This window comes from Mycobacterium sp. (genome assembly GCF_052145595.1).
Lineage (GTDB): Bacteria > Actinomycetota > Actinomycetes > Mycobacteriales > Mycobacteriaceae > Mycobacterium.
On sequence record NZ_JBKQOI010000254.1, the window covers coordinates 1 to 57,671 of the forward strand.

The following is a 57,671-nucleotide window of genomic DNA, read 5'->3' on the forward strand; positions in this document are numbered from 1 at the left end:
GCGGTCAACGCCTGCACAAACTGCTCATGAAACGCCGCCGCCTGCGCACCGAGTGCCTGAAAACCCCGACCATGAGCGGAAAACACCGCCGCAACCGCCGCCGACACCTCATCCTCAGCCGCGGCCAGCACCCCCGTCGTCTGGGTCGCCGCAGCGGCATTGGCCGCGGTGCGTATCGACCCGATATTCGCCAGATCTGTCGCCGCCGCCGTCACCAACTCCGGCGCCGCGATCACAAACGACATGGGACACCTCCCACCACGTCATGACCGATGCGTCAGAGTGACCCGGAATCGCCTGGCCAGCATCGGTCACGCGCAGATTCGAATCGTATCGCGATAAGGGGCAACCGATACCGGCTCCGGCTGAAGTTTCGGATTCCTGAAAGGCCTACGTCTTATTCTCGGTCGAGTCGGCAAAAGTGCTGCCAGAACTAATGTTCGGAGAGAGCAGCCGCTCGACATACTTGGCGATGACGTCGACTTCGAGGTTCACCTGCGTTCCGACCGGAGCACGACCCAAGGTGGTCAGTTCCCGCGTCGTCGGGATCAGCGAAACCTCGAACCAGTCCCTCGGTTCGGCGCCCAGCCCGGAGACCGTCAACGAAATCCCGTCGACGGTGATCGACCCCTTTTCGACGACGTAGCGGGCCACCGCCGCGGGGACCTCGATCCGCACCACCTCCCAGTGCTCCGACGGCGCCCGGGACACCACCTGGCCGGTGCCGTCGACATGACCCTGCACGATGTGCCCGCCCAGCCGGCTGTTGACGGCCGCGGCGCGCTCCAGGTTTACCGGGCTGCCGACCTGCAACGCACCCAGGTTGGACCGATTCAGGGTCTCGGCCATCACGTCGGCGGTGAATTGACCGTCGGGCCGTAGCTCGACGACCGTGAGGCACACGCCGTTGACGGCAATCGAATCGCCGTGGCCCGCATCGGCGGTCACCACGGGTCCGCGAATGGTCAGGCGGGCGGCATCCGCGAGGACGTCCCGGCCGGTGACCTCTCCGAGTTCCTCGACAATTCCGGTGAACATTCCACCAGGCTAATTCGCCGGCACTCCGCCGGTAAGCAGGCCCAAAGACCCTTGCGCGACAGGGGCCCGCGGCCCCGCGTTCAAAGTGCCGGTCACCGGCACCCTCTACGATGCAGGGTATGCAAACCCGCCGCCGTCTATCGGCCGTCCTTGCTTCCCTGAGCCTCGCCACCGCCTTGATCGCCGGCTGCTCGTCAAGCTCGCAGCCGAGCGGCGCGCCACTGCCAGACGCCACGACACTGGTCAAGCAATCCACCGACACCACCAAGAACGTCAAGAGTGCCCATCTCGTGTTGACGGTGAACGGAAAGATTCCGGGCATGCCCATCAAGGTGTTGACCGGTGACCTCACCACCACACCGGCCACCGCGGCGTCGGGGAACGCCACGATCACATTCGGGGGGTCTGACATCCAAACCGACTTCAAGGTCGTCGACGGCGACCTGTGGGCCACCCTCACGCCGAACAAATGGAGCGACTTCGGCAAGGCCTCCGACATCTACGACGTCTCGGTGATCCTGAACCCGGACACCGGCCTGGCCAACGTGCTGTCGAACTTCAGCAATGCCAAGGCCGAGGGCCGCGACACCATCAACGGACAGAGCGCCATTCGCATCAGCGGAAGCGTCTCGGCCGATGCGGTGAACAAGATCGCGCCGCCCTTCAATGCGACGCAGCCGCTGCCGGCCACGGTCTGGATTCAGGAGACCGGCGACCATCAGCTGGTTCAGGCCAGCCTGCAAAAGAGTTCGGGCAATTCCGTCCAGATGACCCTGTCCAATTGGGGCGAATCGGTCCAGGTCGCCAAGCCCCCGGCGAGCTCATGAGCGCACAGACGGGACGCCGGGTCGCGATCAGCGCGGGCAGCCTTGCAGTACTGCTGGGCGCCCTCGACACGTACGTCGTGGTCACGATCATGCGCGACATCATGCACGACGTCGGGATCCCGATTAACCAACTGCAGCGGATCACCTGGATCGTCACGATGTACCTGCTGGGCTACATAGCCGCCATGCCGCTGCTGGGCCGGGCCTCGGACCGGTTCGGCCGTAAGCTGCTGCTGCAGGCCAGCCTGGCCCTGTTCATAGTCGGGTCGGTGGTCACAGCCTTGGCCGGGCATTTCGGCGATTTCCACATGCTGATCGCCGGCCGCACCATCCAGGGCGTGGCCAGCGGCGCCTTATTGCCGGTCACGCTGGCCCTGGGTGCCGATTTATGGTCACAACGCAATCGCGCCGGCGTGCTGGGCGGTATCGGCGCCGCGCAGGAGCTCGGCAGTGTGCTCGGCCCGTTGTACGGGATCTTCATCGTCTTTTTGTTCCACGACTGGCGATACGTGTTCTGGATCAACGTCCCGCTGACCTTGATCGCGATGGTGATGATCCAGTTCAGCCTGCCGTCGCACCAACGCACCGACGAGCCGGAGAAGATCGACCTGGTAGGCGGTCTGTTGCTCGCCACCGCGCTGGGACTTGCGGTGATCGGGCTCTACAACCCCAGCCCCGACGGCAAACACGTGCTGCCGAGCTATGGGCTGCCATTGGTGATCGGGGCGATCGTCGCCGCGGCGGCTTTCGTGGTGTGGGAACGCTTCTCGCGCACCCGGCTGATCGATCCGGCCGGGGTTCGCTTCCGGCCCTTCCTTTCCGCGCTGGGCGCATCGTTGGCCGCGGGCGCGGCGCTGATGGTGACGCTGGTCGACGTGGAGCTGTTCGGGCAGGGCGTGCTGGCGATGGACCAGAACCAGGCCGCCGGGTTGCTGCTGTGGTTCCTCGTCGCGCTGCCGATCGGCGCGGTGCTGGGCGGATGGATCGCCACCGTGGTCGGCGACCGCGCGATGGTCTTCGTCGGTCTGCTCATCGCCGCCTACGGGTACTGGCTGATTCACTACTGGCGGGAAGACGTCATGGACCACCGGCACAACATCTTCGGTTTGTTCAGCGTGCCCGCACTGCACGCGGACCTCTGCGTAGCCGGTCTCGGACTTGGCCTGGTGATCGGGCCGCTGTCGTCGGCCGCCCTGCGGGTGGTCCCGGCCGCACAACACGGCATCGCCTCGGCGTCGGTGGTGGTGGCCCGCATGACGGGCATGCTGATCGGTGTGGCGGCGCTGACCGCCTGGGGCTTTTACCGGTTCAACCAAATCGTGGACGGTCTGACGGCGGCGATCCCGCCGAACGCCACCCTGTTCGAACGCCTGGCCGCCCAAGGATCGCTGTTCATCAAAGCGTTCGCGCTGATGTACGGCGACATATTCGAGGTCACCGTCGGCATCTGTGTGGCGGGGGCGCTGCTGGGCCTGTTGGTCGGCGGCCGCAAGGAACACGCCGGGGAAGCGGTAGTCCCCGAGGAGCGCGCCGCAATAAACCCAGTGCGCACTCCCTGAGCGCTAAGCGCTGTGCGGCACCAGGCTGAGCACCAGATCGGGGCCGGCCCGGTCGATGCCGTCGAACCGCCAGCGCGACGCCCGCGCAATAGTGGGCACCCCCACATCGTCGACGGCGGTGATGGGGCCACCCAACAGCATCGGCGCGATGTAGGCCAGGATGCGATTGACTGCCCCGGCCCGCAGGAAAGCACCGGCGAGGGTGGGACCACCCTCCAGCAGTACATCGGTGCGGTCTGAAAGCGCCTTGATCACCTCCATGGGGTCGTGAGTACGAATCACCATGGTGCGCGAATCGTCGTTGAGAACCTTTGCGTCGGGCGGCATTTCGCGCATGCCAACCACCACTCGCAGCGGCTGCCGGTCCGCCAGCGAGCCGTCGGCGAGCCGGGCGGTCAACACCGGATCGTCGGCCAGGACGGTGCCGGTGCCGACCACGATCACGTCCGCGATCGCGCGGCGACGATGCAGGTCCAACCGGGCAGCCTCACTCGAGATCCACTGGCTGGTGCCGTCGGCGGCGGCGCTGCGGCCATCGACGCTGCTGGCGTACTTCCACGTCACGTGGGGCAGCCCGGTCCGTTGCTTGTGCAGCCACTCCCGCAGCGGTCCGGCCACCACCTGATCGGCCAGCACGCCGGACCGAACCTGCAGGCCCGCCGCCTGCAGCCGGCCGGCACCGCCGCCCGCAATCCCGTTCGGATCGGGCACGGCGTAAATCACCGTGCCCACCCTGGCTTCGATCAGGGCATTCACGCACGGCGGAGTCTTGCCAAAGTGGTTGCACGGCTCCAGGGTGACCACCGCAATGCCGCCGGCCGCCAGACCGCCGGCCCTCCGCAGCGCCACCACCTCGGCATGGTCGCCACCGGCGGGCTCGGTGGCGCCGACGCCGACGACCCGGCCTTCCTGGTCCACGATGACCGCGCCGACCGGTGGATTCGGATAGGTGGTGCCCTTGACCAGGTAGGACTGCTCGATCGCCAGACGCATCGCCGCGTCGAGGCTGTTGACCGACTGAGCGCTCATCGACTTTTTTGGGGTCTCAGGTGCGGTGAAGCGGCGAGGGCCTGTTGCCGTAAAGCCGCGACCGCGGCCTCCGGATCTTCCGCGCCGAATACCGCCGAACCGGCGACAAAGCAGTCGACACCGGCTTCGGCGGCTTGCTCGATCGTGTCCTCGTTGACGCCGCCGTCGATTTCGACCAGGATCGTCAGCTCCCCCGCGTCGACCATCTTCCGTACGGTACGCACCTTGCTCAGCACTTCGGGGATGAAACTCTGACCGCCGAAACCGGGCTCGACCGACATAACGAGGAAGGTGTCGAAGTACGGCAGGATTTCCAGGTACGGCTCCAGCGGGGTCCCCGGCTTCACGCTGATCCCCGCCTTGGCGCCGGCGGCGCGGATGTCGCGGGCCACCCCGACCGGATTGTCGGTGGCCTCGGCGTGGAAGGTGACGTTGTAGGCGCCCGCCTCAGCGTACGGCGGCGCCCAGCGGTCCGGATCCTCGATCATCAAATGGCAATCCATCGGGATGGTGGTGGCGGCCAGCAGGCTCTCTACCACCGGCAGGCCGATGGTCAGGTTCGGGACGAAGTGGTTGTCCATCACGTCGACGTGCAACCAGTCGGCGCCGTATACGGCCGCCGCTTCGTCGGCCAGCCGGGCGAAATCGGCGGAAAGGATCGACGGTGCGATCAGGGGTCCCGCGTTACTGCGAGGCATGAGCGTCAGACTACGCAGCCGCGCGGCCAAGCTCACGTCAGGCGACGCAGCGCGGCGGCGAACATGGCGTCGGTGCCGTGCCGGTGTGGCCACAGCTGCGCGTAGGGGCCGTCCCCCAGTCCTTCACTGACGGGCGCGAACAGCGGCCGGGTATCCAGCGCGCACACCGGACGACGGCGCAGCGCGTCGCCGACCACCCCGACGGTTTCGACGAGGTGCGGCGTACAGGTCGCATATAGCACCACGCCGCCGGGCCGGGTCAGCGCGATCGCGGCGGCCAGCAGCTCGCGCTGCAGCTTGGCCAGCGCCGGCACGTCGGCCGGCTGACGCCGCCACCGGGCCTCCGGCCGACGGCGCAATGCGCCCAGTCCGGTGCAGGGCACGTCCACGAGCACCCGGTCGAACCCCGGCTCGAGGCCGGCCTGCCGCCCGTCGGCCCGCACCACGTCAACCGGTAGCCCGCGGGTGTTCTCCACCACCAGGTCGGCGCGGCGCGACGCAGGTTCCACCGCCGTGACCTGAGCCCCGGAGGCCAGGCCCAGTGCGGCCAGCAGCGCGGTCTTACCGCCCGGCCCGGCGCACAGGTCCAGCCACCGTCCGGTGTCGCCGTCGACCGGCGCCAGCGTCAGCGCGCGGGCCACCAGCTGGCTGCCCTCGTCCTGGACCAGCGCGGAGCCGTCGCGCACCGCTGCCAGCCGTCCGGGATCCCCGCCCGGCAGGTACACCGCATACGGCGAATAACGGCCGACGGTACCGCCCACCGCCTCGGCCAGCTCGGCGGCGGTGAGCACCCCCGGGCGCGCCGCCAGGTGCACCTGAGGCCGCTCGTCATCGCTGGCCAGTACCGCGTCGAGCTCTGTCGCGGCCGCGCCCAGCGCATCGGCGAAGGCCTGGGCGATCCAGCGCGGGTGTGCGTGCACGAACGCGGCATGCCCGATCGGGTCCCGTGACGGGTCGGGAGCCAGCTCGTCGACCCAGGACTTCTCGTCTCGCGCGGCGATGGTCCGCAGCACGCCATTGACGAAACCCGCTCGCGCCGAGTCGAATTCGATCCCGGCCTGTTCGACCGTGGTGGACACCGCGGCGTGCGCGCCGACCCTGGTGCGCAGCAGCTGGTAGGTGCCGAGCCGCAGCAGGTCCAGCAGTACCGGATTGATGGCTTCCGGCGAGCGCCCGGCCGCCGCGCCGATAACCGCGTCGAGCAGGCCCCGGGTACGGCAGGTGCCGTAGGTCAGCTCGGTGGCGAAAGCGGCGTCGCGGCCGCTGATTCCGCGTTCACGCAGCACCGCGGGCAGGGCCAGGTTCGCGTATGCATCGCGCTCGCTGACGGCCCGGAGCACCTCGAACGCGGCGGCACGCGCCGGGTCCAGCGGCCGGCGCCGCTTGCGCGGGTCGGGGCTCATGATGCCCGCGCGGCGGGATCGAGCCGAGCACCCCGCGCCCAGTCGACGGCGTTCATGAATTTCTTCCCGGGCGGCTGAATCTGCCCGAGCCGCACCGGTTCCGATCCGGTGCCGACCCACACGTCTCGGCGGTCCACGTGAATAGCGCCGGGCGGCAGGGGTTCTGGGGCGCGGTCAAGGCGCACCGGTCCGAGTTTCAAGCGCAGGTCGCCGATCAGCGTCCAGGCGCCGGGGGCGGGCGTGACGGCACGGATGCGACGCTCCACCACCGGTGCCGGCAGGTCCCAGCGCACCCGGGCCTGCTCGACGGTGATCTTCGGCGCGATGCTGACCCCGTCGGCCGGTTGCGGTCGCGGCGTCAGCGTTGCGTCGGCGATGCCGTCCAGCGTGGCCGACAGCAGCACCGCGCCCGAAAGGGCAAGCCGCTCAAGCAGATCGCCCGCGGTGTCGGTCGGCCGGATCGTCTCGGTGACGACCCCGTAGACCGGTCCGGAGTCCAGGCTCGGCTCGATCTGGAACGTCGTCGCCCCGGTGATGCTGTCCCCCGCGGCGATCGCCGCCTGCACCGGGGCCGCGCCGCGCCACGCGGGCAGCAGCGAGAAGTGCAGGTTGATCCAGCCATGCGGGGGCACCGCGAGCAGGTCGTCGCGCAGCAGCGCGCCGTAGGCCACCACCGCGCAGCAGTCCGGCGCCAGTTCGGTCAGTTCGGCGACGAACTCCGGTGAGTTCGGCCGCGACGGGCGCAGCACCGGGATGCCACGATCGAGCGCCTCGCGGGCCACCGGCGACGGCTCCGGCTTGCCGCGCCGGCCGGCGGCGGCGTCGGGCCGAGTCAGCACGGCGATCACCTCGTGCCCGGTTGAGTCGATGAGACGGCGCAACGCGGGCAGCGCGGGTTCGGGGGTGCCGGCGAAGACGAGGCGCACGGGCACAGTCTAGGAAGCGTCGGTCCCCCGCCCCACATCCCGGACCGGCCTGCCGATTGCATGTGTACTATTGTTGCTATTGCATACTATTTCTGGAAGTCATGATCGGGATCCCGGGCGGCGACAGCCCATTCCTCACATCCGAAGGAGGTCTGATGACCCTCGACACCACCATCGGCGACGACCACAGGCTGGCGGCGGCGCATCGGGCCATGTGGGCGCTGGGTGACTACGCGGTCATGGCCGAGGAAGTGATGGCCCCGCTCGGGCCGGTCCTGGTCGCCGCCACGGGTATCGGACCGGGCGTCCGAGTGCTCGACGTCGCTGCCGGTTCGGGCAATGTGTCGCTTCCCGCCGCCAAAACGGGCGCCACCGTCGTTTCCACCGACCTCACCCCTGAGCTGCTGCAGCGGTCCCGGGCCAGGGCCGCGGCACGAGGGTTGACACTCGACTACCGAGAAGCCAATGCGCACGCGCTGCCATTTGGTGACGGCGAGTTCGACACGGTGATATCGGCGATCGGCGTGCAGTTCGCGCCCGACCATCAGCGCGCCGCCGACGAACTGATCCGGGTCTGCCGGCCGGGCGGGATGATCGGCGTGGTCAGCTGGACCCGAGAAGGATTTTTTGGCCGGATGCTCGCCACCATCAGGCCATACCGGCCGAGCCTGTCGCCGGCTGTACCCCCGGCCGCGTTATGGGGACGTGAAGGCTATGTCGCGGGCCTGTTGGCCGATCGAGTGGGCCGCGTCACCGCGCTACGGGCCAATTTGGAGGTGAACAGGTTCGACAGCGCCGAGGCCGTGCACACCTACTTCAAGACTCACTACGGCCCGACGATCGAGGCTTACGCGAATATCGGCCACAACCGGGTGCTGGCCACCGAGCTCGACGCCCAGCTTGTCGAACTCGCGCAGCAATACCTAAACCACGGCACCATGCAATGGGAGTACCTGCTGGTCACCGCTGAAAGATCAGCAAAACGATGAGTCAGTCACAAATCGATATCCACGTCGAGGTGGACGTCGGGCTCGCCGCCGGCAGCGGTGAACTCCCTCAGGGCCCGCACCAGCCCATGGCGCTCCGCCGGTGGCATCTTCTCCACGATGGCGGCGATCTCGGCGCGCCGGTACGCGGTGACCCGACGGACGACCTCGCGCCCGCGCTTGGTCAGCGCGGCGAGCAGTTCACGCCGAGAAGTCGGGTGCGGTAGCCGGTCGATCAGCCCGGCGGCAACGAGCCGGTCGACCATCCGGCCGGTCGCCGACGGTTGCACGCCCAGCAGTCCGGCCAGGGTGGCCAGGTTGACCGGCCCCCGGTTGGACAGAATCACCAAGGTCCGAAACTGCGGAAGGGTGATGGTGTCGTCGACCTGCCCGATCGAGCGAGCCGATATGGCCACCAGCAGCCGCGAAGCCGTCAGCAACGCATCGGTGATCGCATCCAGTGACTCGTCGGGTGTCGTCGCGTTTTCCGCCGCCATCGTGCCCCCTCCTCCGGGCCTTTACCCGGGCCATCAGCGGGCCAAAGAGTAGAAAGTGTAACAGCCTTAATATCGAAGTCAGGAATTATTTCCTGCACATACTATCGCCACAGGGAACGATTCGACAGGCCTGGCTAGCCAATGTGCAGTGGGTCGATCTGCACCCGGACCGGCTCGTGGGCCTGCCGTGCACTGAGCACACCGACGCCGCGCCGCAGACTGGCGGCCAGCGCCAGGCCCTGCACACGGGGGACTCGCACCAGCATCCGGGTCGCCGGCACGCCGGCTGGGGTTCCGGGCGGGCGGCGCACGCCCGGCGGCAGATCCACCGGGCCGAGCAGGTCGGTTCCGTCGGGCAGTTGGGCCTCGTCGAGCAGCGCCGCCACGGCGCCGGCCGCTCCGTCTATGGCGGCCATGTGCACGCTGGGCGGCAGGCCGACTTCGGTTCGAGCCGTCAGTTCGGCCTCGGCGTGACCCACGGGATCCCAGCGGATCAGCGATTGCACTGTGGGAATGGATGATTCGGCGACCACCATCACCACACCACCCTCGCCGCGGGCCCGCACCAGGGCGGCGGCGGTCATCCAGCGCCACAGGGCTTCCTCGGCGGCGCGCAGGTCCTGCCGGCCCAGCAGCGCCCAGGTGTCCAGCAGTAGCGCCGCCCCATACCCACCCGCCGCACGCGGCTCGGCCCCCGGGGTGGCGACCACCAGGGCCGGACGGGCGGCGACCTCCGCCACAATGGCGTCGCCCGCCGAGGTGACGACCGGCGTGCCGGCGAACGCGCGGCCGAGCTCTTCGGCCGTGCGCCGCGCCCCAACCACCACCGCGCGCACCGCATCCGACCCGCACCGCGCGCACCGCAACGCCGGTTCGGCGCGGCCGCACCAGCGGCAGACGGCACCCCGCTCGTGCAGCGACAGCGGACCGTTGCAGTGCCGACAGCGGGCGATCGCGCGGCAGCGCCCGCACGCCAGCGACGGGATGTACCCGCGCCGCGGCACCTGCACCAGCACCGGCGCTCCGGCCTGCAGCGACGAGCGGGCGGCGCGCAGCGCGATGGACGGAATGCGCGCGGTGTGCGCGGCCGGGTCGCGTTCGTCCGCGTAGCCGCTGTCGTCGAGGGCGATCACCCGCGGGGTGCGGGCCCGCACCAACGGCCGCGCCGCGACTATGTCGTGCGCCCATCCGCTGCGCACCAACGCGTGGGCTTCGGCGGTGCGGGCGTAGCCACCGATCAGCGCCGCACACCGGGCCTGATGCGCCCGCAGCATTGCCACCTCTCGGGCATGCGGGTACGGCGCCCGCGGCTCGGCCAGGGTGTCGTCGGCGTCGGCCCACACCATGACCAGGCCCAGGTCGCTCAGCGGCGCGAACACCGCACTCCGGGTGCCGATCACCAACCGCGCGGTGCCCCGCAGCGCCGCAAGCCAACGCCGGTAACGTGCGGCCGGCCCGAGGCCCGCCGAAAGTGCCACCACGCCGTCTTCGCCGATCCGGGCGGTCGCGGCCCGCCACAGCGTGTCCAGATCCCGCTGATCGGGCACGATCGCCAGTGCCGCCCGTCCCGTCCGAATTGTCTGCGCGGCTGCCTCGGCGAACCGGTCCGCCCACGGCTCGCCCGGCAGCGCCTGCCACACGGCCCGGGCGGCGCGCGACTCTGCCAGCGCGGCCAGGAACTGCGCGCCGCGGCCGTAGGCTTGCCAGCCGGACGGGTCGACGGGTGCTGGAACCGACGGGACCGGCAGCGCGAGGGTCGCCGTCGGTTCCCGCTCCACCCTGGCGTGCCGCGGCGGCACCGCCAGGCGCAACACGTCCGGCCGCGTCCCCGCGTAGTGCGCCGCCACCGCATCGACCAATCTGCGGATTTCCGCGGTGAGCACCGGTTCGGCCGACACGACGCGATCCAGCCAGCCCAGCTTGCCCGGGTGATCGGTGTCGTTGCGGCGCTCCAGCACAAACCCGTCGACCAGCCGGCCGTGGAACCGCACCCGCACCCGCACCCCCGGCTGGGCATCGTCGGACTGCTCGGCCGACACCAGGTAGTCGAACTCGCGGTCCAGGTGCGGCACCGACAGCATCGGCAGCACCCGGGCGATTGGTTCCACCTCGACGGGCGTGCGCGCGGCCCCGGTCCCGGTCACGGCGCCCTCGAACCCCGGGTTAGATTGCCAGCCAACATTTCTTCCGTCATTACCGTCCGGGCGCACCGTACCGCCGGGGCCCGACAGCTAGCCTTCGTCAGGCTCAGGCTCGTAATCGGGTTCCTCGCGACCGAAGAAGAACCCGGCGGTGATCAGGATCTGGGCCGCGGCGTACGACCACCAGATCGGCACCGCCAATGCGTCGTTGTCCAGGACGAATCGGCCGATCCCGATCATCGCATCGGACGCCGCGAAACAGACCGCCCCCACCGCGGTCCAGATGGTCGGCAGCTGCGCCAGCAGCGCCACGCATACCATCGCCGTCAGCACCATCATGTAAACAGTCACCGGAATCGTCAGCTTGTCGCGGCCCAAATGAGGCCCGAACCATACCAGCAACGACACGGACGCCAGGCACATCAGCACCACGGCGGCCAGGCGCGGCGACGACGGCCGCCCCTTCGCCACCAGAGGAAGCAGTGCGGCCAGGAAACAAAAGTGCGCCAACAGGAATGCCGCCAGCCCCGAGACGAATGACAGCGTCCACCACGGGATCGCCAAGAGCCAGTCGCCGACGGCCGACAACAGCAGCGCCGGCATCAGCCACCGCCGCTCGCGGACGATGGGGTGCGCCACGGCGGCGACGGTGAGCAACAACGCCATCGATGCTTTGAAGGGCGGCTGCAGAATCCAGTGTCCGGTCAACTCCGTTCCCGGCGGTGAGCGCAGCGCGAGCACAGTCAAGTAGACGCCGTAGCCGGTGCCCGCCCAGCCGGCCAACACCCAGCTGCCGGACACCAGGCGGGGTGCGTACGGTACTTCCATGCCCAGCTTGGACAGCACAGCCGACGAGAAACCCGCTATCGACCCCATTCTGCTGAAGGTACTGGATGCGGTTCCCTTTCGGCTATCAACCGACGATGGTATTGATGCGGCGCGGCAACGGTTCCGCGACCTGCCGCGCCGGCCGGTGCATCCCGAGCTGCGGGTCGAAGACCGGGCCATCCCGGGTCCCGCGGGTCCCATCGGCATCCGGATCTATTGGCCGGCAACAGATCCCGCTGATGGCGCCGCGCCACCCGTCGTATTGTTTTTCCACGGCGGCGGCTTCGTCGTGGGCGACCTGGATACCCACGACGGCTCGTCTCGTCAACATGCGGTGGGCGCCGACGCCGTTGTGGTGTCCGTCGACTACCGGCTGGCGCCCGAGCACCCCTACCCCGCCGCCGTCGAAGACGCTTGGGCCGCAACACTCTGGGTCGCCGAGCACGGCCCCGAGATTGGTGCCGACACCAACCGCATGGCCGTCGCGGGGGATTCGGCCGGCGGAACCATCGCGGCGGTGATGGCGCAACGGGCCCGTGACGACACCGGCAAGGGAGTCCCGCCGATCGCGTTCCAGCTGTTGTGGTATCCCTCCACGCTGTGGGATCCGTCGCTGCCGTCCTTCACCGAAAACGCTACAGCGCCGATCCTCGACGCCAAGGCCATCGCTCAGCTCTCCCGTTGGTACGCAGGCGAAGTCGACCTATCCGCCCCGCCGCCGGCGATGGCACCGGGGCGGGCGAAACGCCTGGCCGACCTGCCACCGGCCTACATCGCCGTCGCCGGTCACGACCCGCTCCGCGACGACGGCATCCGCTACGGCGACCTGCTGGCCGCCGCGGGCGTCCCCGTCGAGGTGCATAACGCCGAGACGATGGTGCATGGCTACCTCGGCTACGCCGGCGTGGTGCCCGCGGCCACCGCCGGGCTGGAGCGTGGCCTCGCGGCATTGCGGAATGCGCTGCACAAGTGAACGGGGGGCGTACGGTGTACGAATGATTGAGCCGACCATCGCCCGACCAGGCATCGATCCGACGTTCAAAACGTTGCTCGACGCATTCCCGATGACCTTCAATGCGGCCGACGGCGTCGAGGTCGCACGCTCGCGGCTGCGGCTGCTCAAGGTACCCACGGAAATGCTTCCCGACCTGCGGATCGAAGAGCGGACGATCGGTCATGGTGAGCTCACCGACATTCCGGTTCGGATCTACTGGCCGGCCGGTGAAACGGCAGATGGGGACTTGCCTGTCGTCGTCTTCTACCACGGGGGCGGATTCGCGCTTGGCGACCTGGAGACCCACGACCCCGTCGCCCGCTCGCACGCCGTGGGCGCCGAGGCCATCGTGGTGTCCGTCGACTACCGGCTCGCCCCGGAGCACCCGTTCCCGGCCGGGGTGAACGATTGCTGGGCCGCGTTGCGGTGGGTCGCCGAGAACGCCGCGGAGCTGGGCGGTGACCCGGACCGGATCGCCGTGGCGGGCGACTCCGCGGGCGGCAATCTGGCCGCGGTGATGGCGCACCTGGCCCGGGACAGCGGGGGCCCGGAATTGAAGTTCCAGCTGCTGTGGTACCCGGTCGTCACCGCCGACCTCTCATTGCCGTCGTACACCGAGAACGCCACTGCGCCGATTCTGGACCTCGACGTCATCGACGCCTTCCTCTCCTGGTACCTGCCCGACGTCGACATCACCGACCCGACGGCGTTGCCCATCACCCTCGCCCCGGCCAACGCCGCCGATTTATCCGGTTTGCCGCCCGCCTACATCGGAACCGCCGAACACGATCCGCTGCGCGATGACGGGGCCCGTTACGCCGAGCTGCTAAATGCCGCGGGCGTGCCCGCCGAGCACTGCAACGAGCCCACCCTGGTGCACGGCTACGCCAGCTTCGCCTCGGTGATACCCGCCGCCGCCGAGGCCACGGATCGCGGGCTGGCGGCGCTGAAGAAGGCGCTGTACTGCTAGGGTTGCACGTCATCGGAGGCAGCCGCAAATGACAACGACCCCCGACTATCAGGCCCTCATCGTCGGCGCCGGATTCTCTGGCATCGGCGCCGCGATCAAACTCGACAAGGCGGGCCTTCCCGATTACCTGTTGTTGGAAGCCGGCGACGGAGTGGGCGGGACCTGGCACTGGAACACCTATCCCGGTATCGCCGTGGACATTCCGTCGTTTTCCTATCAGTTTTCCTTCGAGCAGAGCCCGCACTGGTCGCGGACCTACGCGCCGGGACGCGAGCTGAAGGCGTATGCCGAACACTGCGTCGACAAATACGGCGTCCGATCGCGTATCCGGTTCAATACCAAGGTCATCGCCGCCGAGTTCGACGAGGAAAACCACTTGTGGCGGGTGCAGACCGATCCCGGCGGCGAAATAACGGCGCGCTTCCTGATCAGCGCCAGCGGGGTGCTGACCGTGCCGAAGCTGCCAGACATCGACGGCGTGGATTCCTTCGCCGGCATCACCATGCACACCGCGCGGTGGGATCACAGCCAGGACCTGACCGGTAAGCGCGTCGCCGTCATCGGCACCGGCGCCTCGGCGGTGCAAGTCATTCCCCAGATCGCACCGATCGTCAAGCACCTCAAGGTATTTCAGCGCACCCCGATCTGGTGCTTTCCCAAGTTCGACGTCCCGCTGCCGGCGCCCGCGCGCTGGGCGATGCGGGTCCCGGGCGGCAAAATCGTCCAGCGGCTACTCAGCCAGGCCTTCGTAGAGGTGACGTTTCCGATCTCGGCGCAGTACTTCACGGTTTTTCCGCTCGGCAAGAGGATGGAGTCGGCGGGACTCGCCTATCTGCGACAACAGGTCGACGACCCGACGGTGCGCGAGCAACTCACCCCGCGGTACGCGGTCGGCTGCAAACGGCCCGGCTTTCACAACGGCTATCTCGCCACGTACAACCAAGACAACGTGCGGCTGGTGACCCAGCCGATCGACAAGATCACGCCGTTCGCGGTGGCCACCACGGACGGCGACAGCCACGAGATCGATGTGCTGGTTCTGGCGACCGGCTTCAAGGTGATGGACACCGACAACGTCCCCACCTACGCGGTCACCGGAAGCGGCGGCAAGTCGTTGAGCCGGTTCTGGGACGACCATCGACTGCAAGCCTACGAGGGCGTCAGCGTTCCCGGCTACCCGAACTTCTTCACCGTGTTCGGCCCGTACGGCTACGTCGGCTCTTCGTATTTCGCGCTCATCGAGACGCAGACCCACCACATCGTGCGGTGCCTTAAGCGGGCCCGCCGCGACGGCGCGACCCGCGTCGAGGTGACCGAGGAGGCCAACGCCCGCTATTTCGCCGAGGTGATGCGGAAGCGACACCGCCAGATCTTCTGGCAGGACAGCTGCCGGCTGGCCAACAGCTACTACTTCGACAAGAACGGCGATGTGCCGCTGCGCCCCACCACCACGCTGGAGGCCTATTGGCGCAGTCGCCGTTTCGATCTCGATGACTACCGATTCACCAGCTAGCGGCTCGCTCCGAGCCGGGGTGCTAACGGCGGTACGCTCGAGGCGTGGCAAAAGAGTTTTCGCGGATCGACGAGTCGCTCCGCGAGTTCATCGGTCAACAGGCCATGTTCTTCGTTGCCACCGCCCCCTCCGATGGCGGACGAATAAACCTCTCTCCCAAGGGATATCGCGACACCTTCGCGGTGCTCGACGACCACACCGTCGCCTACCTTGACCTGTTCGGCAGCGGTGTCGAGACAATCGCGCACCTGCGTGACAATGGCCGGATCACCATCATGTTCTGCTCGTTTTCCCGTAACTCGCGGATCTTGCGGCTGTTTGGCAGCGGGCGGGTCGTCCGCCCGGATGACGCCCAATTCAGCAGCCTGCTAACGCGTTTCGGGGCTCAGCATGCGGGCACCCGTGCGATCGTCGTCATCGACATCGAACGGATCGCCGACGCCTGCGGGTTCGCGGTGCCGTACTACGAGCTCGTGGGCGAACGGCCGGTGCTCGACGCGCATCACACGCAGGCGTCCGACGAGAAGTTCGCCGGCCTGGCCGACCGCAACCGGCGCAGTATCGACGGGCTGCCCGCGCTAGACGCCGACCACCCGCTGCCTAAAGGGCACGCTTGAGCCCGGCAAGCAAAGTCTGCGACACGCCGTGGTGGTGCGGTTTCTTCGGCTCCTGAGGCCTGCGCCGCGGGCTACCGCTTACACCGCCCGCTTGAGCTCGTCGACCTTGTTGAGCTGCTCCCACGGCAGCTCGATGTCGGTGCGGCCGAAGTGCCCGTAGGCCGCGGTCTGCGCGTAGATCGGGCGCAACAGGTTCAGGTCGCGGATGATGGCGCCGGGCCGCAGGTCGAACACCTCGGGAATGACCTTTTCGAGCTTGACCGGGTCGACCGCCTCGGTTCCGAAGGTCTCGATGAACAGGCCGACGGGGGCGGCCTTGCCGATGGCGTAGGCCACCTGCACCTCCACCCGCTCCGCCAGGCCGGCCGCAACGATGTTTTTTGCCACCCAGCGCATCGCGTACGCCGCTGACCGGTCCACCTTGGACGGATCCTTACCGGAGAAGGCTCCGCCGCCGTGCCGGGCCCACCCGCCGTACGTGTCGACGATGATCTTGCGGCCGGTCAGCCCGGCGTCGCCCATGGGCCCGCCGAGCACGAACTTGCCGGTCGGGTTGATCAGCAACCGCGTCGACGACGTGTCCAGCGTGCCGTGGGCCAGGTCGTCGAGCACGGTGTTGAGCACCTTTTCCCGGATGTCGGGCGTGAGCGTGTTGTCCAGGTCGATGTCGGCCGCGTGCTGGGTGGAGATGACCACGGTGTCCAGCCGGACCGGAACGTTGTCCTCGTAGGCGATGGTGACCTGTGTCTTGCCGTCCGGACGCAGATACGGCAGCACGCCGTTCTTGCGAACCTCGGTCAGCCGCCGCGACAGGCGGTGGGCCAGCGCGATGGGCAGCGGCATCAGTTCCGGGGTGTCGTTGATCGCGTAGCCGAACATCAGGCCCTGGTCACCGGCGCCCTGGGCGTCCAGTGGGTCCGCCGCGCCCTCGACGCGTGCCTCATGGGCGGTGTCGACGCCCTGCGCGATGTCCGGTGATTGCGCGCCGATGCCGATGTTCACCCCGCACGACGCCCCGTCGAAGCCCTTGTCCGACGAGTCGTAGCCGATTTCGAGAATGCGCTCGCGGACCGTGTTGGTGATGTCGGCGAACGCCTCCTTCGCCGTCGTCGTCACCTCGCCCACGACGTGCACCTGCCCGGTGGTCACCAACGTCTCGACCGCCACACGTGAGTGGGGGTCCTGCGCCAGTAGCGCGTCGAGGACCGAGTCGCTGATCGCGTCACAGATCTTGTCGGGATGCCCCTCGGTCACCGACTCACTGGTAAACAGCCGACCCGTTTCGCTCACGATCTCAGTCCTTCCGATAATTAGTTAGTCGAATCATATCCTCTGCGGGGGACCGTACGGCACCCGCCCGGGCGCCGGAGCAGCCAGACCCCACTACCCGATATCGCCGTGCAGGAACGCGACGATCGCATCAACGATACGACTTGCCATCAGCGTCTTGGAGCCGTGTTGCAGCGCCGACTCGGTCCCGTCGGATGCCAGCAGCCAGCCGTCGTTGCTGTCCACCTCGAATGCCCTGTTGTCGCCGACGGCGTTGACCACCAATAGGTCGCAACCCTTGCGCCGCAGCTTTTCCCGCGCGTGAAACAGCACGTCGCCGTTGGCGTCGCCGGTCTCGGCGGCGAAGCCCACGATGGCCCGCATGTTGGGCAGCTGCCCGTGCGCACGGGCCCGCACCGCGCCGGCCAGCACGTCGTCGTTGCGCACCAATTCGATCGTCGGTGGTTCGTCCTGGCTGTTCGGGCCCTTTTTGATCTTGGCCGCGGCAACCCGCGCGGGGCGAAAGTCGGCGACCGCCGCCGCCATCACCAGCACGTCGGCCTCGGAAGCATGCTTGGACACCGCATCGCCGAGTTGCTCCGCCGAGCTGACGTGCACCACGTTGACACCGGCGGGGTCGATCAGGCCGGCGGTGTGCCCGGCGATCAGCGTGACCTCGGCGCCGCGCTGGGCGGCGACCCGTGCGACCGCATAGCCCTGCTTACCGGAGCTGCGGTTGCCGATGAACCGCACCGGATCGATCGGTTCGCGGGTGCCCCCCGCCGTCACCAGCAGCCTCCAGCCGGCCAGGTCGTAAGGGAGCGCGTCTTGGCGCTCCAGGAGGAGCTCGGCCAGGGTGGTGATCTCCTCGGCCTCGGGCAGCCTTCCCGCCCCGCTGTCGGAGCCGGTGAGCCGCCCAAACGCGGGTTCGAGCACCGCCGCGCCACGACGCCTCAGCGTGGCCACGTTGTCGACCGTGGCCGGATGCAACCACATCTCGGTGTGCATCGCCGGCGCGAACAACACCGGACATCGGGCCGTCAGCAGCGTCGCGGTCAGCAGGTCGTCGGCCCGCCCGGCTACCGCCCGGGCCAGCAGGTCGGCGGTGGCCGGCGCCACCACGACCAGGTCGGCCTGCTTGCCGAGCTGAACATGCGGCACCTCTGGGACGTCTTCGAAGACCCCCGTGTGCACCGGCTGGCCGGACAGCGCCTCAAAGGTGGCGGCCCCCACGAAACGCAGTGCGGACTCGGTGGGGATGACGCGGACCTGGTGACCGGCCTCGGCCAGCTGACGGACGACGGTGCATGCCTTGTAGGCGGCGATACCCCCGGAGACGCCGACTATGACCTGTTTGGGGATCCGCGTGCGGTCCACAGCGCGCCCGGCCTGCCTGTTACTCGCCCTCGGTGTGTTCGAGCAGGTCGGCGTGGATCTCGCGCAGCGCGATGGACAGCGGCTTCTCCTGCAGCCCGGGCTCGACCAGCGGGCCGACGTATTCGAGGATGCCCTCACCGAGCTGGTTGTAGTAGTCGTTGATCTGCCGGGCCCGCTTGGCCGCGTAGATCACCAGGGCGTATTTGCTCGAAACCCGGTCCAGCAGTTCGTCGATGGGCGGGTTGGTGATGCCCAGCGGGGTGTCGTAGGCGCCCTGTCCGCCTGCCGACGGATCGAACTGATCCGGAACGGCGGACAGCGACGCGTCGGACTGGGAAATACTCACGTAAGTCAATCTCCTGGCGGCTAAGAGCCTTCGAAAAGGCTGGACACTCGATGCTTGGTCTCGTCTGAATCTGGCCTGGCCGACCGGTTCATGCCGGGCCCGGCGCAGTTCCCACCAGCAAGGATACCAATTCGGCGCAGGCAGAAGCCAATCGCCTGTTGACCACGACCTCGTCGAAGTCGTCTTGGGCTGACATCTCGACGCGAGCGGTCTCGAGGCGCCGCCGGATCGCGTCCGCTGTCTCGGTGCCGCGGCCGATGAGCCTGGCTTGGAGGGCCTCCCAGCTGGGCGGCGCCAGAAACACGGTGATCGCCTCGGGCATCGCCTTCTTCACCGCCCTGGCGCCGGCCAGATCGACCTCGATCAGCACCGGAAGTCCGGACGCGGTGGCGGCCCGCACCGGCTCGGCCAGGGTGCCCGATCGGTGCAGCCCACCGTGAATTTCGGCCCACTCCAGCAGGGCGCCCTCGTCGATCAGTTGCTGGAAGCGGGCGGGGCTGACGAAGTGGTAGTCGACGCCCTCGACCTCGCCGGGCCGCGGCGTCCGCGTCGTGGCCGAGACGCTGAACTGCAGGTTGGGGATCCGCTTACGCAGACATCGGACCACGGATGACTTTCCAACCGCGGAAGGACCGGACAGCACGACCACACGTCCCTTACCTGTCGGCTCGGGACGTGCCCCGTGCTCGACGTCCGGTCCCCCGCTGGCGCTCACAGGCGCTCCTGGGTCGGCGCCCCCACAGGCCTTCCGGCCTGCATCGTCGGCGGGCGGGTTAAGCGGAGCCGAACTTTTCCAGCAGGGCCTTGCGCTGACGATCGCCGAGACCGCGCAGGCGGCGGGTGGGGGCGATTTCCAGCTCGGTCATGATCTCCTGCGCCTTGACCTTGCCCACCTTCGGCAACGCCTCAAGCAGGGCAGACACCTTCATCTTGCCCAGGACTTCATTGGTCTCGGCGTCCTTGAGCACCTGGGTGAGGTTGGTGCCACCACGCTTGAGCCGGTCCTTGAGCTCTGCTCGCGCTCGACGTGCGGCTGCCGCCTTCTCCAACGCGGCCGCGCGCTGCTCGTCGGTCAACTGGGGAAGGGCCACGATTCCTCCGTATCTGATCAATCGATCAAGATCGATCTCTCTTGTCTCTGCCGGGTACTTCAGCCAGCGGAGACGACCGTACTCACGGTTACTGACGAAATCTAACCCGCCCCCCTGGTTAATGGGGTAAATGCCCAGCGTGGGCCCGGCGTGTGGACCCCGGGAGGCATCGCTGACGACGGCTTGACACCGCGCCGCGGCGGCACCGGCAGCCGCGTCGCTTGCGCTGAAATCATGCCATCTACCTGCGGTTTTGTGGTCGCGGGTGGGTGCTGGGGAAGGTGGCGGAGGCCGCTGCGGATGGCGGCGGCGGGCCGCGTGCCAGGGATCACGCATTTCTCGTGGGCGTGTCGCGCGTGTCGCGTCAACGCTGGTGACCAGGTCCCGGCGCAGTTATCCAGCCGTGCCGAACCCGCGGGTCCGTCATTCGGACAGATACGCGACGGCGTCGAGCATCTGTTGGCCCGCCGCCCGCAGGTCCACCACGCTCGGTCCGGCCCGCAGCACCCCGCGCGCCACCGCCGGCAGCAACTGGCCCGGCGCCGCCCCGGCCAGGCCGCCGAGGGCCTCGGGCCGCCCGCCCTGCACCCCCACCCCGGGCACCAGCACGGGTCCACCGAGCTCGCTGACGTCGGGCGCCTCGAAAACGGTCGCCCCCACGACCACACCGACGTATCCCGGCTCCGACCCGGTGGCGGAACGGTTGACCACCGCGGCCTGGTCGACGATCAGCTGGGCCACGGTGCGCCCGTCGAAGTCGGCCCGCTGCACGGTGGCACCCTCCGGGTTGGAGGTGGCGGCGAGCACGAACACCCCCCGGTCATGTGCCGCGGCGGCTTCCAGCAGCGGCCGCAACGAGCCGAACCCCAGATAGGGCGAAGCCGTCACGGCGTCCGCGGCCAGCGGTGAATCGCCCGCCCAGGCGGCGGCGTAGGCCGCCATGGTCGACCCGATGTCACCCCGCTTGGCGTCGGCCAGCACCAGCACTCCGGCCGAGCGCAGCGCGGCGATGGTGCGTTCCAGCACCGTGAATCCGGCGGCACCGTAGGCCTCGAAGAACGCAACCTGTGGTTTGACGACGGCGAAACCGGAGAACGCCTCGATGCAGATGTCGCAGAACTCGGCCAGCCCGTCCACGGAGTTCGGCAAGTCCCATGCCCGTAGCAGCTCGGGATGCGGGTCGATGCCCAGGCACAGCGGCCCACGGCTTCGCTTCGCCTCGGCCAGCCGCGCGCCGAACCCGGTCACCGGGCCCCGTTTCCAGGGACGCCCTGGCCCATCTGGCTGTGCAGCTCCTGCAGCGACCGCACGCCGATGTCGCCGCGGATCCCCGCTTCGATGCCCTGCACGGCAGCGGATGCGCCCTGCACCGTCGTCACGCAGGGGATGTTGACCGACACTGCGACCGAGCGGATTTCATAGCCGTCGATGCGCGGACCGGAATTGCCGTAGGGAGTGTTGATCACCATGTCGACTTCTCCGGCCTTGATCGCGTCCACCGCGGACATCGCCGGGCGCCCCGGCTGCGGCGGCTCGAAGTGTTTACGGACCTCCTGACAGGGAATTCCGTTGCGCCGCAGCATCTCCGCGGTTCCCTCGGTGGCAAGAACGCGAAATCCCAAGTCCGCCAGCCGCTTGACCGGAAAAACCAGCGACCGCTTGTCGCGGTTGGCAACGGACACGAATATGGTGCCGTGGGCCGGCAACGATCCGTAGGCGGCGGTTTGGCTCTTGGCGAAGGCGCTGCCGAAGTCGCGGTCGATCCCCATCACCTCGCCGGTCGATTTCATCTCCGGGCCTAGCAGTGAATCGATGGCGGCCCCGTCGGCGCGGCGGAAGCGGTGAAACGGCAACACGGCCTCCTTGACCGCGATCGGGGCCTGTGGCGGCGCGTGGGCACCATCCCCGGACGCCGCCAGCATCCCCTCGTCACGGAGCTGGGAAATAGTGGCGCCCAGCATGATCCGCGCGCACGCCTTGGCGAGCGGGATCGCCGTGGCCTTGGAGACGAACGGCACCGTACGGCTCGCGCGCGGATTGGCCTCCAGAACGTAGAGCACGTCGTCTTTGAGGGCGTACTGCACATTGAGCAGCCCCAGCACGCCGATGCCGTGGGCAATGGCTTCGGTGGCGCGGCGCACCTTCTCGATGTCGCTGCGGCCCAACGTGACCGGCGGCAGCGCGCAGGCTGAGTCGCCGGAGTGGATACCCGCCTCCTCGATGTGCTCCATGATGCCGCCGATGTAGACCTCTGCGCCGTCGCACAGCGCGTCCACGTCGATCTCCACCGCGTCCTCGAGGAATCGGTCGACGAGCACAGGGTGCTCGGGCGAGAGCTCGGTAGCGCGGGTGATGTAACCCTTCAGCGTCTCGTCGTCGTAGACGATCTCCATGCCGCGACCGCCCAGCACATACGACGGGCGCACCAGCACCGGATAGCCGATCTCTTCGGCGATCCGGCGAGCCTGCGCGAAAGTTGTTGCGGTGCCGTACTTTGGCGCGGGTAGTCCCGCCGCGGTGAGGACATCGCCGAAAGCGCCGCGGTCCTCGGCCAGGTCGATGGCCTCCGGTGGAGTGCCCACGATCGGAACCCCGGCCTTGGCCAGCCGTTCCGCCAGCCCGAGCGGGGTCTGGCCGCCGAGTTGCACGATCACGCCGACTACTCCGGGGCCACCGCTGGCCGACTGCGCCTCGGCGCGATAGACCTCCAAGACGTCCTCAAACGTCAGCGGCTCGAAGTAGAGCCGGTCGGCGGTGTCGTAGTCGGTGGAAACGGTCTCCGGGTTGCAGTTGACCATCACGGTCTCAAAGCCCGCTTGCGACAACGTCGTTGCGGCATGCACACAGCTGTAGTCGAATTCGATGCCCTGGCCGATGCGGTTCGGTCCCGAACCCAGGATCAGCACCTTGGGCTTTTCGGTCTGCGGGGCCACCTCGGTCTCGGCGGCAGGGTCGAGTTCATAGCTGCTGTAGTGGTAGGGCGTCTTGGCCTCGAACTCCGCCGCGCAGGTGTCCACGGTTTTGTAGACCGGGTGGATATCCAGCCGCTCGCGCAACGATCGCACCCCGTTCTCCCCGGCCAATTCCGGTCGCAGCGCCGCGATCTGGCGGTCCGAGAGCCCGTTGTGCTTGGCATGCCGGAGCAGATCGGCGTCGAGAACCGGGGCGGCGACCAGCTCGGCGCGCAGCCTCACCAGCTCGCCGATCTGCGCGACGAACCACGGGTCGACGCCGGAGGCCTCGGCGGCCCGCTCCACCGAAGCGCCCAGCCGCAGCGCCAGTTCGATGTCGTAGAGCCGGCCTTCGGTCGGGGTCTGTAACCGGGTCAGCACCTCCTCCACTCCGCCTTGCTCATCCGGTGCCGTCCAGAAGCCGGCGCGGCTGGTTTCCAGGGATCGCATCACCTTGCCGAGCGCCTCGATGAAGTTGCGGCCCAACGACATCGCCTCGCCGACGGATTTCATCGTGGTGGTCAGGGTGGGGTCGGCGCCGGGGAATTTCTCGAACGCGAACCGCGGCGCCTTGACCACGACGTAGTCCAGGGTGGGCTCGAAGCAGGCCGGTGTTTCCTTGGTGATGTCGTTCACGATCTCGTCGAGGGTGTAACCGAGGGCCAGCTTGGTGGCGATCTTGGCGATGGGGAACCCGGTGGCCTTGGAAGCCAGCGCGCTCGACCGCGAAACCCGCGGATTCATCTCGACGACGATCAGCCGGCCGTCGCGCGGGTTGACCGCGAACTGGATGTTGCAGCCGCCGGTGTCCACGCCGACCTCGCGCAGGATCGCGATGCCCAAATCGCGCATCCGCTGGTATTCCCGGTCGGTCAGCGTCATGGCCGGCGCGACCGTGACCGAGTCGCCGGTGTGCACGCCCATCGGGTCGACGTTCTCGATGGAACACACCACCACCACGTTGTCGTGGCCGTCGCGCATCAGCTCGAGTTCGAATTCCTTCCAGCCGTAAATCGATTCCTCGATCAGCACATTGGCGCTGGGCGAGGCGGCCAGCCCGGCGCCGGCCATCCGGTCGACCTCATCGGCGGAGTGCGCCATGCCCGACCCCAGGCCGCCCATAGTGAAACTGGGCCGCACCACCACCGGCAAGCCGACCTCTTCGACCGTCTCGCGGACCTCGTCCATGGTGAAACACACCCGGCTGCGGGCGGATTCACCGCCGACCTTGGCGACGATGTCCTTGAATCGCTGCCGGTCCTCGCCGCGCTGGATGGCGTCGAAATCGGCGCCGATGAGCTCGACGCCGTAGCGCTCGAGCGCTCCGTTCTCGTACAGCGCGACCGCCGTGTTGAGCGCGGTTTGCCCGCCCAGCGTGGCCAGCAGCGCATCGATCTTGTTGCCGCGCTCGGCCTGCTGGGCGATCACCCGCTCGACGAACGCCGGGGTAATGGGCTCGATGTAGGTGTGGTCGGCGTACTCCGGATCGGTCATGATGGTCGCCGGGTTGGAGTTGACCAGGCTGACTTGCAGTCCCTCGGCGCGCAGCACCCGGCAGGCCTGGGTGCCGGAGTAGTCGAACTCGCAGGCCTGCCCGATCACGATCGGCCCCGAACCGATCACCAGCACGTGGCGCAAGTCGGTGCGACGCGGCACTAGCTGCTCCCTTCGGTCCGGGCGCGAGCGTGCGCAGTTGTACACCGGTTACGGCGTGTCGCTGTACAGACACGCACGCTCGGCGGGAGTGGAGTCATCGGTGGGCCGCCATCAGGTCGACGAATTGGTCGAACAGGTACTCCGCATCGTGCGGGCCCGCGGCGGCCTCGGGGTGGTATTGCACCGAAAACGCTGGTCCATCAACGAGTTTGACGCCTTCCACCACTCCGTCGTTGGCGCAGGTGTGGCTGACGACCGCCGGGCCGAACGGGGTGTCGAAGGACTGGCCCGCCTCGCCTTCCAGGGCAAAGCCATGGTTTTGCGCGGTCACCGCGACCCGGCCGGTAGCGTGGTCGATGACCGGGACGTTGATGCCGCGGTGGCCGAAGACCATCTTGTACGTGGACAGGCCCAGGGCGCGGCCCAGGATTTGATTGCCGAAACAGATGCCGAACAACGGGATTCCGGCGCTCAGCACCTCGCGGGTGAGTGCGACCACGTGGTCGGCGGTGGCGGGGTCGCCGGGGCCGTTGGACAGGAACACGCCGTCCGGCTTGATTGCGGCGATCCTCTCGAAGGTCGACGACGCCGGCAGCACATGGCTCCGGATGCCACGCCGGGCGAAGTTGCGCGGGGTGTTGGTCTTGATCCCCAGGTCCAGCGCGGCCACCGTAAACCGTAGCGGCCCAGCTGGTTCCACGACGTAGGTCTCTTCGGTGCTGACCTCGCCGGCCAGGTCGGCGCCCAGCATCGACTGCTGGCCCCGGACCCGCTCCAGCAGTTCGGCGGGCTCGGCGAGCGCATCTCCGGAGAACACCCCCGCCTTCATCGAGCCGCGGCTGCGTAGATGCCGCACCACCGCGCGGGTGTCGATGCCTGCGATGCCCACGATGTGCTGGCGGACCAGTTCGTCCTGCAGCGTGCCGGTGGCGCGCCAGTTGGAGGCGCACGGCGACGGGTCGCGCACCGCGTAACCGGCGACCCAGATCTTGTCGCCGCGGCTCTCGGCGTCCTCACCGTTCCAGCCGGTGTTGCCGATCTGCGGCGCGGTGGCCACGACGATCTGCCGGTGATAACTGGGATCGGTCAGCGTCTCCTGATAGCCGGACATTCCGGTACTGAAGACGGCTTCGCCGAGCGTCTGGCCGACCTTCCCAAAAGGCGTCCCGGTGAAGACCCGGCCGTCTTCAAGTACCAGTTGGGCTTTGCTCATGAGCGCCGCTCCTCCTCATCGCTTCGCTCTGCATCGTCGCCAGCGCGGCTCACGCCGCTCCCTCCTGCTGGGATTCGAGCCAGCCGGCGTACCCGGTGCGGTCGTTCGCCCGAAACCCTGTGTCGATCTCGACGCCCGACGGCAGCCGCCATCGGATCGCCAGTATCGCATTGCGGGCGACGACCTTACCGGCCATACCGCGCTCGGTGCGGACGGCGGTAATCGACTGCTGCGGAATCCAAATCGGGTTGGCGCGGATGCGTTCCAGCAGAATGCCCTCGGGGTAGCGGGTCAGCACAGCCTTGCTGCGGTAGCCAAGGTCGCTGGCCGTGATCCGGTCGTTCCAGGCCGGCGACAGCGTGCAGCCGACATAGACGCCGCGGATAGTGGTGGTCGCGGCGCCCACCTCGTCGGGCAGGTCAGGCAGGTTTCCGATCAGTTCGGCCTGCCGCTCCGAGCGGCGCTGCCAACCGCGCACCATCAGCTGAATCAGCACCGCGATCACCACCACCAGCACCGCCGCGAAGATCAGCGACCCCACCAGCGTGCCTGAGTTCATGCCGGGCTCTTCCCGTCCCGGGCGGTTACCTTCCCGCGAAGCAGCGTCGCGGTCACCTTGGCGGGCAGGGTCATCGACTCGTATGGCGTGTTGGCCGATCGGCTGGCCAGATCCGACCCGGCGACCGTCCAGGTGGCATCCGCGTCCACCACGGTCAGGTTGGCCGGCTCCCCCACCTCCAGCGGTCGGCCATGATCAGGCAGGCCCGCGATGCGCGCCGGGTTTTCACTCATCACCCTGGCGACATCACGCCAGGTCAACAGCCCGGGCACCACCATCGTCTGCACCACCACCGACAGCGCCGTCTGCAACCCCAGCATGCCGGGGCGCGCCGCGGAGAACTCGACGCACTTCTCGTGCTCGGCGTGCGGAGCATGGTCGGTGGCCACACAGTCGATTACCCCATCGGCCAACGCTTGACGCAACGCGACGGCGTCGGCGGCCTCACGCAGCGGCGGGTTGACCCGGTTCACGCCGTCGTAGCTAACCAGTCTGCCGTCGTCGAGCAGCAGGTGATGCGGGGTGACCTCGGCCGTTATCGAAATGCCTTGCCCCTTGGCCCATTTGAGGATCTCGACGGTTCCCGCGGTGGAGGCATGGCAGATGTGCACCCGAGCGCCGGCATCGCGGGCCAGCAGGGCGTCGCGGGCGACGATCGATTCCTCGGCGGCCCGTGGCCATCCTGCGAGCCCCAGCCTGGCGGCCGTGGGCCCCTCGTGCGCGACGGCGCCGACGGTCATCCTCGGTTCCTCGGCGTGCTGAGCGATCAGCACCCCCAGACCGGTGGCGTACTCCAGGGCCCGGCGCATGACTAGCGGATCGTGCACGCAGCTGCCGTCGTCGGAGAACATCCGCACCTGCGCGGCGCCGGCTGCCATCATGCCCATCTCGGTGAGCTCGGTGCCGGCCAGCCCGACGGTGACCGCGCCGACCGGGTGCACATCCACCAGGCCGACCTGCTGGCCGCGGTGCCAGACGTGGTCGGTGACCACCGGACTGTCGGCGGCCGGATTGGTGTTGGCCATCGCGAACACCGCAGTGTAACCGCCCAAAGCCGCTGCCGCCGAACCGGTTTCGATGTCTTCGGCGTACTCGCGGCCCGGCTCGCGCAGGTGGGTGTGCAAGTCGACGAAACCGGGTAGCAGCACCTGGCCCGTCGCATCAATCAAGTCCGCGCTTTCGGGAATACCAAGGCCCGCACCGATATCGGCGATCTGACCGGCGTACCCGGCACTGTTGACCAACACGTCGACGCGCTCGCCTTCGCCGTACAACCGGACCCCGCGCAGCAGCACACTCATGCAGCGCCCTCACTTCCGGCCGACTCGGCGCCTATCAGCACATGGAACAAGACCGCCATCCGCACATGCACACCGTTGGAAACCTGTTGCAGTACAGCAGATTGCGAGGAGTCGGCCACCGACGATGCGATCTCCATACCCCGCAGCATCGGCCCCGGGTGCAGCACCACCGCGTGGCCGGGAAGCATCGCCTGGCGGCGATCGGAAAGCCCGTAGAGGGACGAATACTCGCGGACAGACGGGAAGAAGCCGCCGTTCATCCGCTCGGCCTGCACCCGCAGCATCAGCACCGCGTCCGCGGCGGGCAGCTCGGCGTCGAAGTCGTTGGTCACGGTGACCGGCCAGCCGTCGACCCCGACCGGCAACAGCGTCGGCGGTGCGACCAGCACCACCTCGGCGCCAAGGGTATGCAGCAGCATGACATTGGAGCGCGCGACGCGGCTGTGCAGGATGTCGCCGACGATCACGACGCGCCGGCCTTCGATACCGCCGAGCCGCTGGCGGATGGTCAGGGCGTCCAGCAGCGCCTGCGTCGGGTGCTCATGGGTGCCGTCCCCGGCATTGATCACCGACGGCGCAGAGTTGTCGCCAGCCCCCGGCTGGCCCCTATCAGGAGTAGTCCAGTCGGCGAGCAGATGTGCGGCGCCGGATGCCGGATGCCGGATGATCAGCGCGTCGGCGCCGGCCGCCCGCAACGTCAGCGCGGTGTCGCGCAGTGACTCACCCTTGCCCACCGACGATCCGGCCGCGCTGACGTTGATCACGTCGGCGCTCATCCACTTGCCGGCCACCTCGAACGAAACCCGCGTGCGAGTCGAGTTCTCGTAAAACATCGTGACGATGGTGCGGCCGCGCAACGTCGGCAGCTTCTTGATCTCGCGACCCACCAGAGCCTGTGCGAACCGGTCGGCGTCATCGAGGATGGCGGTGGCCTCGTCGCGGCTCAAATCGCCGGCGGCCAGAAGATGGCGCGTCATCGCGAGATCACCACCCCATCGCGACCGTCGTGCTCGCTCAACAGCACGCGCACGGTCTCGCTGCGCGAGGTCGGCACGTTCTTGCCCACGTAATCGGCGCGCAACGGTAGCTCGCGATGGCCGCGGTCGACCAGCACCGCGAGTTGCACCACTCGCGGCCGGCCCACGTCGCGCAGCGCGTCCAGGGCGGAGCGCACGGAGCGTCCGGAGTAAAGCACGTCGTCGACGAGGACCACCAGCGCGTCGTCGATGCCGCCGGCCGGAATCGAGGTGGCCTCCAGCGGCCTTGGTGGCTTTTGCATCAGATCGTCGCGGTACAGGGTGATGTCGAGGGCGCCGTGGCCGACCTCCACACCGCTGTATTCGCCGATGTTGGTGGCCAGACGCTTGGCCAGGATCACGCCGCGGGTCGGGATTCCCAGCAGCACCAGCCGCGGCGCGTCGGGACTGTCCAGCGCGGTCTTTTCGATGATCTGATGCGCAATGCGGGAAATGGTGCGACCGACGTCGGCCGCCGACATCAATTCTCGGGATTCGCTGCCCAAGCCGGTGTCACCCGCAGCACCCATACGAAACTTGACCTCCTTCTCCGCCTCGCCGGACGGATCGTTAAAGGATGTCGACTGCCCGGCAGCGTAGCATTTCGAGCTACGCTGGCGAAAATGACAGGCTCTAATTCCTCCGGCTTTCCCTCCGGATTGCAGCGCATGGACTTCGACGCCCTCTACCGCGGTGATAGCCCGGGCGAAGGCATCCCCTCGATGACCACACCGCCGTGGGATACCAAGGCACCCAAGGAGAATGTCATCGCGTGGCACAACGGCGGCTGGGTCCACGGTGACGTGCTCGATATCGGCTGCGGGCTCGGCGACAACGCGATCTACCTGGCCAAGAACGGATACCACGTGACGGGGTTGGACATCTCTCCGACCGCGTTGATCACCGCCGAGCGGCGGGCCCACGACGCCGGAGTCGACGTGAGATTCGCGGTGACCGACTCCACCAAACTCGAGGGCTACACCGACGCATTCGACACCGTCGTCGACAGCGGCATGTTCCACTGCCTGGACGACGACGGTAAGCGCAGCTACGCCGCCGCGGCATACCGGGCCACCAAGCCGGGTGCCACCTTGCTCATCAGCTGTTTCTCCGACGCCAAACCGAGCGACGAGGACTGGCCGCGTCCCGCAGTCTCCGAGCAGACGCTGCGCGACGTCCTCGACGGTGCCGGCTGGGATATCGAGTCGCTGCAACCCGCCACGGTGCGCCGCGAGGTGGACGGGAACGAGATCGAAATGGCGTTCTGGTACGTCCGCGCGCAACGGCGCGACTAGGCCACCTCTCAATGAAATGACCTCGCACCACTAACCTGAACCGGGTGAATCTCGACGTCAATCAGGCCTCCATCCGTGAGGTGTGCGACGCCGGCCTGCTCGCGGGTGCGGTGACGGTGGTCTGGCAGCGCGGAGAAGTGCTGCAGGTCAACGAGATCGGTTACCGGGACGTCGACGCGGGCCTGCCGATGCAAATGGACACGCTGTTTCGCATCGCGTCGATGACCAAGCCGGTCACGGTGGCCGCGGTGATGAGCCTGGTCGACGAGGGCAAGGTGGGCCTAAGGGACCCGATCGCGCGCTGGGCGCCGGAGCTCGCCGGCGTGCGGGTAATGGACGATCGGCACGGTCCGCTGGACCGGACGCATCCGGTGCGCCGCGCCATCCTGATCGAGGATCTGCTCACCCATACCAGCGGCCTGGCCTACGGATTCTCGGTGTCGGGGCCGATCTCGAAGGCCTACATGCGGCTGCCGTTCAATCAGGGCCCGGACGCCTGGCTGAGCGAGCTGGCGAAGCTGCCGCTGGTGCATCAGCCCGGCGACCGGGTCACCTACAGCCACGCGATCGATCTGCTGGGAGTCATCGCATCCCGCGTCGAGGGCAAGCCTTTCTACCAGGTTCTCGACGAACGAGTCCTGGGTCCGGCCGGCATGACCGACACCGGATTCTTCGTTTCCACCGAAGCGCGACGCCGCGCCGCGACCATGTATTCGCTCGACGACAAGGAACAGCTGCGGCACGACGTGATGGGGCCGCCGCACATCAAGCCGCCCTCGTTCTGCAACGCCGGGGGCGGCTTGTGGTCGACCGCCGACGACTACCTGCGGTTCGTGCGGATGCTGCTCGGCGACGGGACGGTCGACGGCGAGCGGGTGTTGTCTGCCGAGTCGGCCCGCCTGATGCGGACCGACCGGCTCACCGACGAACAGAGACGACACGACTTCCTCGGGGCGCCCTACTGGATTGGGCGCGGCTTCGGGTTGAACCTGTCGGTAGTGACCGATCCGGCGAAGTCCGCCCCGCTGTTCGGGCCGGGCGGCCTGGGGACGTTCAGCTGGCCCGGCGCGTACGGGACGTGGTGGCAGGCCGACCCGTCCGCGGACCTGATCCTGCTGTATCTGATTCAGAACCTGCCCGACCTGACCGTGGACGCGGCCACCGCCGTCGCGGGTAACACATCGCTGGCCAAACTCCGCACGGCGCAACCCAAGTTCGTCCGCCGCACCTATCAAGCCCTCGGCATCTAGCATGGTCGACTACCCGCCTGACCGCATCGCGGGCCCGCGGCTGGTGCTGCGCCCGCCCATGCCCGACGACGCGGGCGCGATCTTCCAACGGGTCGCCCGCGATCCCGAGGTCACCAAGTATCTGCAGTGGACACCGCACGCCGACGTCGCGGCAACGCGGCGGGTGATCACCGAGAAACTCAACGTCAGCGACGACGAGAAGACCTGGGCCATCGCGTTGCGGCACAGCGACGACGTCGTCGGGCTGACCAGCTGCCGCCGTTCGGTGCCGCACTCGGTCGAGATCGGCTACTGCCTCGGCCGACGGTGGTGGGGCAACGGTTACATGCCCGAGGTGCTCGAGATGCTGCTGACCGCGCTGGAAAGCGATCGGGGCGTCTACCGCGTCTGGGCCACCTGCCATGTCGACAACGAGCGGTCGGTCCGGGTGCTGCAGCGAGCCGGGTTCGAGCTCGAGGGCCGGCTGGCCCGCCACGCCGTCTACCCCACCGTCGGACCCGAACCACAGGACAGCCTGCTCTACGCAAAGGCCCTGCGGTGACCAAGCCTCAAGCGTCTTCGGTAACCGCCCGCACGACGCTGTCGCCATTAGCGGCCCCGTTCAAGCCGGTGGCATCCGCGGGCAGCTCGAACGCCGGGAACGCGGAACCGACCGCGGCCGTCGCCGCGTTTCGCTGGGCCTCCATGCGTGCCAGCGCGGCCTCGGTGAAGACCGACAACCCGAGGTCGGGGTTGTATCCATGGATTTCTTTGACGTCGAGTTGGGCGAGGAAATAGACGATCTCCTTGGAGACCACCTGACCCGGGACCAGCACCGGGAAGCCGGGCGGGTAGGGCACCACGAACGTGGTGGACACCAGGGTCCTGCCCTCGGCCAGCCGCCGCCCGGCCATGCCGATCAGCACATGCTCGCGGTCCGACTCTTCATATCCGGCGTAGAAGGCCGACCGCATGTCGCCGAACTTGCAGGCGTCGACCGGACGGAAGGCGATGTCGAATTCGCTGAAGTCGGGCAAGTGCGGCAGATCCTCGGTGATCTCCTCGACCCGGCGCTGCTGCAGGGCGCGGTCGTCCTTGCCGCCCGCGCTCTGGCTGCGCTCGAAATCAGAGGCGATCCGGCGCAGCACGTCGAGCAGGTAATGCACGCTCGACCAGGTGACCCCGATGGTGAAGATCAACAGCACGCTGTTGATCGAGGTCTTGTTGATCTGGATGCCGAACCGGTTCATCAGGATCTTCTCGCGGAAGTCGTAACCGTTCATTCCGGTCTTGCCGACGAACAGGGTGACCCGCGTCGCGTCCAGCACGAACTGGTCGGACCGCCACGCCTCATTCCACTCGGCCAGGGCGCCCTGCCTGACCTGACGGTACGAGCTGACCGACGAGGCCCGGAACTCGTCGGGCACCAGGTCGGACTCGTCGAGGATGCGGAACCATTTACTGATCAACCGGTCCTTGCGGACACGATGGCGGAAGATCAGCGCCATGTTGTAGACGTGCCGGACCATTTCGAACCCCTCGATGTCGACCTGCCGGCGCGCCAGGTCCAACGACGCGAGAAGCTGCTGGTTCGGCGACGTGGAGGTGTGGGTCAGGAACGCTTCGGCGAACTCGTCGCGGGTAAGCGCGTTGAAATCCTGGTCGCGGACGTGGATCATCGACGCCTGCCGAAACGCCGACAGCGACTTGTGCGTGGAGTGTGTCGCGTACACGCGGACTCGCGCGCGGCCGGGGTCGGGAAGCAGTCGGTGATTGACCCACTCCGACCGGTCGACGCCCTCCATGGACGCACACCAATTGCGGTATTCCGCAGCGTATTCCGGGGACGCCAGCATCTGCTCGAGACGCTCGGCGGACACCATGGCGGTCCGCTGCCGGGCCCACGGCACCGCGGTCGCGAACGCGTACCACGCCTCGTCCCACAGGAAGCAGATGTCCGGCTTGATGGCCAGCACCTCCTCCATCACCTGCCGCGGGTTGTAGACGACGCCGTCGAAGGTGCAGTTAGTGAGCAGCAGCATGCGCACCCGGTGCAGCTGTCCGGCGGCCTCGAGGTCCAGCAGCGCCTTCTTGATCGTCCACAGCGATACCGCCCCGTAGATCGCGTACTGCGGCAGCGGATAGGCGTCCAGGTACAGTGGGTAGGCCCCGGCGAGCACCAGGCCGTAGTGGTGTGACTTGTGGCAGTTGCGGTCGATGAGAACGATGTCGCGCGGGCGGGTCAGGGCCTGCACAACGATTTTGTTGGCGGTTGACGTTCCGTTGGTGACGAAGTAGGTGTGATCGGCGTTCCAGGTCACGGCCGCTTTGTCCATCGCCGCCCTGATGTTGCCGTGCGGGTCCAGCAGCGAATCCAGCCCCCCGGAGGTGGTCGACGTCTCGGCCATGAAGATGTTGCGGCCGTAGAACTCGCCCATGTCCTGCAGGGACTTGGAGTTGAAGATGCTGGCGCCCCGCGCGACGGGAAGCGCATGGAATTGGCCGACCGGAGCCGCCGCGTAGGCGCGCAGGGCGTCGAAAAACGGTGTGGCGAAACGGTTCCGCAAGCCCGCGAGTACGGTGCTGTTCAGGTCGGTGACATCGTTGAGCCGGTAGAACGTGCGATCGTAGATGTCGGGCTCGCCCTCGGTCTCCGAAGCGATCGACTCGTCGGTGAGCAGATACAGGTCGATGTGCGGCCGCAGCTCCCTGATCCATTCGCCGCATTCGACCCAGTCTTGGGTATCCGTCGCCAACGCGTCATCGCCGGCGACACCCAGCAGCGTGTTCATCAGCGGCACCCGGTCGCGGGACCGCAGCGGCAGGTCATGTCGGATGATCGCCGCCTGAATCTCGCCGTTCAGCGCGACCGCGGTGATGGCGTCCTCGATGCTGCCCACCACGAGCAGCTCGTACTGCACATCGTCGGACGGGTTGCGCAGCGCCCGCAGGCACTCGGCCAGGCAGTCGGGCGCCGTCACCGGGTAATCGTCGGCGAGCAGCACCGTGTAAAACTGCTGTTGTTTGGCCTGCGCGACCAGCTCCTGCTCGGCGAGCGGCGCGGATGTGTCGAACAGCCCCGCGCGGTCGCCGTATTCGGACAGCAGGCGCACGGCCAGCGACACCTCCTCGGCGAGCCGCACGGTGGAAAGCATGTCGAGGTGAGCGCGGAAGGTCGCCAGATTGTGCGCACCCGGGTAGAGCCAGTAGCGCTCGTAGGCGCCGAGCCGATCCATCAGCCGCCTCACCCGGAACACGTCGTGGTCGATGTCCAGCCCGGCACGGTTGACCTCGGCGAGGTGACGGCATGCGTCGTCGAGCAGGTTCCACGTGTCCAGGCGGGTGTACGACGGGTTGGCCACCGCCGCCAGCGCGGACACACGAAGCCGTCGCGGGCGGGCGCTGTCTCGGTTCATGTCGTCACCTTCCGGCATCGATGCAGGACGGTCGTAGTCGCTATTGTGTCCCTCCGGCGGGCACCGCGGGATCATTTCGCCCTGGATAGAGCGGCGCCGGTCAGCGATCCGGCTCGTCTTCGCCGTCGTCACTGTCGAGGACGCGGCGATTCGCCCGGGTGCCGTCCATCCAGCGCAGCACCGGAAGCTCCCAGCGGCGCGCCGGCAGGTCGGTGACGTCGCTGAGCGAGCGCACCACGGCCTGCGTCAGGCCCATGAGGGCGGCCATCACCGGCAGCAGCGGCTGCAGCGGCTTGGCCGCCGAGCGGACCGTGCTGATGCGGCGGGCCACGATCAGGCGTTCGATCGAGTGATACAGCCAGGCGCCAACGCCCAGCGCGTAGATCGACAACGCCGACGCGACGATGGTCAGGCCGTAGGCGGCGCAAACGACGGCGCCCAGCACCACCGTCGCGGCCAGGAAGGCCGCCAAGACGACGCGCAACTCCAACCTGGTCATGACTGCGGTCCGTGGTCCTCCGGCGTGTCGGCGGCGCCGGACCGGACCGCTCGAGCCGCGGCCCGGATCTGCGGCGTCACCAGCATGACCTGGCCCAGCACGCCGTTGACGAAGCCCGGCGACTCGTCGGTCGACAGCTCCTTGGCCAGCTGCACTGCCTCGTCGACGGCGACCGGCTCCGGTACGTCGTCGGCGTAGAGCAACTCCCACACCGCGACCCGCAAGATGGCCCGGTCCACCGCCGGCAACCGGTCCAGCGTCCAGCCCTGCAGGTGCGAGCTGATCAGGTCGTCTATGTGTGCGCTGTGCTCGCTGACCCCTCGGGCCGCCGCGGCCGTATACGGCTGCAGGGACGCCACATCCGGCTTCGCGTCGGCCAGCGCGGAACGAACATCGACGACCTCCGCGGGGCTCAGCCCGCGGGCCTCGGCTTCGAATAACAGGTCGACGGCGCGCTTGCGGGCCTGATGACGCCCCTTAACAGCCCTGGCCGCCTTACCGTCAGGCGGCTTGCTCACGCGTTTACGCGTCCCAGGTAGCTGCCGTCGCGCGAGTCCACCTTCAGCTTGTCGCCGGTGTTGATGAAGAGCGGCACCTGAATCTGCGCGCCGGTCTCCAGGGTGGCCGGCTTGGTGCCGGCGCTGGACCTGTCACCCTGCAGGCCCGGCTCGGTGTGGGTGACCTCCAGCTCGACGGTCACCGGCAGCTCGAGATACAGCGCCGATCCGTTGTGAAACGCGATCTGCACCGGCATGCCCTCCAGCAGAAATCGGGCGGCGTCGGCGACCAGCGATTCCGGCAGCGGGTGCTGCTCGTAGTCCTGGCTGTCCATGAACACGAAGTCCGATCCGTCGCGGTACAGGTAGGTGGTGTCGCGCCGGTCGACGGTGGCGGTATCCACCTTCACACCGGCGTTGTAGGTCTTGTCGACGACCTTGCCGGACACCACGTTCTTCAGCTTGGTGCGTACGAAGGCCGGCCCCTTGCCGGGTTTTACGTGCTGAAACTCGACGATCTGCCACAGCTGGCCGTCGATGACCAGTACCAGTCCATTCTTGAAGTCGGCAGTCGATGCCACGGTCGATGTACTCCTACAGGATGGGTGTGACTGAATCTTTCCAGCCCCGAGCGAGCTTACTCGCGCCCAGATCCAGTGGTACGCCGCCAAGGTCGTGTGATCGGCAAAGGCGCCAATGTCCGCGCGCGAACTCCGCGACCGCGTCCGTCAGGCTTGCTTGTCGGCGAAGATTCTGCGTGCAACTACCCGATTTCGTCCCGCCAGCTTCGCGTCGTACAGCGCTTTGTCCGCTTCCTTAAACAGGAATTCTTCATCCTGCAGCTGGCGTGGGATCACAGACGCCACGCCTACGCTGACGGTTACCTGTTTTGATTCGCCATAAACGATCCTGAGATCGTTGATTGATTGCAGGATCGCTTCTGCAGACCTCTGCGATTCCGCGAAGTCGGTGTCTCCCAAGAGCAAAGCGAACTCGTCGCCGCCAAGGCGTGCTGGAAGGTCGTTGGGTCTGCGGGAAAACGTCAGCAGAACCTGGCCAACGTCTGCCAGGCATTGGTCCCCGGCAAGATGCCCACATTCGTCGTTGTAGTCCTTGAAGTGATCGATATCAAACTCAATAAGACTGATTGCCGATCGGCCGCGGATACTCCTTCGAATTTCGCGGTGCAAAAACTGGTTGAAATAGCGTCGATTGGGCAAGCCGGTAATTGGGTCGTGCATGGCCAGGTGTTCGGCCCGTTCTTCGGCCAATTTGCGCTGCGTGATATTGCGATGGGAGATTACAAACAAGCGCCTTGAATCGTCATTCGTGCGGGTAGCATGCATCATAAACCAGCGTTTCTCATCCGGACTGTGGCAGGGATATTCAAAGTAGAAGGAAGCACGCTGACCGTTCACCACATCCAGAATGCCATTTGCTGCTTCCCCGGCGAGGCTATCGCCTCTAGTGACAGAGGTAGACAGCACTTTGAGATAGTTATTGCCTACGGAAGCGAAGTCGGACGAAATCCCGTTTCGACACCGAAGTTTGTCCATGCGGAATTGACATCAACAATGGTGCCCGCTTGGTCAATCAAGGCGATCTGATCGTCCAGTGAGTTGAAGACCAGTGTGTGCAGAGCAGTCAGATCTTGCATGACGCGCGACTCCTGACGAGGAATGAAGGCCAACGGCCCCCAAGGCGCGCAGCGCTTGCTAAGTCAGAACGGCCAGTTCTTTGGGGAACCGGGTCAACAGTTCCGGGGTATGCCCGGAACCTTTTGGCGTCTCCGGTGTTGTCTCAGAGGCCACGACCAGGGTGTCCTCGATGCGGACACCGCCGCGGCCGGGTAAATAGACGCCGGGCTCCACGGTCACCACCGAGCCCGCTTGCAGCGTACCGGCGGATGTGGCGCCGATTCCCGGCGCTTCGTGGATCTGCAGGCCCACGCCATGCCCCAGACCGTGGCTGAACTGTTCGCCGTAGCCGGCGTCGACGATCAGCCGGCGGGCCGCGGCGTCCACGTCGCGCAGGCCGGCCCCGGCCCGCAACGCCTCCCGGCCGGCCCGCTGCGCTTCGGCGACCAGCTGATAGATCTCCAGCTGCCAGTCGGCGGCCCTGCCCAGCACGAACGTGCGGGTCATGTCGGAGTGGTAGCCGGCGACCAGTGCGCCGAAGTCGATCTTGACGAAATCGCCCTGCGCCAGCACCGCGTCGGTCGGGCGGTGGTGCGGAATAGCCGAATTCGGCCCGGCGGCCACGATCGTCTCGAACGACACCGCGTCGGCCCCATGGTCGAACATCAGGGCCTCCAGCTCGCGGCTCACCTCGCGTTCGGTTCGGCCGGGCCGCAGGCCGCCGCGCTCCACCAAGTCCGTCAGCGCGGCGTCGGCCGCCTCGCAGGCCAGGCGCAGCAGCGCCACCTCGCCGGCGTCTTTGACTTCACGCAGTGCCTCGACGGTCCCGGCGGCGCGCACCAGCTCGGTGGTCCCCTTTTTCTCGTCGAGCTCACTGGTGAGCGCGTCGAAGCCGTCGACGGTGACCACGTTGCTTTCGAAGCCCAGCTTGCCCACGCCGGCGCTGGCGGCCCGACCCACCAGGTGACGCCCCAGGGCCCGCTCGATCGCGACCTCGAGCCCGGGTGCCTGCTCGGCCGCCTGGGTGCGGTATCGGCCATCGGTGGCCAGCACGGGGTCATGATCGTCGGCGAACACCAGCAACGCGCCGTTGGACCCGGTGAATCCCGACAGGTATCGCACGTTGTTCAGGTCCGTGACCAGCATCGCGTCCAGGCCGCTGGCACCGATCTGCGCTTTCAGGTTGTCTCGACGCTGGGAATGTGTCACGACCCTTGACGGTACTCGCTACGCTGAGCACCCATGAGGAACTGGTTGCTGCGCGGACTGGTGTTCGCCGCGGTGATGGTCGTCGTCCGTTTGGTTCAGGGGGCGCTGATCAACGCGTGGCAGACGCAGGCCGGGCTGATCAGCATTGTGCTGCTGCTCCTGTTCGTGATCGGCGTTGCCATATGGGGGGTGATGGACGGCCGGGCCGACGCCAGGGCCAATCCGGATCCGGATCGCCGCCAGGATCTGGCGATGGTTTGGCTGCTGGCCGGCCTGGTGGCAGGAATCGTCAGTGGCGCGGTCTCCTGGCTCATCGCGCTGGTGTACAAGGGGCTCTACACCGGGGGCCTGATCAACGAGGTGACGACGTTCGCGGCCTTCACCGCGCTGATGGTTTTCCTGCCCGGGATCATCGGTGTGACGATCGGCCGCTGGCGGGTCGACCGCAATCCCCCGCCCCGCCCTCAGGGCGGGCCGGACGAGGAACGGGTCGACACCGACGTCTTCTCCGCGGTCCGCGCCGATGACGCGTCGACCGGCGAGCTGCCCGCACAGACGGCCGCGGCCGAGCGCGAGGAGCAGACCGCCGCGATCGCTACGGCTGAACGCGAAGCGCCCACCGAAAAGATTCCGACCGGCCCATGGGGAAGGCCTACCGAAACGATTCCCACGGCGGCCGACGACGCGAAAACCGAAGTGATCCCTACGGACGTCAACCCGAAGCACGCCGAGCCGGACAAGGGTTAGCCGTTAGTCCGTACCGGCCTCGGCCAGATAGCGCAGGGCGAGCAGGTATCCCTGGATTCCCAGCCCGACGATCACGCCGGTCGCGACCGGGCTGATGTAGGAGTGCCGCCGAAACTCTTCGCGGGCATGCACATTGGAGATATGCACCTCGATCAGGGGTGCGCTCAGCTCCGCGCACGCGTCGCGCAGCGCCACCGATGTGTGGGTGAGGCCGCCGGCGTTGAGGATCACCGGTTCTGACGCATCGGCGGCCAGATGGATCCAGTCCAGCAGTTGGGCTTCGTTATCGCTTTGCCGCACAACAGCTTTGAGTCCGAGCGCGGCGGCTTCGCGCTCGACCAGCGCCGCCAGTTGGTCATGCGTCGTGTCCCCGTACACGTCGGGCTCGCGCCGGCCCAGCCGGGCCAGGTTCGGGCCGTTGATGACATTGACCGTGACCGTCATGAGGCTTCCAGCCCCGCGTAGGCGGCCGCCAGCAGCGACGGGTCCGGTCCCGTCAACCGGCCGGGCTTGGCCAGTCCGTCGAGGACCACGAACCGAAGCACACCGGCCCGGGTTTTCTTGTCCCCGGCCATGAAGTCCAGCAACTGCGGCAACGCATCGGGTTCGTAGCTGACCGGCAGGCCAAGCGCCGCCAGGATGGTGCGGTGCCGCTGCGCGGTGGCGTCGTCGAGTCGCCCGGCAAGCCTGGCCAGCTCCGCGGCGAACACCAGGCCCACCGACACCGCGGCGCCGTGCCGCCACTGGTAGCGCTCCCGGCGCTCGATCGCATGGCCCAAAGTGTGGCCGTAATTCAGGATTTCGCGCAGCTCCGACTCCTTCTCGTCGGCGGCGACGACCTCGGCCTTGACGGCAATCGCGCGCCGGATCAGCTCAAGCAGCACGACACCCCCCGGGTCCAGCGCGGCCTGCGGGTCGGCCTCGATGAGGTCGAGGATCACCGGGTCGGCGATGAATCCCGCCTTGACCACTTCGGCCATCCCGGAGACGATTTCGTTGTGCGGCAACGTCTTCAGCGTCGCCAGGTCGACCAGCACGGCGAGCGGCTGGTGAAAAGCACCGACCAGGTTCTTGCCCGCCTCGGTGTTGATACCGGTCTTGCCGCCGACCGCCGCGTCGACCATGCCGAGCAGCGTGGTGGGCACGTGCACGATCGAGACGCCGCGCAGCCAGGTGGCCGCCGCGAAGCCTGCGACGTCGGTGGCCGCGCCGCCGCCGAGGCTGACCAAGGCATCTTTGCGGCCGATGCCGATGCGGCCCAACACTTCCCAGATGAATCCCACGACCGGCAGGTCCTTGCCGGCCTCGGCGTCCGGGATTTCGATGCGGTGCGCGTCGACACCCTTGTCGGCCAGGTGGCTCCGGATCTCCTCGGCCGTCTCCGCCAGTACCGGTTGATGCAGGATCGCGACGCGGTGCCGGCCGGACAGCAGTTCCTCCAGCTCGTTCAGCAACCCGGCGCCGATGATCACCGGATACGGCGGGTCGACGGCCACCGACACGGTGACCGGTGCGGTGCCGTCGGTCATGTGGCGGCCCCGGCGGCTTGGTTTTCCTGCAGCCGCGACACGATTTGTCTGACCACCGCCCCGGGATTGCGGCGGTTGGTGTCGACCCTGATGGTCGCGACGCGCCGGTACAGCGGAATCCGTTTGGCCATCAGCGCGCGGTACTTTTCGGCGCGATCGGGCCCGGCCAGCAGCGGCCGCACGGTGTTGCCGCCGGTGCGCCGCACGCCTTCGGTGGCGCTGATCTCCAGGTAGACGACGGTATGGCCGGCGAGCGCCTCGCGCACCCCTGGGCTGGTGACGGCGCCACCGCCGAGCGACACAACGCCGTCATGGTCGGCCAACGCCGCGCGGACCACTTCCTCCTCGATGCGCCGGAACTCCTGTTCCCCGTCGGTGGCGAAGATGTCGGCGATGCCGCGCCCGGTCCGCTGTTCGATCGCGACGTCGGTGTCGAGCAAGCTGACCCCGAGCGCCTTGGACAGCCGCCGCCCAATGGTGGACTTGCCGGAGCCCGGCAATCCCACGAGTACCGCCTTGGGTGCCATCACGCGGTACCCCGCGCGGCCGGCGATTCCCGGTCGGCGACCGCACGCTGATACGCCTCGACGTTGCGGCGGGTTTCGGTCAGCGAATCGCCGCCGAACTTCTCCAGCGCCGCGCGGGCCAGCACCAGCGCCACCATGGTCTCGACCACGACCCCGGCGGCCGGCACCGCGCACACGTCCGAGCGCTGGTGAATGGCGACCGCCTCGTCGCCGGTCGCCATATCCACGGTGGCCAGCGCCCGCGGCACGGTGGAAATGGGCTTCATCGCGGCGCGCACGCGCAGCGGCTGACCGTTGGTCATGCCGCCCTCCAGCCCGCCCGCGCGGTTGGTCGAGCGGACGACGCCGTCAGGCCCGGGGTACATCTCGTCGTGGGCGCGGCTGCCGCGGCGGCGCGCGGTCTCGAAACCGTCGCCGATCTCGACGCCCTTGATCGCCTGGATGCCCATGACGGCGCCGGCCAGCTGGCTGTCCAGCCGGTTGTCACCGCTGGTGAACGATCCCAGCCCGACCGGCAGGCCCAGCGCCACCACCTCCACCACGCCACCGAGGGTGTCGCCGTCTTTTTTGGCCGCCTCGATCTCGGTGATCATCGCTTGCTCGGCCGCCTTGTCGAACGCGCGAACCGGGCTGGCGTCGATCGCGGGCAGGTCCTCGGGGCGCGGCGGCGGGCCGTCGTAGGGCGCCGACGGGCCGATCGCGATGACGTGTGAGAGCACCTCGACACCCAGCGCCTGCCGCAGAAACGACCGCGCGATCGTTCCCGCCGCGACGCGGGCGGCGGTCTCACGGGCGCTGGCCCGCTCCAGCACCGGCCGCGCGTCGTCGAAACCGTACTTGAGCATGCCCGCGTAGTCGGCATGGCCGGGCCGCGGCCGGGTGAGCGGGGCGTTGCGCGCGATATCTGCCAATTCCGATGGGTCGACCGGGTCGGCGGCCATCACGGTTTCCCACTTCGGCCATTCGGTGTTGCCGATCTCGACGGCGATGGGGCCGCCCAGCGTGATGCCGTGGCGTATTCCGGAAAGCACGGTCACCGCGTCGCGCTCGAACGCCATCCGGGCGCCGCGGCCGTAGCCCAGCCGGCGGCGGGCCAACTGTTCGGAGATTTCGGCGGAGCTGACCTCCACGCCGGCGACCATGCCTTCGAGCACGGCCACCAACGCGCGGCCATGCGACTCCCCGGCGGTGATCCAGCGCAACACCCGACAATTCTCCCACGGGCTCAACCGACCACATGCTCAACCCAGCAGGGCCAACCCCGCCGCGCCGGCGGTGGCCAGGCACATCGACGGACCGTGCGGCACCGTACGCACCCCACGCAACATCCCACCGACACCCCACAGCGCCGTCAGCAGCGGCGCGGCCAGCGCCGCCAGAAACCACACCCCGACGCCGAAACAGCCGGCCAACCCGCCCAGACCGATCGCCAGCTTGACGTCGCCGGCTCCCATCGCCGCCGGCGCCACCAGGTGCACCAGCACATAGATCCCGGCCAACGCCGCCGCCCCGGCCAACGCGGGCAGCCCGCGGCCGGCCCAGCCGGCGGCCAGCAGAATCACGCCGGCCCCGGGCAGCGTCAGCACATTCGGTAGCCGGCGTTCCCGGATGTCATAACAGCTCAACACCGCCAGCCAGCCGAGCACCAGGGCGGCCGCACAGGCCCGCATGGGGCAAGACGCTAACGCAGATCCTCCAGGGCGCAAGCCATCGCCTCGCGCGGCGCGGGCAGCCCGGTGAACTGCTCGACCTGCGCAAACGCCTGGTGCAGCAGCATCTGCAAGCCGCCGATCACCCGACCGCCCGCGGCGACCACCGCGGCGGCCAGCGGCGTGGGCCACGGATCGTAGACGGCATCCAGCAACACCGGGATCGCGGCGAACGTGCCGGCATACCGCGCGGCGACGTCCGCCGGGATGGTGCTGACCAGCACCTCCGCGGCTGCTACCTGCTCGGCAAGCTCCCCGCTGTCCAGACCGCAGAACCGCGTCGCCATGCCGATCCGCTCGCCGAGGTCCACCAGCCGGGTCGCCTTCTCCTGATTGCGTGCCACGACGGTGATGCCGGTGACGCCGAGTTCGGCCAGCCCCACGACGGCCGCCGGCGCCGTGCCGCCCGATCCACACACCAGCGCCCATCCAGATACCGACCCGGTCAGCGACCCCAGCGCGCCCGCCACGCCGTCGATGTCGGTGTTGTCGGCCCGCCAGCCGGCCGCGGCGCGGACCAGGGTGTTGGCCGATCCGACCAGGCCGGCGCGTCCGGTGTGCTCGTCGGCGAACCGCAACGCGGCGAACTTGCCCGGCTTGGTCACCGACACGCCGACCCACTCGGGCCCGAACCCGGCGACCAGGCCCGGCAGCTCCTCGGCGCCGCACTCGATGCGCTCATAGGTCCAGTCGTGCAGGCCCAGCGCGCGGTAGGCGGCAAGGTGCAGTTGCGGGGACCGCGAGTGCGCGATCGGCGAGCCGAGCACCCCGGCTTTTCGGGGCGCCTTTCTAGCGCGCGCTGTCGAGGACACCGTTGCGCTTAGCCAGCTCGATATTGGCCAAATGCTGCTGATAATCCTTGGTGAACAACGTCGTCCCCTGGGCATCGATGGTGACGAAGTACAGCCAGTCACCCGGCTGGGGATGCTCCGCGGCGCGCAGCGCGTCGACGCCCGGCGAACAGATCGCCGTGGCCGGCAGTCCTTGGGACACATAGGTATTCCACGGCGTCCGTTGAGCGCGGTCGGCGTCGCTGGTGGCCACCTCGCGGCGGTCCAGCGGATAGTTCACGGTCGAGTCGAATTCCAGCGTGTGGTGATCGTGCAGCCGGTTGTAGATCACCTGCGCCACCTTCGAGAAGTCCTGCGAATTGGCTTCCTGCTGCACCAGCGACGCCACCACCAGGATGTCGTAGGGAGACAGGTTCATGGTCTGGGCAGAGTCCACCAAACCGGACTTCATGTACTCCACGGCGCCCGCGCTGATCATGCTGGCGAGGATGCTTTCGGCCGGGGCCGCGGGATCCACATTGAATGTCCCCGGTGCGATGAGGCCCTCGATCCGGCGATGGTCTTTGCCTAGCTCGGAGACCGGCTCAGCGGCCCACGGCGGCACCGCCAACGCTGCGGGAGTGCTGTTGGTCGCCGCAGCACGCAGGTCGGCGGTCGACACACAACGCCGGTTTCCGTCGAGCTCGACGCAGGTGGCGCGGGAAATCAGCGAGAAGATGCCAGGATTCGCGACATTGGTCTTCATATCGGTGGTGTCGTCGAGCTGACGGCCTTCCGGGATCACCAGCTTGCCCACCCGGTTGTCCGGATCCGCCAGCCGCGCGACGGCGTTAACCGCCGGGATCTCGGTGCGCATCCGGTAGTAGCCCGGCTGAATCGACGAAATCGCGCTGTTGCCGTGCGACGCGTTGACGAACGCCCGGACCGTGGCCACCACGCCCTGGTTTTGTAGCGTCTCCCCGACCGCGGTGGTCGAGTCACCGTCCTGTACGTGGATCACGATGTCGCGCTTACCGCTACCGGTGTAGTCGTCACCGGAGCCGAACACCGTGTGCCACAGCTTGGTGCCGACGAAGACGGCTGCAACCACCACCACGACGATCAACCCGAGCGCGATCCTGCCCGCGAAGCGCCTACGGCGCCGCCCGCGTTCGGCCCGATTGCGGGCGACGCGGCTCATCCTGCGACAGGGCGGACCGACCGCCTCGGGCTCGGCCCGTTGCCGCCGCGCGCTGTCAACCATTGGTGACTCCTCGCGTCGCGGCAGCGCGGCGTTGATCGAGCCAGCTCTGCAGGATCGCGACGGCGGCCGCCTGGTCGATCACCGCCCGCTGCTCCTTGGCGCGGACACCCGCCGCGCGTAGTGACCGCTCGGCGCTGACGGTGGTAAGCCGCTCGTCGGCGAGCCGCACCGGTGTGGGGGGGATTCGATGTGCCAGCACTTCGGCTAGTTTGCTGGCCAGCTCCATCGCGTCGACCGCGGAAGGGCCGATGCGGTCGGCCAGGGTCCGCGGCAGGCCAACTATCACCTCAACCGCCTGCAGCTCGGCAACCAGCTCGGCCAGCCGGCGCACGTGCTTGCCGGAACGGTCGCGGCGCACCGTCTCCACCGGGGTGGCCAGGATGCCGTCGGGGTCGCTGGCGGCCACGCCGATGCGCACACTTCCCACGTCGACGCCAAGCCGTCGTCCCGGGCCGGGGTCCTGGTTAGGGTCGCCGGGCCGGTCGGGCAGGCGGTGCTGTGCGGAATCCACTCAACCGACCCGCGCTATCACGGCGCGTACGGCATCGAGCGCCGCGTCGATTCCGGTCGGATCCTTTCCTGAGCCCTGCGCCAGGTCGGCCTTGCCGCCGCCGCGGCCGTCAACGGCCATGGCGAGCTGTTTGATCAGGTCGTTGGCGCGGAGCCCGAGATCTTGGGCGGCCGCATTGACGGTGACCACATACGGCACGGTGTGGCCCTCACCCTCTGCGATCAGCGCCACCACCGCGGGATCGCTGCCCAGCTTGCCCCGGATGTCGCCGACCAGGGATCGCAGGTCGGCTGCCGTCATCCCACCCGACATCCGCTGCGCCACCACACGGACGTTACCGATCCGCTCCGCCCCGGTCGCGGCATTGGTCGCCGCGGCGCGCGCGCTCGCCAGCCGGGCCCGTTCGAGTTCTTTCTCGGCGGCCTTGAGCCGGTCCACCAGGTTGGCCACCCGGGCCGGCACCTCTTCGGACGGCACTTTCAGCGACGACGCCAGCCCGGCCATCAGCGCACGCTCCTTGGCCAGGTGGCGGAAGGAGTCCAGCCCGACGTAGGCCTCCACCCGGCGGATCCCGGAGCCGATCGATGATTCGCCCAGGATCGTCACCGGACCGATCTGCGCCGAGTTGTGCACGTGCGTTCCACCGCAAAGCTCCAGCGAAAATGGTCCGCCGATCTCCACGACCCGCACCTCGTCGGGATAGGCCTCGCCGAAGAGCGCCATCGCTCCCATCGCCTTGGCCTTCTCCAGTTGCTCGGTGAACGTGTGCACCTCGAAGTCGGCTTGCACGGCTTGGTTGGTCACCTCTTCGATTTGGGTGCGCTGCTCTTCGGATAGCGCGCCCTGCCAGTTGAAGTCGAAGCGCAAGTAGCCCGGCCGGTTCAGCGATCCCGCCTGGACGGCGTTGGGCCCCAGCACTTGTCGCAGCGCGGCGTGCACCATGTGAGTGCCCGAGTGCCCCTGGGTGGCGCCCCGGCGCCAGCCCGGGTCCACCGCCGCGATGACGGTGTCGCCCTCGACGAATTCCCCGGACTCGACGTTAACCCGGTGCACCCAAAGGGTTTTGGCAATCTTCTGGACATCGGTGACGGCCGCGCGGGCGCTCTCGCCGGCCCCGGTTCCGCTGATGGTGCCCTCGTCGGCGATCTGCCCGCCCGACTCGGCGTAGAGCGGAGTGCGGTCCAGCACGAGTTCGACCCGGTCGGCCCCTTCGGTACCGTGTGCTACCACCGGAACCCGTTTGCCGTCGACGAAGATGCCTAAAATTCTTGCCTCGGAGGCTAACTCGTCGAACCCGGTGAATTCGGTGGGTCCGGCGTCGACCAGCTCACGGTACGCGGACAGGTCCGCATGCGCGTGTTTGCGCGCGGCGGCATCGGCCTTGGCCCGCCTGCGTTGTTCGGCCATCAGTTCGCGGAAGCCGATTTCGTCGACCTGCAGGCCGGCCTCGGCGGCCATCTCGAACGTGAGCTCGATCGGGAACCCGTAGGTGTCGTGCAGGGTGAAGGCGTCCGAACCCGAAACCACTGCGGCACCCGCCGCTTTGGTGGCGCCGGCGACCTCTTCGAACAGTTTCGAGCCCGACGCCAGTGTGCGGTTGAACGCGGTCTCCTCGGCGACGGCGATGCGCCTGATCCGGTCGAAATCGGCGACGAGTTCGGGATACGACGGACCCATCGCGTCCCGCACGGTGGCCATCAGGTCGCCGACGATCGGGTCCTCGATGCCCAGTAGCTTGGCCGAGCGGATCACCCGGCGCAGCAGCCGGCGCAGCACGTAGCCGCGTCCGTCGTTGCCGGGACTGACGCCGTCACCGATCAGGATCGCCGCGGTGCGACTGTGGTCGGCGATGATCCGGTAGCGCACGTCGTCCTCGTGGTTGCCGACGTCATAGGGACGCGGGGCGACAGCGGCCACTTTGTCTATGACCGGCCTCAGCAGGTCGGTTTCGTAGACGTTGTGGACGCCCTGCAACACGAACGCAACCCGCTCGACGCCCATGCCGGTGTCGATGTTCTTGCGCGGCAACGGCCCGAGGATCTCGAAATCGGTCTTGGTGGCGCCTTCGCCGCGTTCGCTTTGCATGAACACCAGGTTCCACAGCTCGACATAGCGGTCCTCGTTGGCTATCGGGCCGCCGCTCACGCCGAATTCTTCGCCGCGGTCGTAGTAGATCTCCGATGAGGGACCGCATGGGCCCGGAATGCCCATCGACCAGAAGTTGTCTTCCATGCCGCGGCGCTGGATCCGCTCGGGCGGCAGCCCGGCGATCTCCTGCCACAGCTTGAACGCCTCGTCGTCATCGAAATAAACTGTGGCCCAGAGCCTTTCCGGGTCCAGTGCGTATCCCCCGTCGGCGATGCTGTTGGTCAGCAGAGACCAGGCCAGTTCGATGGCGCCGCGCTTGAAGTAGTCGCCGAACGAAAAGTTGCCGGCCATCTGAAAGAACGTGTTGTGCCGGGTGGTGATGCCCACCTCGTCGATATCGGGCGTGCGGATGCATTTTTGGATGCTGGTGGCGGTCTGGTAGGGCGGCGTGCGCTGCCCGAGGAAGTACGGCACGAACTGGACCATGCCGGCGTTGACGAACAGCAGGTTGGGGTCGTCGAGGATCACCGACGCGCTCGGCACCTCGGTGTGGCCCGCCTTCACGAAATGATCGAGGAATCTCTTCCTGATCTCGTGTGTCTGCACTCTCCGCTTCGTCCTTTTCCTTCGGCTTCCTTCGACTTCCTGTGACGTCTATTCCCAGCCTATTAGCCGGGCTATGGGTGCCGTCCGTTGCCGGGGGCTAACCCTGCAAAAAGCTCAACCGCACCGACCGCCGGGGGTTGTCCCGGTTGAGGTCGACCAGCACGATGCTTTGCCAGGTGCCCAGCTGGGGGTCGCCACTGGCGACCGGCACCGTCACCGACGGCGAGACGATGGCCGGCAACACGTGGTCGGCGCCGTGGCCCGACGAGCCGTGCGCGTGCCGGTAGCGGTCGTCTCGCGGCAGCAGCCGTTCCAGCGTGTCGACCAGGTCGTCGTCGGAGCCGGCACCCGTTTCGATGATCGCCACCCCGGCCGTCGCGTGCGGGACGAACACGTTGCACAGGCCGTCGCCGCAGCTGAAGCAGAACCTGCGGACCGCATCGGTGAGGTCAACGATGCGGTGATGGGCGGTGTTCACCTCCAACAGATCCGTATGCACCCGGTCAAGCCTACGGCGCGGTGACCGCGACTGCCCAAGACCGGCCATTCGTTTGTGAGCGCGGCCACACCCGCAAAAGTCATTGCGGGCGGTTGCCGGTAGGAGGAAGGTATCTGGTGGGACCGGTGGCGCCACCGGGGCGCTGTCCCGACACACGAGGGGTCAACCGTGTACGCACGCTCTACCACCATCCAGGCGCAACCCCTGTCGGTCGACATCGGAATTGCGCACGTCCGCGATGTCGTCATGCCCGCCCTGCAGGAGATGAACGGGTATGTCGGGGTGTCGCTGTTGGTCGACCGCCAGTCCGGCAGATGCATCGCCACCAGCGCCTGGCAGACCATGGAAGCGATGCGGGCCGGCGCCCAGCGGGTGGCGCCCATCCGCGACCGCGCCGCGTTGATGTTCGACGGCAGCGCGGAGGTCGAAGAATGGGACATCGCGTTGCTGCACCGCGACCACCACTCGCGCGAAGGGGCGTGCGTGCGGGCCACCTGGCTCAAGGTGGTGCCGGACCAGCTCAGCCGATCCCTGGACTTCTACCGCGTTTCGGTGCTTCCGGAATTGGAGAACCTCGACGGGTTCTGCAGCGCCAGCCTGATGGTCGACCACCCGGCATGCCGGCGGGCGGTGTCCTGCTCGACGTTCGACAGCATGGACGCGATGGCCCGAAACCGCGACCGCGCCACCGAGCTGCGCAGCAGGCGGGTCCGGGACCTGGGCGCCGAGGTTGTCGACGTGGCCGAGTTCGAGCTGGCGATCGCCCACTTGAGAGTGCCCGAACTGGTCTGAGCCCCGGTTCCCGGCTTAGGGCAGCGCGTCCCCGGGAAATCCGCGGCAGGCGTGCACCTCGTAGCTGAAGACCCCCGCCGCCACCCCGGGGTCGTCACCCATGATCGCGGTGGTGTCGTCGACCGTCGCCGCGAACACGCCGATGCCGCAGACGTCGGAACCGTCGGTTACCGGCAGGACCACCGCAAGCACACCGTCGTCGCGCAGCCCGAAGTTGCGCCGACCGTGCTCCCAGACGATGCCCGGCGTCGTCTCGTCACCGAACTTCGGGCCCTTCCTGAGGATCACGACGCTGTAGGGCCTGGCGCTGGGCAGCAGCCGGCCCATCTCCTCGTCGGTGAAGGTTTTCATGTCCGTCCCTTCCTGCGGATGATTGCCCGCAGCCGGTCCAGCCGGCCGGCCATCTCACGTTCACCGCCGCGACCGGTGGGCCGATAGTAGTCCACGTCCGCCAGCTCGTCCGGCGGATATTGTTGGGCGACAACGCCATCGGGGTCGTCGTGCGAATACTTGTAGCCCTGCGCGTTGCCCAACGCCGCCGCACCGGAGTAGTGCCCGTCGCGCAAATGGGCCGGCACCAGGCCGGCCTTGCCCGCCCTGATGTCGTCCATCGCGGCCGCCAGCGCGGTGGTGACCGCGTTCGACTTCGGCGCGGTGGCCAGGTGGATGGTGGCGTGCGCCAGCGTCAGCTGGGCCTCGGGCATCCCGATCAGCTGCACGGTTTGGGCGGCGGCGACCGCGGTCTGCAGCGCCGTCGGGTCGGCCATGCCGATGTCCTCGCTGGCCAGGATCATCAGGCGACGGGCGATGAACCGTGGATCCTCCCCGGCGACGAGCATGCGGGCCAGGTAGTGCAGCGCGGCGTCGACGTCGGAGCCGCGCACCGACTTGATGAACGCGCTGATCACGTCGTAGTGCTGGTCGCCGTCGCGGTCGTAGCGCACCGCGGCCTTGTCCAGGGACTGCTCGACGGTTTCGACGGTGACCACCTCGCCGGCCGACTGGGCAGCCTCGGCTGCGACTTCCAACGCGGTCAGCGCGCGCCGGGCGTCGCCGGCCGCCAATCGCACCAGCAGGTCTACGGCTTCGGGCTGCACGCCGACCCGCCCGCCCAGGCCGCGGGGATCGTCGATCGCACGCTGCAGCACGGTGCGGACGTCGTCGGACGCCAGCGGCCGCAGCTGCAGGATCAACGATCGCGACAGCAGCGGCGCCACGACAGAGAAAGAGGGATTTTCTGTGCTAGCCGCCACCAGCAACACCACCCGGTTCTCCACGGCGGACAGCAGGGCGTCCTGCTGGGTCTTGGAGAAGCGGTGCACTTCGTCGATGAACAGCACCGTCTGCTCGCCCCTGAGGAGTGCGTTTCGGGCGTTATCTATGACGGCCCGAACGTCCTTGACACCGGCCGACAGCGCCGACAGCGCCTCGAACCGGCGACCGGTCGCCTGTGAGATAAGCGCAGCCAGCGTCGTCTTACCACTCCCCGGCGGGCCGTAGAGGATGACCGACGCCACGCCCGAGCCCTCGACCAGGCGGCGCAGCGGCGATCCGGGTGCCAGCAGGTGGTCCTGCCCGACCACCTCGTCCAGCGATGCCGGACGCATCCGGACCGCCAGCGGTGCACCGCCCGACACGCCCAGGTCGTGGTTGGTTGTCTGCGGTGCGCCGGGGAGGTCAAATAGACCGTCGGACACGGCTTTAGGCATACCACGTTCGAGCGACAAGGTGCGTCGGCCGGATCCAGCCGCTAACAATCCACGCGCTCAGGCCACATATTTGCTAAGTTCCGATTTGCCAAGTTCCGTGCGCGTGCCCACAGAGTCAATTCGACAGCTAGGACGGACATGAGCCAGCCCCCCGAGTATCCAGGCACCCCGGCCGACCCCCATCGGGGAAACCAGAACCCTCCGGGCTACCCACCACCGCCTGGTTATGGCGCACCGCCCCCGCCGCCTCCCCCGCCCCCGGGTTACGGCCCACCGCCCGGCGGCTACCCCCCTCCTGGTCCTCCCGGACCACCCCCCGGACCGCCCCCCGGCGGCCCGTTCGGTTACGGCGCCCTACCTCCCCCGCCGCCCGGTCCCCCCGCTGGCTATGGCGCACCCCCGGCCGGCTACCCGCCGCAGCCCGGTTACGGAGTCGCCCCGGGTGGCCAGCCGGGCCAGCCTTTCAGCGTGGGTGAGGCCTTCAGCTGGGCCTGGAACAAGTTCACCCAGAACGCCGTACCCCTGGTCGTTGCCGTCCTGCTCTACGGGGTGCTGATGGGCCTCGCCTACGGTGTGGCCGCGGTGGGCGGTGGCATGGGTTCGACCACCACGGCCAGCACAGACTCCGACGGCTTCAGCAGCACCACCACGAACATCAGTGCCGGCGGGTTGGCCATCATGATCGTTGGCTACGTACTCGCTTACGCGGTAGGAATATTCGCCCAGGCCGCGTTCCTGTCCGGATGTCTCGACATAGCCGACGGACGGCAGGTGACCATCGGCTCATTCTTCAGGCCACGCAACCTCGGCAAGGTGATCCTCGCCGCGGTGATAGTCGGCATCCTGACCGGGCTCGCCTCGGTCGTGTGCTTCATTCCCGGCCTCATCGTGGCCATCTTCGCCCAGTTCACGATCCCGTTCGTCATCGACCGCTCGCAATCGGCCATCGACGGGCTGAAGTCCAGCTTCTCGACCGTCTCATCGAACTTCGGCAACTCGTTACTGGCCTGGCTGGTAGAGGCGGCGGCGGTCCTCGTCGGCGCACTGGTCTGCGGGGTGGGCCTGCTCGTCGGGGCACCCGTTGCCGCACTCATCCTGACCTACGCCTACCGCAAGCTCTCCGGTGGCCAGGTCGTCCCGCTGCTGCAGCCGGGCTACCCACCGGGACCCCCACCCGGCATTCCGCCGGGGCCGCAGCCGGCCTAGTTTTTACCTGATTTTTTCAAAGCTTTTTCACGCGCCGGCCCTTGTCTGACTCGGTGCGCTGCGGGCTTGTGGCGCTTGTGATGAGATCAGCGGATGAGCATCAAAGTTGCACTGGAGCACCGCACCAGCTACACCTTTGACCGCCTGGTTCGGGTGTATCCGCACATCGTGCGGCTGCGCCCGGCGCCGCACTGCCGCACACCCATCGAGGCCTATTCCCTGCGCATCGAGCCCGGCGACCACTTCATCAACTGGCAACAGGATGTGGTGGGCAACTTCCTTGCCCGGCTGGTGTTTCCGAATCCCATGCGCCAACTGACCATCACCGTCGGGCTCATTGCCGACCTGAAGGTGATCAATCCGTTCGATTTCTTCATCGAGGACTGGGCGGAGACCTGGCTTTCGGCCGGGATGACCTACCCCAAGGAGCTCACCGACGACCTCAGGCCATACCTGCGGCCCGTCGACGAAGACGCCGAAGGATCGGGCCCCGGCGAGCTCGTGCAGGCGTGGTTGCACAACTTTTCGGTGCCGGACGGCACCCGCACCATCGACTTCCTGGTCGCACTCAACCGCGCGGTCAGCGCCGACGTCGCTTACAGCGTGCGGATGGAGCCCGGCGTCCAGACACCGGATTACACGCTGCGCACCGGCGTCGGCTCATGCCGGGACTCGGCGTGGCTGCTGGTGTCGATCATGCGCCAGTTGGGGCTGGCCGCCCGGTTCGTGTCGGGCTACCTGGTACAGCTGGCATCCGACGTCGAGGCGCTCGACGGGCCGTCGGGACCGGCCGCCGACTTCACCGACCTGCACGCATGGGCCGAGGTGTACATCCCCGGCGCGGGCTGGATCGGGCTGGACCCGACGTCCGGGCTGTTCGCCGGCGAGGGCCACATCCCGCTGGCGGCCACGCCGCACCCGGCGACCGCGGCACCCATCAGCGGCGGCACCGAACCCTGCGAATCGGAGCTGGAGTTCTCCAACACCGTCACCCGCGTCCACGAAGACCCGCGCGTCACGCTGCCCTACACCGACGAGGCGTGGCGCACGATCTGCGACGTCGGCCGGCGCCTCGACGAGCGACTGGCCGCCGCCGACGTCCGGCTGACCGTCGGCGGCGAGCCGACATTCGTGTCGGCAGACAACCAGGTCGACGAGGAGTGGACGACGGCCGCCGACGGCCCGCACAAGCGGCAGCGGGCATCCGATCTGGCCGCCCGCCTGAAGGCGTTGTGGGCCCCGCAGGGGCTGATCCAGCGCGGGCAAGGCAGATGGTATCCGGGAGAACCGTTGCCGCGCTGGCAGATTGCGCTCTACTGGCGTACCGACGGGCGAGCGCTGTGGACCGACGACACGCTGCTGGCCGACCCCTGGATCAACCGGCCGGCCCCGGTCGATGACGAGGCCGCCTACCAGGTGCTCGCCGGGGTTGCCGACAGTTTCGGGCTGCCGCTCTCGCAAGTGCGGCCGGCCTACGAGGACCCGCTGTCCCGGCTGGCGGCCAAGGTGCGGATGCCCGACGGCGACCCGGTGGAACCGAGCGACGACCTCGGCCCCGACGCCACCCCTAGTCGCGCCGCGCTGCTGGCGCGCCTCGACGAATCCACCACGGCCCCGGCCGCATTCGTGCTGCCGCTGCACCGCCGCGACGACGACCGCGGCTGGGCCAGCGCTAACTGGCGGCTGCGCCGCGGCCGCGTCGTGCTGCTCGAAGGGGATTCCCCGGCGGGTCTGCGCCTGCCGCTGGATTCGATCAGCTGGAAGCCGCCACGCGCGTCGTTCGACGTCGACCCCATGTCCGTGGATCACGGCCTACCGGCCGAGCCGGCTACCGGCGAGGCCGTGGTCGAGGACCCCGACGAGGCGCCGCCGACCGCGATGGTCGCCGAGGTTCGGGATGGGCTGCTGTACATCTTCATGCCGCCCACCGAAGCGGTCGAACACTTCATCGACCTCATCGCCCGAGTCGAGGCCGCGTCGGCCAAAGCCGACTACCCGGTCGTCATCGAGGGCTACGGCCCACCGCCGGACCCGAGGCTGACGTCGCTGACGATCACCCCGGACCCGGGTGTCATCGAGGTCAACGTGCCGCCCACCGCCACTTTCACCGAACAAACGCACCTCTTGGAGACCCTGTACGACCAGGCGCGGCTCGCTCGGTTATCAACGGAGTCGTTCGACGTCGACGGCAGTCACGGCGGCACCGGCGGTGGCAACCACATCACCCTGGGCGGCATCACGCCCGCGGACTCACCGCTGCTGCGCCGTCCCGACCTGCTGGTCTCGCTGCTGACCTACTGGCAGCGGCACCCGTCGTTGTCCTATCTGTTCGCCGGGCGATTCGTCGGCACCACGTCGCAGGCGCCACGGGTGGACGAGGGCCGCGCCGAGGCCCTGTACGAACTCGAGATCGCGTTCGCCGAGATCGCCCGGCTGGCTTCGTCTTCCAAGGTCGCGCCCCCACAGCCCTGGGTGACCGACCGCGCCCTGCGGCACCTGCTCACCGACATCACCGGCAACACCCATCGCGCCGAGTTCTGCATCGACAAGCTCTACAGCCCCGACAGCCCCCGGGGCAGGCTGGGCCTGCTGGAGCTGCGCGGCTTCGAGATGCCGCCGCATCTGCGCATGGCGATGGTGCAGTCGCTGCTGGTGAGCTCACTGGTCGCGTGGTTCTGGGACGAACCGCTACGCGCCCCGCTGATCCGCCACGGCGCCAACCTGCACGGGCGATACCTATTGCCGCACTACCTGATTCACGACATCGCCGACGTGGCCGCCGACCTGCGCGCGCACGGCATCGGTTTCGAGACCAGCTGGCTGGACCCGTTCACCGAATTCCGCTTCCCGCGCATCGGCACCGCGGTCTTCGACGGCGTGGAGATCGAGCTGCGCGGGGCGATCGAACCGTGGAACACCCTCGGCGAGGAGGCCACCGCGACCGGCACCGCCCGCTACGTCGACTCGTCGGTCGAGCGCATCCAGATCCGCATCATCGGCGCCGACCGCACCCGCTACGTGGTGACGGTCAACGGCTACCCGGTGCCGTTGCTGGCCACCGACAACCCGGACATCCATGTGGGTGGCGTGCGGTTCAGGGCCTGGCAGCCGCCCAGCGCGCTGCACCCGACCATCACCACCGACGTCCCGCTGCGGTTCGAGCTGATCGACCTCACCACCGCAACGTCGCGCGGCGGCTGCACCTATCACGTCTCGCACCCGGGCGGCATGGCCTACGAGGAGCCGCCCGTCAACGCGGTTGCGGCCGAATCGCGCCGCGCCCGCCGCTTCGAGGCCACCGGCTTCACCCCGGGCAAGCTCGACCTGTCTGACATCCGGGAGAAACAGGCCAGGATATTCACCGACATCGGCGCGCCAGGCATCCTCGACCTGCGACGCGTGCGTACCGTGCAGCAGTAATGGCGTCCCCAGAAGGCACAGCGATGGCACTCGGCACGAGTGAAGCGGCGGCCGTTCCCAACAGCCGCTACGACGCCGACCGCCTGCTGGCCGGGTACCAGACCGCGCGGGCCCAACAATCACTCTTCGATCTGCGGAACGCCCCGGGAATCGGCTACGACGAATTCGTCGACCGCGATGGAAACGTGCGGCCGGCGTGGTCGGAGCTGGCCGACGCCGTCGCGCAGCGCGGCAGGGCCGGGCTGGACCGGCTGCGCTCGGTGGTGGACGGCCTGATCGACAACGACGGCATCACCTACACCGAGGTCGATGCCGGCCGCGACGGCGGTCACGGCCTGGAGCCCCGGCCCTGGAGCCTGGACGCCCTGCCCATCGTGCTTTCCGCGGCCGACTGGGAAGGGCTGGAGGCCGGGCTGGTGCAGCGGTCGCGTCTGCTCGACGCGGTGCTCGCGGATCTGTACGGGCCCCGCAGCCTGCTCACCGAAGGCCTGCTTCCGCCGGAACTGGTGTTCGCTCACCCCGGGTACGTGCGGGCCGCCAGTGGCATCGAAGTGCCCGGGCACCACCAGCTTTTCATGCACGCCTGCGACCTCAGCCGGTTGCGGGACGGCAGCTTTCACGTCAACGCGGACTGGACGCAGGCGCCTTCGGGCGCCGGCTACGCGCTGGCCGACCGACGCGTTGTCGCCCACTCGATCCCAGACCTTTACGAAAGGATAGCGCCGCGACCGACGACACCGTTCGCGCAGACGCTGCGGCTGGCGCTGATCGACGCGGCACCCGACGTGGCCCAAGACCCGGTGGTGGTGGTGCTCAGCCCGGGGATCTACTCGGAGACCGCCTTCGATCAGGCCTATCTGGCCACCCTGCTGGGCTTCCCGCTGGTGGAAAGCGCGGATCTGGTGGTGCGCGAGGGCAAGCTGTGGATGCGCTCGCTGGGAACGCTGAAGCGCGTAGACGTGGTTCTTCGCCGCGTCGATGCGGAATACACGGACCCACTGGATCTGCGCGCCGGTTCCCGGCTCGGTGTGGTCGGTTTGGTGGAGGCGCAACACCGCGGGACGGTAACCGTCGTCAACACGCTGGGCAGCGGCATCCTGGAAAGCCCCGGGCTGCTGCGTTTCCTGCCCGAGCTGGCCGAGCGCTTACTCGGTGAAGCCCTGCTGCTGCATACCGCGCCGGTGTACTGGGGCGGCTACGCCAGCGAACGCTCGCATCTGCTGGCCAACCTGTCGTCGCTGTTGGTCAAGTCCACCGTCGGCGGGAAAACCCTTGTCGGGCCGACGCTTTCGGCCGGGCAGCTGGCCGAATTGGCCGCCCGCATCGAGAGCATGCCGTGGCAGTGGGTCGGCCAGGAGCTGCCCCAGTTCTCGTCGGCGCCCACCGACCACGCCGGCGTGCTGTCGTCGGCCGGAGTCGGCATGCGGTTGTTCACGGTTGCCCAGCGTAGCGGCTACGCGCCGATGATCGGCGGCGTCGGTTACGTGCTGGCGCCCGGACACGCCGCGTACACGCTGAAAACCGTTGCGGCAAAAGATGTCTGGGTGCGGCCGACGGCGCGTGCGCGAGCCGAGACGATCACGCTCCCGTCGTTGGAGCCGACCGTGGAGGTGCCGGCGAAGACCGCCGCGGGCACCTGGGGGGTCAGCTCGCCGCGTGTGCTGTCCGAACTGTTCTGGATGGGACGCTACGGCGAGCGCGCGGAGG

General features: G+C 68.1%; 55 protein-coding genes (1 of these 55 running past the window's edge). 15 read left to right on the forward strand and 40 right to left on the reverse strand.

What is annotated here, in order from left to right; genetic code table 11:
- Positions 1-245, reverse strand: a 245-nt coding sequence (locus tag ACLP4W_RS22040) for a PE family protein (protein ID WP_442389544.1), incomplete at its 3' end; no start/stop codon positions are given.
- A gap of 145 nt (positions 246-390) precedes the next feature.
- Positions 391-1,038 (reverse strand): riboflavin synthase, encoded by a 648-nt coding sequence (locus ACLP4W_RS22045; protein ID WP_442389545.1) that lies wholly within the window; start codon positions 1,036-1,038, stop codon positions 391-393.
- 119 nt (positions 1,039-1,157) lie between these two features.
- Between ACLP4W_RS22045 and ACLP4W_RS22050 the strand changes: the two genes are divergently transcribed.
- Both ACLP4W_RS22050 and ACLP4W_RS22055 read left to right on the forward strand, forming a co-directional pair.
- Positions 1,158-1,865, forward strand: coding sequence for an LppX_LprAFG lipoprotein (locus ACLP4W_RS22050; protein WP_442389546.1), 708 nt, complete (start codon positions 1,158-1,160; stop codon positions 1,863-1,865).
- Entirely contained in the window at positions 1,862-3,424 is a 1,563-nt protein-coding gene (locus ACLP4W_RS22055; protein WP_442389547.1) for an MFS transporter, read from the forward strand. The genes ACLP4W_RS22050 and ACLP4W_RS22055 overlap by 4 nt, the downstream gene beginning before the upstream one ends.
- Positions 3,425-3,427: 3 nt before the next feature.
- Here the strand turns inward: ACLP4W_RS22055 and ribD are convergent, their stop codons facing one another.
- The 4 genes from ribD to fmt are packed head-to-tail and all read right to left on the reverse strand — an operon-like array spanning position 3,428 to position 7,480.
- Entirely contained in the window at positions 3,428-4,453 is a 1,026-nt protein-coding gene (ribD, locus tag ACLP4W_RS22060) for a bifunctional diaminohydroxyphosphoribosylaminopyrimidine deaminase/5-amino-6-(5-phosphoribosylamino)uracil reductase RibD (RefSeq protein WP_442389548.1), read from the reverse strand.
- Complete coding sequence (gene rpe, locus ACLP4W_RS22065) at positions 4,450-5,160, reverse strand: ribulose-phosphate 3-epimerase (RefSeq protein WP_442389607.1); 711 nt, start codon at positions 5,158-5,160, stop codon at positions 4,450-4,452. The genes ribD and rpe overlap by 4 nt, the downstream gene beginning before the upstream one ends.
- Positions 5,161-5,183: 23 nt before the next feature.
- On the reverse strand, positions 5,184-6,554 hold the full coding sequence (locus tag ACLP4W_RS22070) for an RsmB/NOP family class I SAM-dependent RNA methyltransferase (protein WP_442389549.1): 1,371 nt from the start codon (positions 6,552-6,554) through the stop codon (positions 5,184-5,186).
- Complete coding sequence (gene fmt, locus ACLP4W_RS22075) at positions 6,551-7,480, reverse strand: methionyl-tRNA formyltransferase (protein ID WP_442389550.1); 930 nt, start codon at positions 7,478-7,480, stop codon at positions 6,551-6,553. The genes ACLP4W_RS22070 and fmt overlap by 4 nt, the downstream gene beginning before the upstream one ends.
- A 155-nt stretch (positions 7,481-7,635) precedes the next feature.
- Here fmt and ACLP4W_RS22080 point away from each other — a divergent pair, with 155 nt between their 5' ends.
- Positions 7,636-8,469 (forward strand): class I SAM-dependent methyltransferase, encoded by an 834-nt coding sequence (locus ACLP4W_RS22080; RefSeq protein WP_442389551.1) that lies wholly within the window; start codon positions 7,636-7,638, stop codon positions 8,467-8,469.
- A 5-nt stretch (positions 8,470-8,474) separates the two neighbouring features.
- Here the strand turns inward: ACLP4W_RS22080 and ACLP4W_RS22085 are convergent, their stop codons facing one another.
- From ACLP4W_RS22085 to ACLP4W_RS22095, 3 genes are all read right to left on the reverse strand, one after another.
- A complete protein-coding gene (locus ACLP4W_RS22085) occupies positions 8,475-8,963 on the reverse strand; it encodes a MarR family winged helix-turn-helix transcriptional regulator (protein ID WP_442389552.1) in 489 nt (162 codons plus the stop codon).
- 134 nt (positions 8,964-9,097) lie between these two features.
- The gene (locus ACLP4W_RS22090; protein WP_442389608.1) at positions 9,098-11,044 is read right to left on the reverse strand and encodes a primosomal protein N'; all 1,947 of its coding nucleotides are present in this window, start codon (positions 11,042-11,044) and stop codon (positions 9,098-9,100) included.
- Positions 11,045-11,194: 150 nt separating this feature from the next.
- Positions 11,195-11,932: a lysoplasmalogenase gene (locus ACLP4W_RS22095; protein WP_442389553.1), complete on the reverse strand. Its 738-nt coding sequence runs from the start codon at positions 11,930-11,932 to the stop codon at positions 11,195-11,197.
- On the opposite strand from ACLP4W_RS22095, the gene ACLP4W_RS22100 reads away from it, so the two are divergent.
- Genes ACLP4W_RS22100 through ACLP4W_RS22115 form a run of 4 tightly spaced genes read left to right on the forward strand, consistent with a single transcriptional unit; the run spans position 11,931 to position 16,026 of the window.
- Positions 11,931-12,905 carry an alpha/beta hydrolase gene (locus tag ACLP4W_RS22100; RefSeq protein ID WP_442389554.1) on the forward strand — a complete coding sequence of 325 codons (975 nt, stop codon included), beginning with the start codon at positions 11,931-11,933 and terminating at the stop codon, positions 12,903-12,905. The two genes, ACLP4W_RS22095 and ACLP4W_RS22100, sit on opposite strands and share 2 nt — an antisense overlap.
- Positions 12,906-12,927: 22 nt before the next feature.
- Positions 12,928-13,896, forward strand: a complete 969-nt coding sequence (locus ACLP4W_RS22105; RefSeq protein WP_442389555.1) for an alpha/beta hydrolase — start codon at positions 12,928-12,930, stop codon at positions 13,894-13,896.
- 28 nt (positions 13,897-13,924) lie between these two features.
- On the forward strand, positions 13,925-15,409 hold the full coding sequence (locus tag ACLP4W_RS22110) for a flavin-containing monooxygenase (protein WP_442389556.1): 1,485 nt from the start codon (positions 13,925-13,927) through the stop codon (positions 15,407-15,409).
- A 44-nt stretch (positions 15,410-15,453) separates the two neighbouring features.
- Positions 15,454-16,026, forward strand: coding sequence for a pyridoxamine 5'-phosphate oxidase family protein (locus ACLP4W_RS22115; RefSeq protein WP_442389557.1), 573 nt, complete (start codon positions 15,454-15,456; stop codon positions 16,024-16,026).
- A gap of 78 nt (positions 16,027-16,104) precedes the next feature.
- Here the strand turns inward: ACLP4W_RS22115 and metK are convergent, their stop codons facing one another.
- The 12 genes from metK to pyrR all read right to left on the reverse strand — a co-directional run bounded on the left by metK (position 16,105) and on the right by pyrR (position 29,335).
- Positions 16,105-17,316: a methionine adenosyltransferase gene (gene metK, locus ACLP4W_RS22120; RefSeq protein ID WP_442389558.1), complete on the reverse strand. Its 1,212-nt coding sequence runs from the start codon at positions 17,314-17,316 to the stop codon at positions 16,105-16,107.
- A 93-nt stretch (positions 17,317-17,409) separates the two neighbouring features.
- Positions 17,410-18,672 (reverse strand): bifunctional phosphopantothenoylcysteine decarboxylase/phosphopantothenate--cysteine ligase CoaBC, encoded by a 1,263-nt coding sequence (gene coaBC, locus ACLP4W_RS22125; protein WP_442389559.1) that lies wholly within the window; start codon positions 18,670-18,672, stop codon positions 17,410-17,412.
- Between the two features lie 19 nt (positions 18,673-18,691).
- A complete protein-coding gene (gene rpoZ / locus ACLP4W_RS22130; RefSeq protein WP_442389560.1) occupies positions 18,692-19,018 on the reverse strand; it encodes a DNA-directed RNA polymerase subunit omega in 327 nt (108 codons plus the stop codon).
- Positions 19,019-19,106: 88 nt separating this feature from the next.
- Complete coding sequence (gene gmk, locus ACLP4W_RS22135; RefSeq protein WP_442389561.1) at positions 19,107-19,733, reverse strand: guanylate kinase; 627 nt, start codon at positions 19,731-19,733, stop codon at positions 19,107-19,109.
- 58 nt (positions 19,734-19,791) lie between these two features.
- A complete protein-coding gene (gene mihF, locus ACLP4W_RS22140) occupies positions 19,792-20,109 on the reverse strand; it encodes an integration host factor MihF (protein ID WP_442389562.1) in 318 nt (105 codons plus the stop codon).
- A gap of 423 nt (positions 20,110-20,532) precedes the next feature.
- On the reverse strand, positions 20,533-21,357 hold the full coding sequence (gene pyrF / locus ACLP4W_RS22145; RefSeq protein WP_442389563.1) for an orotidine-5'-phosphate decarboxylase: 825 nt from the start codon (positions 21,355-21,357) through the stop codon (positions 20,533-20,535).
- Entirely contained in the window at positions 21,354-24,716 is a 3,363-nt protein-coding gene (carB, locus tag ACLP4W_RS22150) for a carbamoyl-phosphate synthase large subunit (protein WP_442389564.1), read from the reverse strand. The genes pyrF and carB overlap by 4 nt, the downstream gene beginning before the upstream one ends.
- A gap of 94 nt (positions 24,717-24,810) precedes the next feature.
- Entirely contained in the window at positions 24,811-25,929 is a 1,119-nt protein-coding gene (gene carA / locus ACLP4W_RS22155; RefSeq protein WP_442389565.1) for a glutamine-hydrolyzing carbamoyl-phosphate synthase small subunit, read from the reverse strand.
- Positions 25,930-25,978: 49 nt separating this feature from the next.
- On the reverse strand, positions 25,979-26,488 hold the full coding sequence (locus ACLP4W_RS22160; RefSeq protein ID WP_442389566.1) for a PH-like domain-containing protein: 510 nt from the start codon (positions 26,486-26,488) through the stop codon (positions 25,979-25,981).
- Complete coding sequence (locus tag ACLP4W_RS22165; RefSeq protein ID WP_442389567.1) at positions 26,485-27,789, reverse strand: dihydroorotase; 1,305 nt, start codon at positions 27,787-27,789, stop codon at positions 26,485-26,487. The genes ACLP4W_RS22160 and ACLP4W_RS22165 overlap by 4 nt, the downstream gene beginning before the upstream one ends.
- Complete coding sequence (locus ACLP4W_RS22170; RefSeq protein WP_442389568.1) at positions 27,786-28,766, reverse strand: aspartate carbamoyltransferase catalytic subunit; 981 nt, start codon at positions 28,764-28,766, stop codon at positions 27,786-27,788. The genes ACLP4W_RS22165 and ACLP4W_RS22170 overlap by 4 nt, the downstream gene beginning before the upstream one ends.
- Positions 28,763-29,335, reverse strand: a complete 573-nt coding sequence (pyrR, locus tag ACLP4W_RS22175) for a bifunctional pyr operon transcriptional regulator/uracil phosphoribosyltransferase PyrR (RefSeq protein WP_442389569.1) — start codon at positions 29,333-29,335, stop codon at positions 28,763-28,765. Before pyrR ends, ACLP4W_RS22170 begins: the two co-directional genes overlap by 4 nt.
- Positions 29,336-29,464: 129 nt before the next feature.
- On the opposite strand from pyrR, the gene ACLP4W_RS22180 reads away from it, so the two are divergent.
- Genes ACLP4W_RS22180 through ACLP4W_RS22190 form a run of 3 tightly spaced genes read left to right on the forward strand, consistent with a single transcriptional unit; the run spans position 29,465 to position 31,891 of the window.
- Complete coding sequence (locus tag ACLP4W_RS22180; protein ID WP_442389609.1) at positions 29,465-30,100, forward strand: class I SAM-dependent methyltransferase; 636 nt, start codon at positions 29,465-29,467, stop codon at positions 30,098-30,100.
- Positions 30,101-30,144: 44 nt separating this feature from the next.
- Complete coding sequence (locus ACLP4W_RS22185) at positions 30,145-31,350, forward strand: serine hydrolase domain-containing protein (protein ID WP_442389570.1); 1,206 nt, start codon at positions 30,145-30,147, stop codon at positions 31,348-31,350.
- Between the two features lies 1 nt (position 31,351).
- Entirely contained in the window at positions 31,352-31,891 is a 540-nt protein-coding gene (locus ACLP4W_RS22190) for a GNAT family N-acetyltransferase (RefSeq protein ID WP_442389571.1), read from the forward strand.
- A 7-nt stretch (positions 31,892-31,898) separates the two neighbouring features.
- Here the strand turns inward: ACLP4W_RS22190 and ACLP4W_RS22195 are convergent, their stop codons facing one another.
- The 7 genes from ACLP4W_RS22195 to ACLP4W_RS22225 form a co-directional block, all read right to left on the reverse strand.
- Positions 31,899-34,745, reverse strand: a complete 2,847-nt coding sequence (locus tag ACLP4W_RS22195) for an aminotransferase class I/II-fold pyridoxal phosphate-dependent enzyme (protein WP_442389572.1) — start codon at positions 34,743-34,745, stop codon at positions 31,899-31,901.
- Between the two features lie 100 nt (positions 34,746-34,845).
- On the reverse strand, positions 34,846-35,244 hold the full coding sequence (locus ACLP4W_RS22200; protein WP_442389573.1) for an antitermination protein NusB: 399 nt from the start codon (positions 35,242-35,244) through the stop codon (positions 34,846-34,848).
- On the reverse strand, positions 35,241-35,762 hold the full coding sequence (gene nusB / locus ACLP4W_RS22205; RefSeq protein WP_442389574.1) for a transcription antitermination factor NusB: 522 nt from the start codon (positions 35,760-35,762) through the stop codon (positions 35,241-35,243). The genes ACLP4W_RS22200 and nusB overlap by 4 nt, the downstream gene beginning before the upstream one ends.
- A complete protein-coding gene (gene efp / locus ACLP4W_RS22210) occupies positions 35,759-36,322 on the reverse strand; it encodes an elongation factor P (RefSeq protein ID WP_442389575.1) in 564 nt (187 codons plus the stop codon). The genes nusB and efp overlap by 4 nt, the downstream gene beginning before the upstream one ends.
- 147 nt (positions 36,323-36,469) lie before the next feature.
- Positions 36,470-37,228: a GGDEF domain-containing protein gene (locus ACLP4W_RS22215; protein WP_442389576.1), complete on the reverse strand. Its 759-nt coding sequence runs from the start codon at positions 37,226-37,228 to the stop codon at positions 36,470-36,472.
- Positions 37,229-37,245: 17 nt separating this feature from the next.
- Positions 37,246-37,398, reverse strand: coding sequence for a hypothetical protein (locus tag ACLP4W_RS22220; protein ID WP_442389577.1), 153 nt, complete (start codon positions 37,396-37,398; stop codon positions 37,246-37,248).
- A gap of 58 nt (positions 37,399-37,456) precedes the next feature.
- Positions 37,457-38,587, reverse strand: coding sequence for a M24 family metallopeptidase (locus tag ACLP4W_RS22225; RefSeq protein ID WP_442389578.1), 1,131 nt, complete (start codon positions 38,585-38,587; stop codon positions 37,457-37,459).
- Positions 38,588-38,620: 33 nt separating this feature from the next.
- On the opposite strand from ACLP4W_RS22225, the gene ACLP4W_RS22230 reads away from it, so the two are divergent.
- Positions 38,621-39,334 (forward strand): B-4DMT family transporter, encoded by a 714-nt coding sequence (locus tag ACLP4W_RS22230; RefSeq protein ID WP_442389579.1) that lies wholly within the window; start codon positions 38,621-38,623, stop codon positions 39,332-39,334.
- A 3-nt stretch (positions 39,335-39,337) separates the two neighbouring features.
- Here ACLP4W_RS22230 and aroQ read toward each other — a convergent pair whose 3' ends face one another.
- The 10 genes from aroQ to ACLP4W_RS22280 all read right to left on the reverse strand — a co-directional run bounded on the left by aroQ (position 39,338) and on the right by ACLP4W_RS22280 (position 48,825).
- Positions 39,338-39,778, reverse strand: coding sequence for a type II 3-dehydroquinate dehydratase (gene aroQ, locus ACLP4W_RS22235; RefSeq protein ID WP_442389580.1), 441 nt, complete (start codon positions 39,776-39,778; stop codon positions 39,338-39,340).
- Entirely contained in the window at positions 39,775-40,863 is a 1,089-nt protein-coding gene (aroB, locus tag ACLP4W_RS22240; RefSeq protein WP_442389581.1) for a 3-dehydroquinate synthase, read from the reverse strand. Before aroB ends, aroQ begins: the two co-directional genes overlap by 4 nt.
- Positions 40,860-41,390 carry a shikimate kinase gene (locus ACLP4W_RS22245; RefSeq protein ID WP_442389582.1) on the reverse strand — a complete coding sequence of 177 codons (531 nt, stop codon included), beginning with the start codon at positions 41,388-41,390 and terminating at the stop codon, positions 40,860-40,862. The genes aroB and ACLP4W_RS22245 overlap by 4 nt, the downstream gene beginning before the upstream one ends.
- Positions 41,390-42,595: a chorismate synthase gene (gene aroC, locus ACLP4W_RS22250; protein WP_442389583.1), complete on the reverse strand. Its 1,206-nt coding sequence runs from the start codon at positions 42,593-42,595 to the stop codon at positions 41,390-41,392. Before aroC ends, ACLP4W_RS22245 begins: the two co-directional genes overlap by 1 nt.
- 36 nt (positions 42,596-42,631) lie before the next feature.
- Complete coding sequence (locus ACLP4W_RS22255; RefSeq protein ID WP_442389584.1) at positions 42,632-43,060, reverse strand: prepilin peptidase; 429 nt, start codon at positions 43,058-43,060, stop codon at positions 42,632-42,634.
- Between the two features lie 11 nt (positions 43,061-43,071).
- Positions 43,072-43,911 carry a shikimate dehydrogenase gene (locus ACLP4W_RS22260; protein WP_442389585.1) on the reverse strand — a complete coding sequence of 280 codons (840 nt, stop codon included), beginning with the start codon at positions 43,909-43,911 and terminating at the stop codon, positions 43,072-43,074.
- Positions 43,889-45,133: an endolytic transglycosylase MltG gene (locus tag ACLP4W_RS22265; protein WP_442389586.1), complete on the reverse strand. Its 1,245-nt coding sequence runs from the start codon at positions 45,131-45,133 to the stop codon at positions 43,889-43,891. Before ACLP4W_RS22265 ends, ACLP4W_RS22260 begins: the two co-directional genes overlap by 23 nt.
- On the reverse strand, positions 45,126-45,644 hold the full coding sequence (ruvX, locus tag ACLP4W_RS22270) for a Holliday junction resolvase RuvX (protein WP_442389587.1): 519 nt from the start codon (positions 45,642-45,644) through the stop codon (positions 45,126-45,128). The genes ACLP4W_RS22265 and ruvX overlap by 8 nt, the downstream gene beginning before the upstream one ends.
- The gene (gene alaS / locus ACLP4W_RS22275) at positions 45,645-48,338 is read right to left on the reverse strand and encodes an alanine--tRNA ligase (protein WP_442389588.1); all 2,694 of its coding nucleotides are present in this window, start codon (positions 48,336-48,338) and stop codon (positions 45,645-45,647) included.
- A 97-nt stretch (positions 48,339-48,435) separates the two neighbouring features.
- A complete protein-coding gene (locus tag ACLP4W_RS22280; RefSeq protein WP_442389610.1) occupies positions 48,436-48,825 on the reverse strand; it encodes a secondary thiamine-phosphate synthase enzyme YjbQ in 390 nt (129 codons plus the stop codon).
- Between the two features lie 180 nt (positions 48,826-49,005).
- Between ACLP4W_RS22280 and ACLP4W_RS22285 the strand changes: the two genes are divergently transcribed.
- Positions 49,006-49,629, forward strand: a complete 624-nt coding sequence (locus tag ACLP4W_RS22285; RefSeq protein WP_442389589.1) for a hypothetical protein — start codon at positions 49,006-49,008, stop codon at positions 49,627-49,629.
- Positions 49,630-49,644: 15 nt separating this feature from the next.
- Here ACLP4W_RS22285 and ACLP4W_RS22290 read toward each other — a convergent pair whose 3' ends face one another.
- Positions 49,645-49,980, reverse strand: a complete 336-nt coding sequence (locus ACLP4W_RS22290) for a hypothetical protein (RefSeq protein WP_442389590.1) — start codon at positions 49,978-49,980, stop codon at positions 49,645-49,647.
- Positions 49,977-51,338: a replication-associated recombination protein A gene (locus ACLP4W_RS22295; RefSeq protein ID WP_442389591.1), complete on the reverse strand. Its 1,362-nt coding sequence runs from the start codon at positions 51,336-51,338 to the stop codon at positions 49,977-49,979. Before ACLP4W_RS22295 ends, ACLP4W_RS22290 begins: the two co-directional genes overlap by 4 nt.
- 138 nt (positions 51,339-51,476) lie before the next feature.
- Between ACLP4W_RS22295 and ACLP4W_RS22300 the strand changes: the two genes are divergently transcribed.
- From ACLP4W_RS22300 to ACLP4W_RS22310, 3 genes are all read left to right on the forward strand, one after another.
- Positions 51,477-52,544: a hypothetical protein gene (locus ACLP4W_RS22300; RefSeq protein WP_442389592.1), complete on the forward strand. Its 1,068-nt coding sequence runs from the start codon at positions 51,477-51,479 to the stop codon at positions 52,542-52,544.
- Positions 52,545-52,637: 93 nt separating this feature from the next.
- Positions 52,638-55,964, forward strand: coding sequence for a transglutaminase family protein (locus ACLP4W_RS22305; RefSeq protein ID WP_442389593.1), 3,327 nt, complete (start codon positions 52,638-52,640; stop codon positions 55,962-55,964).
- Positions 55,965-55,987: 23 nt separating this feature from the next.
- A protein-coding gene (locus tag ACLP4W_RS22310) for a circularly permuted type 2 ATP-grasp protein (protein WP_442389594.1) crosses the window boundary here: on the forward strand, positions 55,988-57,671 show its 5' portion. Its footprint extends 986 nt past the window's final position; 1,684 of the gene's 2,670 nt are visible here — the first part of the coding sequence; the start codon lies at positions 55,988-55,990; its stop codon lies off the right edge, out of view.

Bases quoted from the DNA above. Each gene is read 5' to 3' on its own strand.
- ACLP4W_RS22045 (WP_442389545.1), bottom strand. From the start codon at position 1,038: ATGTTCACCGGAATTGTCGAGGAACTCGGAGAGGTCACCGGCCGGGAC.
- ACLP4W_RS22050 (WP_442389546.1), top strand. From the start codon at position 1,158: ATGCAAACCCGCCGCCGTCTATCGGCCGTCCTTGCTTCCCTGAGCCTC.
- ACLP4W_RS22055 (WP_442389547.1), top strand. From the start codon at position 1,862: ATGAGCGCACAGACGGGACGCCGGGTCGCGATCAGCGCGGGCAGCCTT.
- ribD (WP_442389548.1), bottom strand. From the start codon at position 4,453: ATGAGCGCTCAGTCGGTCAACAGCCTCGACGCGGCGATGCGTCTGGCG.
- ACLP4W_RS22070 (WP_442389549.1), bottom strand. From the start codon at position 6,554: ATGAGCCCCGACCCGCGCAAGCGGCGCCGGCCGCTGGACCCGGCGCGT.
- ACLP4W_RS22080 (WP_442389551.1), top strand. From the start codon at position 7,636: ATGACCCTCGACACCACCATCGGCGACGACCACAGGCTGGCGGCGGCG.
- ACLP4W_RS22085 (WP_442389552.1), bottom strand. From the start codon at position 8,963: ATGGCGGCGGAAAACGCGACGACACCCGACGAGTCACTGGATGCGATC.
- ACLP4W_RS22090 (WP_442389608.1), bottom strand. From the start codon at position 11,044: ATGCTGTCGGTGCCGCACCTGGACCGCGAGTTCGACTACCTGGTGTCG.
- ACLP4W_RS22100 (WP_442389554.1), top strand. From the start codon at position 11,931: ATGCCCAGCTTGGACAGCACAGCCGACGAGAAACCCGCTATCGACCCC.
- ACLP4W_RS22095 (WP_442389553.1), bottom strand. From the start codon at position 11,932: ATGGAAGTACCGTACGCACCCCGCCTGGTGTCCGGCAGCTGGGTGTTG.
- ACLP4W_RS22105 (WP_442389555.1), top strand. From the start codon at position 12,928: ATGATTGAGCCGACCATCGCCCGACCAGGCATCGATCCGACGTTCAAA.
- ACLP4W_RS22110 (WP_442389556.1), top strand. From the start codon at position 13,925: ATGACAACGACCCCCGACTATCAGGCCCTCATCGTCGGCGCCGGATTC.
- carA (WP_442389565.1), bottom strand. From the start codon at position 25,929: ATGAGCAAAGCCCAACTGGTACTTGAAGACGGCCGGGTCTTCACCGGG.
- ACLP4W_RS22160 (WP_442389566.1), bottom strand. From the start codon at position 26,488: ATGAACTCAGGCACGCTGGTGGGGTCGCTGATCTTCGCGGCGGTGCTG.
- ACLP4W_RS22165 (WP_442389567.1), bottom strand. From the start codon at position 27,789: ATGAGTGTGCTGCTGCGCGGGGTCCGGTTGTACGGCGAAGGCGAGCGC.
- ACLP4W_RS22170 (WP_442389568.1), bottom strand. From the start codon at position 28,766: ATGACGCGCCATCTTCTGGCCGCCGGCGATTTGAGCCGCGACGAGGCC.
- pyrR (WP_442389569.1), bottom strand. From the start codon at position 29,335: ATGGGTGCTGCGGGTGACACCGGCTTGGGCAGCGAATCCCGAGAATTG.
- ACLP4W_RS22190 (WP_442389571.1), top strand. From the start codon at position 31,352: ATGGTCGACTACCCGCCTGACCGCATCGCGGGCCCGCGGCTGGTGCTG.
- ACLP4W_RS22195 (WP_442389572.1), bottom strand. From the start codon at position 34,745: ATGAACCGAGACAGCGCCCGCCCGCGACGGCTTCGTGTGTCCGCGCTG.
- ACLP4W_RS22200 (WP_442389573.1), bottom strand. From the start codon at position 35,244: ATGACCAGGTTGGAGTTGCGCGTCGTCTTGGCGGCCTTCCTGGCCGCG.
- ACLP4W_RS22220 (WP_442389577.1), bottom strand. From the start codon at position 37,398: ATGCAAGATCTGACTGCTCTGCACACACTGGTCTTCAACTCACTGGAC.
- ACLP4W_RS22230 (WP_442389579.1), top strand. From the start codon at position 38,621: ATGAGGAACTGGTTGCTGCGCGGACTGGTGTTCGCCGCGGTGATGGTC.
- aroQ (WP_442389580.1), bottom strand. From the start codon at position 39,778: ATGACGGTCACGGTCAATGTCATCAACGGCCCGAACCTGGCCCGGCTG.
- aroB (WP_442389581.1), bottom strand. From the start codon at position 40,863: ATGACCGACGGCACCGCACCGGTCACCGTGTCGGTGGCCGTCGACCCG.
- ACLP4W_RS22245 (WP_442389582.1), bottom strand. From the start codon at position 41,390: ATGGCACCCAAGGCGGTACTCGTGGGATTGCCGGGCTCCGGCAAGTCC.
- ACLP4W_RS22255 (WP_442389584.1), bottom strand. From the start codon at position 43,060: ATGCGGGCCTGTGCGGCCGCCCTGGTGCTCGGCTGGCTGGCGGTGTTG.
- ACLP4W_RS22265 (WP_442389586.1), bottom strand. From the start codon at position 45,133: ATGGTTGACAGCGCGCGGCGGCAACGGGCCGAGCCCGAGGCGGTCGGT.
- ACLP4W_RS22290 (WP_442389590.1), bottom strand. From the start codon at position 49,980: ATGAAAACCTTCACCGACGAGGAGATGGGCCGGCTGCTGCCCAGCGCC.
- ACLP4W_RS22295 (WP_442389591.1), bottom strand. From the start codon at position 51,338: ATGCCTAAAGCCGTGTCCGACGGTCTATTTGACCTCCCCGGCGCACCG.
- ACLP4W_RS22300 (WP_442389592.1), top strand. From the start codon at position 51,477: ATGAGCCAGCCCCCCGAGTATCCAGGCACCCCGGCCGACCCCCATCGG.
- ACLP4W_RS22305 (WP_442389593.1), top strand. From the start codon at position 52,638: ATGAGCATCAAAGTTGCACTGGAGCACCGCACCAGCTACACCTTTGAC.